Origin of the sequence: Psychromonas sp. MME2, from assembly GCF_040566515.1 — a bacterium.
In the GTDB taxonomy this organism is placed as follows: domain Bacteria; phylum Pseudomonadota; class Gammaproteobacteria; order Enterobacterales; family Psychromonadaceae; genus Psychromonas.
Genome location: NZ_JBEWXI010000007.1, coordinates 115,343 through 173,013, shown reverse-complemented (window position 1 = coordinate 173,013; position 57,671 = coordinate 115,343). Strand labels below are relative to the sequence as shown.

The window sequence follows — 57,671 nt, the reverse complement described above, 5'->3', positions numbered from 1 at the left end:
GCAGAAAAATATTTATTTTGAAAAAACAAAAGCATTGTCTTTTATTTGTACAACAAGACAAATCAAACATGACTCAAATCAATTCTTTGTGAATTACTGTGCCTTGTTCATAGAATATGAAATTTTTGTATCATAGTATGTACTCTATTATTTGCCAATAATTGGTGTGCTTTTGGACGTAGGGAGATATTGCATTGATGCAAGATGAAGAAGTTAGGGAAGCATCTCATCATAACGAGATAGAAATTGAGCCCCCCACTCCCCTGTCTAAAATTAAGAATATTGCTATTACTATCATGGCATTAATGATTTCGATGGGACAATGGAATGATACAAAAGATGTCGCAATTAGTGCCTATGAAGAGATTATTTCAAGATTCACGAATCAAGTTGAATATGATCGTATCAGTCAACTTCGCATCGGTTTTACCCGCGAATATGTGCATCAATTATTAGGCCAACCTCAAGTAATAAGAACATCAAAGCAACACCAAGAAGTGAAATATTATTATTATAATTCAGATAAATACCTTCTTACTACGTTTATACAATCAGACCGATTGGTGGGTTTTTCAGTCCTAGCAAAAAAAAATGACTTTGAAGCGCCTATTCCATATTTGGGCTTATTTTTAAATAATAATGTTATTGCTAACTACTTACCCTCTCAGGAAATAATAAGAACTGAGGCCAATAACATTGAATATTATGCAGAAACATACGAATTAAGTAAAAACCTTATGTTCTATAACCTGGTGCTAGGTAGAGTCAATTATCAACCTTCTGAACTTAATCATAGCGAACAAATCAGAGCAATTAATCAGCGCTTAAATACAGGAGAGGAGTTCGATTTATCCGCTGACACGCTTTCATCGTCGATTACCACCAACTTCTACTCGATAACAGAATTAGATTCTGATAGTAGCTTTGAAGCACTACTCAGTGAATATGAAATGAATGCCGCATTTGGGCAAATAACAACAATTAATGGCAAGTAATAGGCATTAATTTCATTTAACATTTAATTAAAGGATTAAACATGTTTAAAAAAAATATCGCGTTATTATCACTCGTGGGCTTATTAAGCGCATGTCAAAGCACTTCAAATGTTGAAGATCTGCAATCAATGGCCTGTTTTTATCCTGACGCTCCCAAAGAAGAAGCGCCTAAATGGGTGTGTGGCATAACCCCACAAGGTCTAGAAATAAGCGCAACAGGTTTTGCTAAAAAGAATGTCGCAGGGACCAGTATCATGAGCGATATTTCAGTCAATGATGCTCGTGTAAATTTAGCTCGACAATTTGAAGTGAATGTACAAAGCATCATAAAAACAGCGACCACCTCAAACACTGATTCATCCAATGAAGCTATTAATGAAAATGTAAATGAATACTTTGAAAAAGTAACAAAAAGTATATCTAGCACAGTCTTGAATAACTCTCGCATAATTACTAAACGCACTAGCCCAGCAGGTGGTTTATATACATTAGTCGGTATGGACAAAACGACTTTTGATATGAATTTTGAAAAAGTCATTAAAAAAGCGGAAGCAAAAGATGCTGAGCTATGGAACAAATTTAATGATAAAAAAACCAGCGAAGCACTAGAAAAAATCGTAGCTAAATTAAGCAAGTAAAATTATGAGGCACAATATTTAATTGTGCCTTAATCATTCAGAGGGAACTATGAAATTTATAAAAATAAGTATTCTTTGCCTTGCATCTATCATAACTCACCCATCACTTTGTAATGACTTATTTGATGAATTTGATCAAGAGATTGAGTCGTTTGAACATCCCGATACAGATCAAATGATTAAGGAGTACATTAGTTTTGTACAAGATTACTTAACTGAATATGATCAATGGAGAAAATCATATCTGAATGATTACGATAAAAAACAAGAAAAAATCATTAATCGTTGGGGCGCATCTACAGCTGATAACCAGGGTAATGTAGAATATTCGGACGATTTATCTAGCCAACCCTAGTTGATTATGAAAATAATGAAGTGGTAGTCGAAGTATTGGTCCCAATCGATACTAGCACAACAGAAGCTAACGAATTATTAGCTAAAGAAGTTGAAAAAAATATAATAAAAGAACAACAAAACGCATTGTCTAATGAACTTCCAGCAAAAATAAACAGTGAAAAAATAGTTGTTACCCCTGTACAATTTAATAAAAAAGATGAAGAAATAGCAAAACAAAATATCCAAAAACAAACGACCGCGTATAAAATTGAAGCGGATCTCAAGTCCGATCAACTCGCCATAAAGACTGTCGAAATACCCTATCAAATTATTGAAGAAGCAACAGTTGCACAGCAAATATCGCTCGAAAAAGAGCAAGCGGAAAGAATTAAAAAAGTAGAAAAGCAATATCAAGTTTTGCGCCAGACAGAGCCAAAACCACAACGAAAAATATTAAAATACACAGTACAATTACCAACCAATAGCCTAGGTAAACGAGCTAAAAAATATAGCCCCTTTGCCGAAAAAGAGAGCAAACGTTTTGATATTCCAGTTGCATTGATCATGGCCATTATGCATTCAGAGTCAGCATTCAATCCTAAAGCAAAATCTGCAGTACCAGCCTATGGATTGATGCAAATCGTACCTCGCACGGCAGGGCATGACGTTAACAAACTGGTTCGCTTAATTGATAAACCAATGAAACCTGTTGAGCTCTATGTGCCAGAAGTGAATGTAGAAACGGGTAGCGCATACCTCAACATATTAGATCAACGCTACCTCAAGTCGATCAAGGATCCTGAAAGTCGCCTATATTGCACTATTGCAGCCTATAACACGGGTGCGGGCAATGTAGCTAAAGTATTCAACAAAAAAGGGGATGGTAATACTCGTAATATTAATCGTGCGGCAAAAATCATCAACCAACTCTCTCCTAGTGAGGTTTATCAAGCCTTAATGGAGCGATTACCCTATGACGAAACCAAACATTACTTAAAAAAAGTATCAAAGCGAATTTCATTATACGAAGTAAAGAGTACAACATAAATTAAATAGGATAAATGTAATGCAACAACTTAATGCTACAAGGTTAAATTATTATTTATCTTTAATTTTAATCTTTTTTCTACAGGGATGTGCTTCAACTAATAGCGACCAGCAGAAAACTCCAGAATGGGTACTAACACCCACACAGGACACCGCTCAATATATCTATGGCATAGGTCAAGGAACTACTTTAGATGAAGCAAAACAACACGCTTTAAAAACGCTTGCCAGTAAATTTTCAGTTAGTGTGAACAGCGATACTTTACATAAACAATCGTTGCATAATGGGCGCACTGACGAACTTTTTTCACAAGAGATTAACACCCACGTAAAAGCAATTGAATTTACTCACTTTGAACAAATAAAAGCAGAGCAAGTAAAACAACAATACTACATGTTAGTGGCAATCAATCGACAAGGATTTATTAACAATAACAAATCTAAGTTAGCGGCTATTAGAAGTGATATTAGTACCATGTTAGCTGATGTTAATAATAAAAGTAAAATAGAGAAACTGTATGTCTATAATAAGCTACAAAAGGAAGTTACCAAGGCAGAACCCCTGCTCTATTTAATTGCCGTTGCAGACAACTCGTTTGACATGACTCCCTACAGCAAAGAGTTTTATTCATACTCGCAAAAAGAAAATGAGTTATTACTATCGACTAAGTTCTCAATAAAATCAGACCAAAAAACTCGCCCCATCAGTAATTTATTCACAGATATAATGCAAACCTATGGGTTTCAAGTGACAGAATCTAATCAATCAGACGCCATTATTGAACTGAATGGAAAAGTCAAAAATAGCAAACATTTTTCCACTTATAACAGCCGTATCGATTTTAATTTTAGGGTAAAATCCAACCAAGGAAATATTTATAGTAAAAAAGACTACAGCCTCAATGGAGCCTCTATAACAAGCAACCAGGCAGCCTACGAAAATGCAGTTAATAAATTTTTAACTCTCGCTAAAACTCGTGAAGATATCTACCTAATATTAGGTTTTGAAGAATAATGTTAAAAATAATAAAAAAGAAGCGTTAGCGCATAATAAATTCATACAAATATGGATATAACCCCACAATTCAGTACTGAATTTAAATTAAGGAATATAAATGAATAAAAAGTTATTATCAGCGATTATCATTGCTACTCTAGGGCTTAGCGGGTGTGGTCCGACAAAAGTCAATCCAGAAACCTATACAGAGGTATCGTTACAAAAAGCAGACCTCATGCCAACGAAAGAGAGTCTTTCTGGTAAAAAGCAAAAAATCGTTATATTTGCCCCAGACACCTCAGATTTAGAGCTTGCTAAAATAAGCCATGCTGATGTTACTATGGTTAATACATTGGAGAAATATTTAGCTGATGTAGGTGTCGAGATTGTTGATAGAAAAATTGCAAATAAGCTTAAAAGTGAACTTGCCTTAGCTGAATCAAAGGGTAAATCAGAATATGATGGCCCAGAAATCGCGAATTATGCAATCAGCGGAAAAATATCAGATATTCTTTTAACCTCTTCTTTCACGGAACGAAAAACTCGAAAAACTAAAAAAGGTAAAACTCGAGTCACTCCTGCCCATTGTGATTTTGATGCAACCGTATCAGCTAATTTGAAGCTCTATAAATTACCAGGACTTGCTTTCGCAAAAACAATTCCTGTTACTTATACCAAAAGCATGCAGACAGAAACAACTAATAGTAAATGCCCGATAAGCAACGAAACAGCAATCGCCTTAATAGGCAAAGCCGCTAAAAAAGCAATCAAGAGTGAACGCACCGAATTTCAAAATTTCTTTTCACCCAAAGCCTATGTTTTAGCTAGAAAAACGAATGGTGATAACAACCTATTTAAAATATCAGCGGGCAAAAATTTCGGCTTTATTCCGGAATCAACGATTACATTCTATACATTAAGCTTAGATAAAAATCCCATTACTGGTGATGTCATGACAGAAGAATCTGCAATTGTTGAAGGAACGGTGACGGCTAACCTTATCGGTGACAAATATGCTTGGATACTTGTAGAGGGGGAAGAAGCCGAGAAAATCAAATTAGGTGATTACGTTAAAGTAAAATATGAACAGACAACATTAGGTAGCCTGCTGGGCATAAATTAACTCATATTTAATCCCTTTTATGTTACTCATTTGGCCAAAATTTTGGCCAAATGTTATTTACTATTATTTAACAGCCTTAGCACTCTGCCTCTTAAACCACTCTTTCGAATCTTCAATTTTCGTAAAAATTTCAGCATTAGTTTTTACCGATTTTTTAAGAAGTAACGCTTGCATATTATTTGAAACCACGACGGCAGATAATATACAGCCATTTTTTTCATACCAGTCATGTATTACTCTGCATTTATCTACTACATTGGGGGAAGCCATTACCTCATCATCCCATATTTCAAGGCGTTTCCAGTGATTAATTGAGCGATTTAACACAGACTTTCTTATTAAAGAAATATAGTAATCAAACCCTTCCTCATTGAAAGGCCCTTTGACGATTAAGGTTAGCAACTCCCCTTCCCAAGAGAAACATATATCTCCATGCTTATTCAAACACACCTCCAGATCAACGTTATATACGGTTGGGTTAATGCTAATCCGCATAAGTATCGACTCTCTCTTATTTTTCCTCAATAAGCTACGCCATAATATAATGCGGAATGGTATAAGTATAAGTATAAAAACTTAGAGAAGTCACTTAAACAAAAATAAATTTTAGCAATACTGCTTGGAAAAAATCAGTACAACATACGATATATTATCAATATGTCCCCCTCTATCGAGGACCAGTAAATAGAAAAATAGATAATCAACAAAATATCTAGTTAAAATTATGATATACTGCCCACCGCAACACAATAAATGGTCTCATTTTTTGTGTCCGCACGCTTTAAGTCAACTTAGATTACTCATCATAAAATGGTTAATTATACAATCTAAATGCACCTGCCCGCCGTAGAAACGCAAGTTTCACATACTATAAATTTAAAACAGTAACATACTGCAATTAATCGTTTATTACTCTTGCGATTAAAATTGCACATGCAAAAAAGAGTAAAGTAGTACGCTTAAACAGAGGAAATATGAAAAATTATCAATGGAAACGGATTGTATTGAAAGTAGGTAGCGCATTAATCGCACCAGATAGAAAAGGATGTAGTTCTCGCTATTTACTTCATATCGCTAAATTTATATTACAATGCAGAGATATGGACATACAGGTTATTCTTGTTTCTTCCGGTTCAGTCGCCGCTGGCGCTCATTTTTTTGGCAATATAGAAACCCCTTCACTCGCAATAAAGAAAGCGATGGCCGCTGCAGGTCAGAATGAAATGATGGCAGCATGGGATCGTTTTTTTGACTTTCCATCAGCGCAAATATTGCTAACACACGGAGATCTCCGCGATAAAGAGAGATATGACAGTATTAGAGAGACTGTTTTCGCATTACTTGATAATAACATCTTACCCATTATCAATGAAAACGATACTGTGACAACCGATGAATTGAAAGTCGGAGATAATGATAATCTATCGGCAATGGTAGCTGCAGCAGCCGATGCTGATTCGCTAATAATCTGTTCTGATGTCGATGGTTTATATGATAAAAACCCTCATACCAATACAAATGCTAAGCTCATTAAAGAAGTCTGTAATATCGATCAAGATATTTATAGCATGGCTGGTGGCGCGCACAGCAGTGTCGGAACTGGCGGAATGAAAACTAAAATAGAAGCCGCAGAGAAAGCAACTTCACATGGTATAAAAACATTTATTGTTAATGGCTTTAAAGAAAGTTCATTTGAGCAATTAATACAAGGCAATAATCCAGGTACCGTGTTTACTCCCTATGAAATGCCGATGCAGGAAAACTTACATTGGTTAACTCATACAGCGCGAGCGCAGGGTGAATTAGTGATAGAAAATAATCTCGACTCACCATTTACGGAGCAGACAGAACAACTAACAAGCAATGACATCATCAAAGTACATGGTGATTTTTCTGTAGGGGATACCATTCTAATTCGCAGTAATGACGGAAAACACTTAGCCAAAGCGGAAGCAAATTATAGCAGTTGCCTACTTAATTTTATTGCTAACCAAGACAATGGCGAAGATGAAAATGAATTTCAACAACATACAGGTCCAATCATAGACAATAAAAATATTGCCGTTCTAGAACAAGAAAATAGTGAATTATGGCGTCAGAACGAAGCAGAATAGGACGCACAATAAATTAATACTATTTTGATACTCCATCCTTAATATTGATTAGCCTAAAATATATTAATAGCATAATCAATATTAAGGATTGTCATGACTGGCCTACTTTACTGTTTAAAATCAATTTATTATTCGTTATAACTTTCTACAAAATGAACAATAAGTTACATCAACTAATGCCTCTCATTAAGTTTTTACCACATAAAATTTCGACTAAATACTTAACCTAATGAGTATAATCACTCGTATTATGAACGTTATTTCATAAAGCTAAATATAGATTTTGACGCAGGCAAGATATCTAGCTATTCTAGGTGATTTTGGCACAACATAATTTAATTATTTTAATTGGTAGATTAATGGGTAAAATAAAATTATCAACTGATAGACTTGCTATTGGCTTATATATTCAGCTTCCTAGTCAGTGGGGGGAGCACCCTTTTCTTTTTAATAGCTTTAAAATTAAAGATCAGCAACAAATTAAAATATTGCAATCACTAAGTAGCAAATATGTTTTCTATGTTCCAGAAAAAAGTGATGCGCTTCCCGCAGCCCAAAACGTGCTTCCCCAAGAAAAAGATAAAGAGGACCCTTTTCTGGAGGCTTTATGGAAATTAAAGCACCAACGTGTAGAGGCAAATAAGAAATATCTACGTGACTTACGTAAATGCCAAAATGAGTTTGATCAGTCATTGGTCGCTGTTCGGGCTATTAATTTAAAACTCAACAATCAAAGTACACAAGCCATCGGTGAAGCTCATGAGTTGATTAGCAAGATTTGTAGTAAATTAATTGATGGTAACAATAACGTTCTACATTTAATGGAAAATGGAAAAAATGGAAATAAAGGTGGTCAGCAACATAGCCATGCATTCCATGTATCAATATTAGCCATGATATTAGGGAATGCACTTGACCTTTCTGAGCAAGAACTCATTTATCTTGGTTTAGGTGGGTTATTTCATGATATAGGTAAAAGCAAAGTCCCCGATCAAATTCTTAATAACAAACCGAAAATCACAACGGCTGAAAATAATTTTTATAAAATGCATGTACTTTATGGTGTCGAAAAAAGTAAAACAATTGCGGAACTATCTGAACCTATACGTGAAATAATTGGCCAACATCATGAATACTTAGACGGTAGTGGTTACCCAGAGAAATTACGCGATAACGAAATTACGCTACTGTCACAAATTGTGACCGTTGCTAACGAATATGACAACATGTGTAATCCAACGGATAAGTCACCTCGCCGCACCCCCTACCATGCACTCTCTTACCTCTATAAGAACAAGAGCAAGCAACTAAATAAAGAAGTACTGGGTATTCTAATAAAAAAACTTGGAGTATATCCTCCCGGCTGTTTTGTGCAGCTTTCCAACCAACAAATAGGCTTGGTTATCAGCGTAACTGAAAATAATATTTTACAGCCTAATATCCTAATTTATGACCCTTCTATTCCGAAAAATGAAGCTCCGATCATCGCATTAAGTGAGAAAGAGTTAAAAATCGAGAAAGTTATCTCCATGGCGCAACTGCCAGAACAAATAAAAGAGTATTTAAATCCATGCGAAACCGTCAGCTACTACTTTGACAAAGAATAAATACAATCACTAACCTCTATCCCATGTTACTTCGAAGAGATAAAAAGGTAATCACTGTTTCTCATACCTGACACTATAAATTAACAAACATTATTTATTAATGCTCATTAGATATGGCAAGCTTGACGCTCCTTTTTTCAGTTACTTTGATTTGATATCACTTTGTTTCTTTATATATTCACAAAAACAAAAAAGTGTAATAAAAGAACACAAAAGCATGGCACCCATCACACAAAAAAAGATATTACGCGATATGAATAACTTTTTATTTATTTTTTCAAAATAATTGTAAATAAATTTCATTTCACTATTTACATTAAAATGTGATCTGTGTAACATTTACTCATCCATTAAGGATAACAAAATAAAACCACATAAATGACAAAAGGAAATAATTATGGATATGCAATCTCTTTATACAGGTATGAACTTTTTAGCTTACAGCAAGAGCGATAAAAATAGTAAGCGTGCAGAAACTAAAGGTAAACTTACTTTCAAATTCTTAAAAAGATAATGCCGATGGTATTGGTTAGAAAAAACCACACCTCAAAAATTAATCTAAAAGTGGAAGGAGCCTTTTGAATATAAGTAAAAAGGAAATCCTCCACTTTTTCGTATTTAACACCAGCCAATAAATAATATACACGAACCTTCATTGAATCCCCTTTAACTCTTTTTATCTGCAATACAATGCTTTTCCTTGCAACAAAAAGTCGATAATGTAATATTGATGTATATCAAAGCAAGTTAACTATAAATTACCGCTAAATACCCATTATCAATCTAGTAAATATCATATAACTCATTGATCCGCTCTATCTATTGCTAACAGTCACAGATAAGGAAATGTCAGATGATGATTCTACATATAGCAAATAAAAACTACTCATCTTGGTCTCTTAGACCTTGGGTATTAATGAAGGAATTAGACATTCCATTCACAGAGGAGTTTCATCCCTTCGGTAAACAAGCTAATTGGGATGATTACAAAAAAGTGAATCCCGCTGGATTAGTCCCCTGCTTAATCGATAATGAGCTACTCATATGGGACTCTTTAGCCATTATTGAGTTTCTTGCCGAGCAGTACCCACAGGTATGGCCAAACGATCAAAAAGCGCGAGCTTGGGCGAGATCAGCAAGCGCAGAAATGCACTCCGGATTTTCAGCACTGCGCACCGCTTGCTCAATGAGCTGTGGTTTACGAGCAACACTGCATGATATGACACCTGCTCTGCTGAAGGATATCAAACGGATTGACGATATTTGGCAAGAGGGCTTACAAAAATTCTCAGGGCCATTTTTAGCAGGCAGTCAATTTACCGCGGTTGATGCTTTCTATGCGCCGGTTGCATTTCGCATACAAACCTATAGCCTTGATTTAAGCCCCATATCATCAGCCTATTTACAAAGATTACTGGCCGTTCCCGCTATGCAGCTTTGGTATGAACAAGCATTACAGGAAAAAGACAGAGAAGAAAACCATGAGGCCGAAATAGAGAGCTTTGCAACAACAACGGCTGATTTTCGCAACATATAACCATGATACTTCAAGATACACAGTCAACAAGAAAAAGCGTACCGAGATGCGGGGCATAAATAAAAGTATTGTGATTCTACATCGAGATTTTATAACAAAGCAGATTGGTGCTATTTTTTGCCCTACGGGGCGCTTCTAGGAATACCGATAATAATGTCAGCGATAAAAATATTTTACTTAGAGATGAGATCAGCTAAGGATTTTCGAGCAAAAGAACAACCCGAAAATTTACAAGTTATTGAATTTGAAATAAAGGAGTATCGCTTTAACCGTTATCTTTATCAACTGATAGGGGAAACATGGAGTTGGACAGATAAACTCTCTCTCTCATCTGAGCAATGGCAGGATTATGCAGAAAACGACAATTTACGTACCTATGTCGCATACCACAAAGGTTCAATCGCTGGTTACTATGAGCTGCAACAACAAAGCGATGGTGATGTGGAAATCGTCTACTTTGGGCTAGCCCCTAAATTTTTAGGGATGGGATTTGGCGGCTATTTACTCAGCCACGCCATAAAATCAGCATGGTCATGGGAAGAAACTAAACGGGTATGGGTACATACCTGCTCATTAGACCATGAATCAGCGCTCCCCAATTATCAAGCCAGAGGCATGCTGCTCTATAAAACCGAAATAGCCCCATCAATATAAAATATGAAGTAGCAAAATAATGCACTATTAACCCCTTCTGTTAAGATAGTGCTTTATTTCCCCCTATTATAAGAGTGAAAAAATGGATATTCAGCGTATAAACCCAAGTGAAAAGTGGTCTGATGTCACTGTATTTAATAAAATCGCCCATTTTGTTGAAGTCGCGGCAGATGCCAGTGCCGACCTCCCCCACCAAATAGAGCAAGTATTCTCTCAAGCAGAGAATATGCTAGCGAGTGTCAATAGCGATAAATCGAGAATTTTATCGGTAACCATTTACCTAACTAACTTTGCACATTTAGCATTATTTAATGCGGCATGGGAAAAGTGGCTACCACAGGGTTGCGCGCCAAGTAGAGCCTGTTTAAAGGTTGAATTGGCCGATCCCGATTATTTAGTCGAAATAGCCTTTGTCGCTGCAGTAAAATAACAATACTCCCCACAACATCTTATCCAAGTATCGTAGTGGGGATGGCTTTGCCACCCTATTCTTACTCATTTACTCCCCTATCCAAATTAACCACACAATTTCGCTGCCTTGAATTGTCTGACTTGTTACAAAACCTATCTTTTTTGTGTTGTTAATATCTCCAAAAAAACTCTTTGCGACTAAAAAACATCAAATGAAAAATAATTAACAGTTAAAAATCAATAAGTTATGTTTTATTTATTTTTTTGGTACAGCACATGCAATTACCTATTCGGAAACAACAAATTATTCATTTATATCGACAACAGGAGTATGTGATTATGGCTATTCGTCAATGTGCAATTTATGGTAAAGGTGGTATTGGTAAATCTACTACAACGCAAAATTTGGTAGCAGCACTTGCTGAAGCAAATCAAAAAGTAATGATCATCGGATGTGATCCTAAGGCCGATTCTACTCGTCTTATCCTTCATTCTAAAATGCAAAACACCATTATGGAAATGGCAGCAGAAGCGGGATCTGTTGAAGATCTTGAATTAGAAGATGTATTACTAACAGGTTACGGCGATGTTAAATGTGTTGAATCAGGCGGTCCAGAGCCAGGTGTTGGTTGTGCGGGTCGTGGTGTTATCACAGCGATTAACTTCTTAGAAGAAGAAGGTGCTTATACGGAGGATTTAGATTTCGTATTCTACGACGTACTTGGGGACGTTGTATGTGGTGGTTTTGCGATGCCAATTCGTGAAAATAAAGCACAAGAAATCTATATCGTTTGTTCCGGTGAGATGATGGCGATGTACGCTGCGAACAATATCTCTAAAGGTATCTGCAAATACGCTAAATCAGGCAGTGTACGTTTAGCGGGTCTTATCTGTAACTCTCGTAACACGGCGCGTGAAGATGAGCTAATTATGGAACTAGCTCGCCAGTTAGGTACACAAATGATCCACTTTGTACCACGTGACAATATCGTACAACGTGCTGAAATCCGTCGTATGACAGTAATCGAATATGACCCAACTTGTAATCAAGCTGATGAGTATCGTGCACTTGCAAACAAAATCATCAATAACAAAATGTTTGTTATTCCAACACCAGTAACAATGGACGAACTTGAAGAACTACTCATGGGCTTTGGTTTGATGGAAGAAGAAGACGAATCAATTATTGGTAAAACAGCACAAGAACTCGCTGATGAAGCTGCCGCGGCAGTTGCGTAATCACTAAGGGGGCTTTTATGACAAGCATTAAAGAGCAAAATGAAAAAATGATCCAGGAGGTCCTCGAGGTTTATCCCGAGAGTGCCAAGAAAGATCGTGCTAAACACTTAGGGACGAGCGATGCAAGTTGTGCAAGTAACTGTATTACCGCAAACCGCAAATCCCAACCCGGTGTAATGACTGCCCGAGGTTGTGCTTACGCGGGTTCGAAAGGGGTTGTCTTTGGTCCAATCAAAGACATGATCCATGTTAGCCATGGCCCCGTTGGTTGTGGTCAGTATTCACGAGCAGGACGTCGTAACTACTACACGGGTAAAACAGGCGTTAACAGCTTTGGTACGATGAACTTTACCTCTGATTTCCAAGAAAAAGATATCGTCTTTGGTGGTGATAAAAAACTAGCAATATTAATGGATGAGTTGGAAATGCTCTTCCCACTATCAAAAGGTATCTCCATCCAATCGGAGTGTCCAGTTGGTTTGATTGGTGATGATATAGAAGCCGTTGCGAAAGAGACACAAGCTAAAACAGGTAAGGTAGTGGTTCCTGTTCGCTGTGAAGGTTTCCGCGGTGTTTCTCAATCACTGGGTCACCACATCGCTAACGATGCGGTGCGTGACAAAATGATTGATAACCGTGAAAACGACGATAGCTTTGTCGGCACCCCTTACGATGTGGGTTTAATCGGTGATTACAATATCGGTGGAGATGCATGGTCAACCCGTTTATTACTCGAAGAGATTGGCTTACGCGTTGTATCACAATGGTCTGGAGACGGTACGTTGTCAGATGTAGAGTTGAACTGTAAAGCCAAACTTAATTTAGTGCACTGTTACCGTAGTGTTAACTACATCGCACGTCACATGGAAGAAAAATACAACATTCCATGGTTAGAGTTCAATTTCTTTGGCCCAACTAAAATAGCAACATCTTTGACTGAAATAGCTTCTAAATTTGATGAAACTATTCAAGAGAAAGCTAAACAAGTGATTGCGAAGTATGAAGCTCAGTGGCAAGCCGTTGTTGCTAAATACAAACCTCGCTTAGAAGGTAAAAAGGTCATGCTATATGTGGGTGGCTTACGTCCACGTCATGTGATCGGTGCCTATGAAGATCTGGGTATGGAAGTGGTGGGTACAGGCTACGAGTTCGGTCACAACGATGATTATGATCGTACGCAACCCGATGTTAAAGATGCCACTTTAATTTACGACGATGTGACGGGTTATGAGTTTGAAGAGTTTGTTAAGAAGATCCAACCTGATCTCATTGGCTCTGGTGTGAAAGAGAAATATATATTCCAAAAAATGGGAATTCCTTTCCGTCAAATGCACAGCTGGGATTATTCAGGCCCTTATCACGGTTACGATGGTTTCGATATCTTCGCCCGCGATATGGATATGACACTGAACAACCCATGTTGGAGCAAACTGACCGCCCCTTGGCTTGTCGATAAAGACGAGTTAAAGAAAAGCGCATAACTTCAGCTAACGTTAATGCGGTAGCAATCTAGGTTGCTACCGCGATAAATAAGCAAGATACCTGACTGTTCTTAGAACGGATGCAGGAGGAGAACAAAATATGAGTCAAACTATCGAAAATATTAAACCTGGGTATCCGTTATTTCAACAGCCGGAATACCAAGATCTGATGGCGAGAAAAAAAGCCCTGTCAGAAGAAGCCTATAGCGAAGAGAAAGTACAAGAAATCTTTGACTGGACAACAACCCTTGAATACCAAGAGTTAAACTTCTCTCGTACCGCGTTAACCGTTAACCCAGCGAAAGCATGTCAACCTCTAGGATCGGTACTTTGTGCTTTGGGTTTTGATAAAACATTACCTTATGTACATGGCTCTCAAGGTTGTGTTGCCTACTTCCGCAGCTACTTTAACCGCCACTTTAAAGAACCGATTGCCTGTGTATCGGATTCCATGACCGAAGATGCCGCTGTGTTTGGCGGTAACAAAAATATGGATGCGGGTTTAGCTAATGCCTACGCATTATATAAGCCAGGAATGGTTGCTATTTCAACCACCTGTATGGCCGAAGTTATTGGTGATGACCTTAACGCATTCATTGCCAATGCAAAAAAAGATGGCCATATTCCAACGGATATCCCAACACCCTTTGCCCATACACCAAGCTTTGTGGGTAGCCATATAACTGGCTGGGACGGTATGTTTGAAGGCTTCTGTAATAACTTTACCAAAGACAGCATGGATGACAAAGTTGTTGGCAGCAATAAAAAAATCAATTTAGTGACCGGTTTTGAAACCTATTTAGGTAACTACCGTATCTTACATACGATGATGAAAGAGATGGGTATTCCTTACAGCCTATTATCAGATCCAACGGAAGTACTTAGTACCCCTGCCGATGGTGAATACCGTATGTATGCGGGTGGTACAACAGCAGAGGAGATGAGCGATGCGCCGAATGCCATTGATACCCTATTACTGCAACCTTGGGGTTTAACTAAAACTAAAAAGATTGTTAAAGGGCTTTGGAAACAACCCGCCAGTGATATAAATGTGCCAATGGGTCTAGATTGGACTGATGAATTCCTGATGAAACTGAGTGAATTAACCGGTACACCGATTGCCGATTCCTTAACCAAAGAGCGTGGACGTCTGGTCGATATGATGACCGATAGCCATACTTGGTTACACGGCAAAAAATTTGGTATCTACGGCGATCCTGATTATCTACTTGGTATGGTTAAGTTCCTACTAGAGCTAGGTTGTGAACCAACGACTATTTTATGTCATAACGGTAGTAAAAAATGGGCTAAAAAAATGCAAGCTGTATTAGATGCAAGTCCCTATGGTGCTGATAGCAAGGTCTTTATCAATAAAGATTTATGGCACTTCCGTTCATTAATGTTCACCAACAAACCGGATTTCATGATTGGTAACTCTTACGCCAAATTCATTGAACGCGATACGTTGGCTAAAGGCCCTGAATTTAAAGTGCCACTGATCCGTCTTGGCTTCCCAATCTTTGATCGCCACCATCTACATAACCAAACCACTTGGGGCTATGAAGGTGCGATGCAAATTTTAACCACATTGGTCAATGAAATCTTAGCTAAATTAGATGAGAAAACCAGTGTCTACGGTGAAACTGATTTCGGTTTTGACTTAGTTCGCTAAAACGAATAAAGGTTGTGGGTTCCCTCAACCTTTGCTTTTAGCAAAGCAGCTTACATCTTCAGTAAGCTTTTTTGCTAAAAATAAAATATTCCCCATTAATCCAAGGAGTCACTATGCCAAATATTATGTTAAGAAAACAAGATGGGATCCTAACTGGCTACATCGCGAAAAAGGATCTCGAAGCACAGGTTACTTCACTCGAATTTGAAGAGGATGATAACTGGGGTGGAAAACTGACATTAAGTACGGGCGACAGCTTTTACTTTGCTCCCCTACCAGCAATACCAAACTTACCCATCACCATTAGAATGCGTCGCGGATAACCGTAGCCGTTATCAGCAATAATATTCAGTAGAGAGGATGCCAATATGACAACAGATACACCTAAACTCCAAATCGCGGTTGCCTCAACGGATGGACAAACCATTGATGGCCATTTTGGTTCCTGTGAGAAGTTTTATATTTACTCACTGGATGCACAACAAATCCAGCATATTGATATACGTAATGCAGAAGGTGGGCGTGGTAGTGAAAAAAATGCCTTTCGCGCACAAATTATTAAAGATTGTCAGCTTATGTTTTGTGCTTCCATTGGCGGCCCTGCTGCAGCAAAAGTGATCAATGCAGGTATTCATCCATTGAAAAGTAAAAATACCCCAGCCATTTTAGTGCAATTAACCGAACTACAACAGCGTGTGATTACGGGTGCTTTACCCCCTTGGTTAGCAAAATTGATGGGGCAACCAGATTTTTTAAATGAACGCTTTACGGCATTAGAATAACTAACAAGCTAAACATGTTGTGTAAGCTGTCAACCATTGTACTAAAAGCAACACAACACAAAGCTTAATTATCAATAGGTTACAAACGGAATGAATGTTGCAAAAGGATACTATGACAAAGATAACGGAAGTTATATCTAGGAGATCCTATGCGACAATCAGAGATTACTGAACTACAAAATGAACCAGCCTGTGAACACAATAAAAAAACAAAATCAGGCTGTGCTCCCGCCACGCCAGGGGCAACTGCAGGAGGCTGCTGCTTTGATGGTGCACAGATAACACTGCTTCCCCTTACCGATGTTGCCCACATAGTCCACGGCCCCGTTGGCTGTGCAGGCAGCTCTTGGGATAAACGCGGCACCCAAAGCTCTGGCCCTGAACTATTTCGATTAGGTTTTACAACGGACTTAAATGAACAGGATGTGATCATGGGGCGTGGCGAAAAACGCCTCTACCATTCCATTATACAAGTTGCCGAAAAACATCAACCCGCTGCCGTGTTCGTCTATAACACCTGCGTACCCGCCATGGAAGGCGATGATATTGCAGCGGTATGTAAAATGGCACAACTTAAAATTAACCTCCCCGTTATTGCCATTGATGCCGCTGGTTTCTATGGCAATAAAAACTTAGGTAATCGCATTGCAGGCGAGCTGATGGTGGATAAGGTCATTGGCACTGCCCACCCTGCACCAAAACCTGAGTTTAGCGATGGTATCGTGCACGATATCGCCCTCGTTGGTGAATATAATATTGCTGGTGAACTATGGCACATTCTCCCCTTACTAGATCAACTCGGCTTACGAGTTTTGGCGAATTTATCGGGAGACTGTCGCTTTAAAGAGTTACAAACCATGCATCATGCCGAAGCGCTGATGTTAGTTTGCTCCAGAGCACAGATTAACGTCGCACGAAAATTACAAGCAAAATACCAAATTCCTTGGTTTGAAGGCAGTTTCTACGGTATCCGCGACATGTGTGATGCATTACGCCAATTTGCCAAACTCATTAATGATCCATCGCTTACGCAGCGCACGGAACAATTAATAGAGCAAGAGCTTAACCAGCTTCAGCAAGCCCTCGCCCCCTATCGCGAAAAACTAACGGGCAAAAAAGCACTGCTTTACACTGGCGGCGTAAAATCATGGTCCATTGTTTCTGCCTTACAGGATCTTGGTATGCAGGTGGTTGCCAGCGGTACACGTAAAAGCACCGAAGAAGATAAGGCACGGATACGTGAATTAATGGGGCCAGATGCTATTTTACTGGATGAAACGAGTCCTCGAAACTTACTAGATGTCGCCTATCAATATAAAGCAGATGTGATGATTGCAGGTGGTCGCAATATGTACACAGCCTACAAAGCAAGAATGCCCTTTGTTGAAGTCAATCAAGAACGTGAGCATGCCTTTGCCGGGTTTACGGGCATGATAACACTGGCACAGCAACTCTGTTTAACCCTTGAAAGTCCTATTTGGGAACAGGCTCGAAGCCATGCCCCATGGATTCAATGAAATGGACTGTAGCAAAATTAGAGGAATAGAATATGGCACAAATAATCCCCAATAAAAAAGCACTCGCAGAACAACCTTTAAAGGTAGGACAACCACTCGGCGCAGCACTGGCATTTTTAGGCACAGATCAAGCGATGCCCCTGATGCATGCTGCACAGGGATGTAGTGCCTTCGCAAAAGTGTTTCTAATACAACATTTTCATGAGCCCATCCCGATGCAATCAACAGCAATGGATCCCATCTCAACGGTCATGGGATCTGATGAAAACCTAGTGCAAGCCTTTACCAATATCTGTAAAACACACCGGCCGAAACTGATTGGACTATTAACCTCAGGATTAACCGAAGCACAAGGCTGCGATATTGAACACGCGGTAAAAGTGTTTCAAGAGAGCCACCCCAACTATAAACATACCGCAATCATTCCGGTCAACACGCCCGATTTTTATGGATCATTAGAAACGGGTTATGCCAGTGCAGTTGAAGCGATGATCAAGCATCTTGTCCCAACTAAAGCGCCAAGCAGTGCTCGCCGTAAACGCATTAATATTTTAGCTAGCCACATGTTAACGCCAGCTGATGTGGATCTATTAAAGCAGTACGTTGAAGCGTTTGGCTTAACCCCGGTTGTCATTCCCGACCTCAGTTTATCTCTGGATGGTTTTTTAGCAACGCAGGACTTCAGCAGTCTTTCCCAAGGTGGTTGCACGGTAACGCAAATCAAGACCCTAGGACAAGGCTTAGCAACCATTGTTGTTGGGCGATCCCTAGAGCGAGCAGCAAATATGTTGTTAGAGCGTAGCCAAATACCTACGGAAATATTTCCCCATATTCATACGCTGGAACAAACCGATAGATTAATCATGCTATTAAGTAAAATTAGCGGTCGTAAAGTGCCCGATAGTATTACCCGTAGCCGCGGGCAACTCTGCGATGCTTTGATTGATAGCCATACACAATTAGGTGGAAAAACAGCGGCCTTAGCGATGGAAGCGGATCATTTAACCGCCTTTAGCGCGCTCTTTGCCAGCGTCAATATTACACCAAGCGTAGTGATAGCTCCCTGTAATCAACCACAACTCGCATCGCTTGCGGTGGATGAAGTGAAAATTGGAGATCTCTATGATCTACAACAACAGGCACAACAACATGATGTTGATCTACTGGTTTCCAACTCCCATGCCAATAGCATCGCCAAACAACTCAATATTCCACTACTGCGCGTTGGCATCCCCATCCACGACCATTTTGGCAGCTTTGCTAAAAGTTTTATTGGCTATGCAGGTATTCGAGCCACCCTCTTTGAATTAAGTAATCTATTACGTCACGAGGTACATAGTATTCCGGTATATCATTCGCGATTTAAACAAGATCTATCACAAATACAAGTGCAGGTATGATATGAAAGAGATGAGCCAAGATACCTTAAAAATAGCCTTTGCCAGTAGCAATCAAAGCCACTTAGACGAACACTTTGGTAGCTGTCAAAGTCTTTCTATTTATAGCGTTACTACAACTAGCTACGAACATGTTAATACACATTACTTAACCCAATACGAAGGCCATAACCTGCAAAAAATTGAAGATAGAGTGATAGCGTTAGAGGGTTGCTTTGCAGTCTATTGCCTCGCCTGTGGTAATCCAGTAAGGCAGAGATTATTAACAGAAGGGATTCGAGTGGTAGTGCGTCCACAAGTCGATTTAATTAGTGCGGTTATTGTCAGCATTCAAGCTAACTGGCCTGGAAAAATAGCAGAGCGGCAAGCTCGACAAATACAGAGAAAAAAAAACAGCCTGATTATTTTGAGAAACTCGCCGATAGTGAATGGCAATAGTATATACAGAGATTAATAATTCAAAAAAAGGAGAAAAAAATGGCATATATAACAGGGGTAACTCAATCGGGCGAAAGTTGGACACCTGAGTTTATTGTTAGTCTAGATCAAGCAAAATGTATCGGCTGCGGACGTTGCTATAACGTTTGCACTCGCGATGTCTTTGCACCCGAAGAGATTGAAATTGATGATGCTGATGAGGGAGATTACGATGATGATGTACGCATGGTGATGTCTGCAGCCAATAAAGCAAACTGTATTGGTTGTGGTGCATGTCTGAAAGCCTGTGCGCGAGGTTGTTTTGACCATGCCCCACAAACTATTTAACAAACATCATTCATAGACAGTCTTTATTAAGTGATGGTCGGTTAGTGTTGCGTTTCATGACCGTCACTTTCTTATACACTGTAATGGCAGGTAACAATTAATAAAAAAGCAACAAATCCCAACCTAAAAGCGCTACAAATTAATAAAAAATTCCATGACAACGCTATCTAACGGCACCACTAATCGACACTCTCACGCTATGCATTGACAAATAAACGTCGAAATATTTTACATAAAAAATCAAAAGGCTATTTACAATAAAATTTACTGCTTATAAATCAACATATTAATTTTTTGGTTCGGTTATTGCAACAAATCATTTACATGACTTTTAATTTTATTGCAAGCTTTTTATAGCTTATTACGGAGGAAAAAGTGATGAAAAAATGTAAACTCAACTTTTTGGCTCTATTAATTATATTAGTCAGCGCCATCAATATAAACGTTGCGACGGCTATTACTATTGATCCTGCGGCAAACAACGGAGGCTGCTGTTTCGGCGGTATGAGAGGATATTGGTTTGAAACCCCAATAGACTTAACCCTTAACAATGCTTGGCTGAACACAGCCAATGGCTTGTCAACTTCTTATAATTTAGAGGTTTTAGCATTGAATGTTACGCCACCTCTATTTACTAATTCAACGTCAAATTACTCAACCCTCGCTTCATTTAATAACTTAAATGGTGTAGCTGCACTTAATATTAGCTTCTCAGCAAATGATATTGTTGGATTATTAGCTTGGGATAATAATCTAGCTTTAACCCCCTATTCGGATCAGTCTTTACAAAATATTGGGGGTAATGCAATCACATTTAATCGTTTATTACGTCAAAATCTAACCCCAGGAGATCCGATATCAGATGAATTAAACTATCCTATTGGTGCGATTGGATTTACATATAATACCAACTCATTGTCAGTTTCAGAGCCTGAAATAATGTTATTACTAGGCTTAGCGATAGCTGCCGTTGGTTTTGCGAAAAGAAAAAGAGGTAACCATTAATTTACTTAATAAATTGCCCAGATAGACAAACACAAGGATAGATATTGCTTAGTCGATATCTATCCTTTCTTTTTACAGCCTATATACGACGCACATGGATATTCATGGTCTGAATTCGGTAGGCAATTTGCCTTGGTGTCATACCTAATAAACGAGCCGCTTTGGCTTGTACCCATCCAGACTGCTCAAGCGCGGAAATAACACGTTGTCGATCATCCTGATCACTATTTTCACTATTTAACTGCCCCATAGATGAATGCGATTTTGATGGAACGAAATGATTATCGGCTTGCACCGCACCAAAGGCTCGCATGGAGCTTTGATTGATCATAATGACATCTCTATCAATCAATCCCGATTCACTCATTACCGAGGCTCGCTCTAGGCAGTTTTCTAATTCACGAATATTCCCCGGCCAATTATGACTTGCTAGTAGGCGTATAGCCCCATCGCTGACTTTTAATATACGGTTTTGCATCTTCGCTAACTTAGCGACTAAAAAGCGAGATAATTCGGGTAAGTCATCGAGTCGATCACGTAGTGCTGGCAAATGGATTGGCATCACATTTAAGCGATAATATAAATCTTCGCGGAAAGTTCCATTAGCGACACCTTGCTCTAAAGGCTTATTGGTCGCAGCAATGATACGCACATCGACCTTGATCGTTTCTTGCCCACCAACACGTTCAAACTCGCCCTCCTGTAATACACGTAATAATTTAGCCTGAAAACTAGCGCTAATCTCCCCTATTTCATCTAAAAAAAGCGTCCCGCCATCGGCTAACTCAAAGCGACCTTTACGTGTTTTAACCGCGCCAGTAAAGGCTCCTTTTTCATGGCCAAACAGCTCACTTTCAAGCAAATTATCTGGTAATGCGGCACAGTTTAACTTAATAAATGGCGCGCTAGCACGTAATGAATTATAAGCAATCGCACCTGCAATCAACTCTTTCCCCGTACCACTTTCACCACGGATTAATACGGTCGTATTCCACTTAGCAACTTGAGAAATAGTCTCAAATATTTGTCTCATTATCGGGGTGCTACCGACAATAGATGCAAGCGCATCTGATTTTTTCGCATTACACTGTAAGCTATCGTTGCGATCTTGCAGAATCTGCTTCTCTTTTTGCACACGGTTTGAAAGCTTTAATGTCTGTAATATTAAATTCGCTACCATTTCTAAAAATCGTGTTTTAGCGGCCAACTCACTTAAATCGCTGCTCATGGGTTGTGCAACTAAGACCCCAGCACGATATTCTTTACTACCTAATGGAACACAAATTAAAGGCAAATCATAATCGTAGAGACTAAGCCTATCTAAAAATCGCGGGTCATTCGATACTTTAGCAATAACCTGTGTTTCGCCCCGCGCCTGTACCGTACCTAAAATACCTTCATTGGTACGGTATTTAATTCTTGCCGCATCTCGAATCACTTCTGGATTCGCACCATGCAAGGCTTGCACTAACATCCCTTGGCGATCATCGTCATAGAGCGTCACCATCCCAAATTGCATACCAGCAAGTTCATCCAAACATCCCAGCATCTGTTGTAAGGTTTGCTCCATATTCAGTGATAAACTCAAAATGACACTAATTTTATGCATTGCAACTAACTGCTGTTCAGCATCAAAGCGTTTTAGCACTTTACTATCTATCATATTTGTCATTGTGCTTCTCCTTCAGCAATAACATTTAAACGCTTAGGTCATTAGAGTAATAATCTGTAATAAAGACAACAATTTGTTCTAACTCCCACCAGCTAGTTAAGAAACAGCAATGGTCATACCAAAAAAAATTAGATATCTTAAAACCGCCTAAAATCAGATGAAGAATTGATCCACAACAAAAACAGATCAATTAATTCTAAAACCCTACGGCTAAAACAGGCCATTTTATTCCACCTCCAGCTCTAACTTGCCCATCTATCGTGCAAATCACAAATAAAAAACGCCACTTTAGTGCGTTTTTTAAATCGCTATTTGTTGGCATATTTATCGCAATATCGATAGTTAGTTATTAACACACCAATCAATTGATAGCGAAAATACCCGCTATTGAAGGAGAAAAAGATGAGTGATTATCTGCTGCTGCTATTGACCACTAGCTTAGTAAATAACGTCGTGCTCGCACAGTTTTTAGGATTATGTCCATTTATGGGGGTCTCAAACAAAGTTTCATCCGCATTTGGGATGGGGCTAGCCACGACCTTCGTCTTAACACTCTCCTGTAGCGTAGGATGGGTGTTAGAGCATTACTTGTTATTGCCCTTAGATTTAGGTTTTTTAAGGCTATTAAGCTTTATTTTAGTGATTGCCGTTTTAGTACAACTAACCGAGATGATGGTCGCCTACCAAAACCCAGAACTGCATAAAGTATTAGGTATATTTTTACCACTCATTACCACTAATTGCGCCGTACTTGGTGTCGCCCTATTAACCATTAAAGAGCAACTCGGTTTTATCGATGCCATTCTCTATGGCTTTGGATCATCATTAGGCTTTACCTTGGTCATCGTACTCTTTGCGGGGTTAAGAGAGCGTATGAGTTTGTGCCGTGTTCCACCCGCCATGGAAGGAGCACCAATTAGCTTTATTACTGCGGGTATTTTAGCTATGGCATTTTCGGGTTTTGCCGGACTGGCATAAAAGGGAGTTATCATCATGATCATAAGTATACTAACAATTCCACTATTAGCGCTCATTATGGGTTTATCACTGACATTAGCAGGGCGATATTTTGCTAAAGAACAGGATCCCTTAATTGACGCCATTAGTGAACTTTTACCTAACGGGCAATGTGGACAATGTGGTTATCCGGGATGCGCACAGGCAGCCATTGCCATGAGTGAGGGAAAATTAGGCCCAGACTGTTGCCCTCCAGGTGGGCAAGCACTAGCACAAAATCTATCAAAATTACTCGGTGTTCCTTTACAAAAAAGTAATCAAGCTAAAAGTCTGCCGCAGGTTGTCGAGATAGATCCAAGCGTCTGTGATGGCTGTACTCGCTGTTTTAAAAAATGTCCCTTTGATGCGATTGTCGGTGCTAACAAACAGTTGCATGGTGTCATAACCGATATCTGTACTGGCTGTGGCATGTGTGTATCGGCTTGCCCACAGGATGCTATCCAATATAAGACAGATCCTATTTTTAGTACTGGTTGGGCTTGGCCTAAACCGCAACATAGTTAACGAGGTGATACTATGATTTTTAGTAAATCATTAATACGCGGCGGAGTTCACCCGAATGGGAATAAACAGCTAAGTAATAATAGTGAAATTATTGCTATCGCGCCGCCTAAATATTTATACATCAACCTCAAGCAGCACACGGGTGCACCAGCAAAGGCAATCGTAAAAGTGGGTGATAAAGTCGTCAGTGGTCAACTTATTGCTAAGGGACAAGGAAGTAGTGCCAATATCCATGCACCACAGTCAGGCACGGTCATACAAATCGCGATGCATCGTGCCGCCATTGCCGGTGGTGGGAAGAGCAGATGATACATCTGCAATGTGATCCTGAAAATCAAACTGATTCAATCAAACTCGAACATGACGGTAAAACGGCTGAAGAATTAATTCAAATTATCGATGATGCGGGGATTGTTGGTATGGGGGGAGCGGTCTTTCCAACGGCAACAAAATTACGTTCATCCATCAACAAAAAAATAGATACTTTGCTGATCAATGGTTGTGAGTGTGAACCTTACCTAACCTGCGATGATAAAGTAATGTGCGAGCAAAGCACACAGATTATTGGAGGGATACGTCATCTGCTTACCATCACGGGTGCACCATTGGCTATTATTGGTATCGAAGATAATAAACCAGAGGCAATGCAAACCTTAATCGATGCTGCCAGTGAAGATGATAATATTCAGGTCAAAGCACTACCCACCCATTACCCAATGGGATCGGCTAAACAATTCATTCAAGCCCTATGTAAAGTCGAAGTACCCAAAGGTAAACGTTCCACCGATGTCGGAGTGGTGGTACAGAATGTAGCAACCTGCGCAGCTATCTACAATGCGGTGCGCTACGGCCGTCCACAAACTCATCGTGTTGTCACTATTAGTGGTGGAGCCCTTGAGCATCCAATGAATATTGAAGCGCCGATAGGTACCTTAATTTCAGAGTTGGTCGCCTACTGTGGTGGTTTAAAAGAGAGTGCCAGTCGTATCGTCATTGGCGGACCAATGATGGGGCACACTATCACCAATATGCATACCCCTATTATTAAAGGGACAAGTGGCGTGTTATTTCTCCAAGAGAGTGAACTCCCACAGTACAACACCAGTCCCTGTGTCAGTTGTGGGCGATGCGTTTCTGCCTGTCCGATGGGACTATTACCGAATGCGATGGCCGAATTAATTGAACATGATGATTTAGAAGCGGCAGTAAAACAGGGATTAAATAGCTGTTTATTATGTGGTTCATGCGCTTTTATCTGCCCGGCATCACTGCCACTTACGCAATACTTTTCCTATGCCAATGCTCAACTCTTACGACAAAAAAAGATGCAACAAAAAGCTCAACTCGCACGCCGCCTTAATCAACAACGTACGCTGCGCTTAGAAAAAGAAGCGTTACAAAAAGCAGCAGAAAAAGAAGCGAAAAAAGCAGCGAGAGGAGCGGCTAGACGCACTCGCCAACCTACAATCAGCATCAAGGAGGAGTCCTAACATGTCGACATTATTATTAAGTGCCCCGCATATTCATTCAGGGATGACAGTAAGCCGATTGATGCGCCAAGTTATTTGGGCAATGATGCCTGCTTTACTGTTTGGCATCTACCTATTCGGAGAACAAGCACTACTACTGGTTCTCGCCTCTATTATTTCAGCTTTACTCTGTGAATGGCTTTGCCAGAGAATCCAGCAGAAACCCATTGGTAATTTGCTGGATGGAAGTGCTTTAGTGACAACATTATTATTAGTGATGAGTTTACCTCCACATTTTCCATGGTATTTAGGGGCGATTGGTGCAGCGATTGCGGTGCTCTTAGGTAAACAGGTTTACGGTGGCCTAGGGCAAAATCTATTTAACCCTGCAATGCTTGCCCGTGTTGTCCTGTTGATATCTTTCCCCGTAGAGATGACAAGCTGGCCCGCGCCAGCCCCTGTTTTACCATTACTCCCAATATTCAGCGATATTGTTGATGGGTTTAGCGGAGCCACCCTATTAGGCTCGGTACTGGAAACGGGAAGCAGCCAAACGCATATTGGTTCGTTAGCCATGCTTTTTGGCGCCAGTAAAGGAAGTTTAGGTGAATCCCCCATTCTTTTACTTCTTGGTGGAGGATGGATGATCTATAAAAATGTCATTGATTGGCGTATCGCAATAAGCTTATTGATTGGCTGCCTTATTCCCTCAACCATTGCTTGGCTTATATCACCTGAAACAGTCTTACTACCCATCACACAACTCGCCAGTGGTGGATTAATGTTAGCCGCATTTTTTATCGCCACCGATCCTGTCACCAGTCCCACGTCTCCTAGAGGGCGTTACTATTATGGTTTAGGATGTGGCTTGTTAATCTTTTTAATACGTATTTTTGGTGCCTATCCCGAAGGTGTCGCTTTTGCCATTCTATTAATGAATGCCGTTAGCCCATTAATTGAAGGGGCTACAAGCCATAGAATATATGGAGAACAAAAATGAAACTAATCAGTGAAGAGTTAAAGCAAAGGATTGCCTACCCCGCCATATTGATGGGGTTAGTCTCGTTAATCGTCACATGCCTTCTAATGTTGACCAATGATTTAACGGCAGAGCCTATTGCACAACGACAACGTGAAGATCTAACCCTGCTGCTTAACCAAGTATTACCCGCTGATATTTATGATAATCAGCCACTCGATAAAAAATATGATGTCATGCTAAAAGGACAGAAGTACATTTTTTATCGCGCAAAATTACACAATAAGGTCAGTGCGATTATGTTATTTACAAAATCATCAGGTTACTCCGGTGATATATCGCTCATTGTTGCCATAAAAGCAGACGGAGAACTCAGTGGCGTTCGCGTATTAAGCCACACAGAAACCCCGGGGCTTGGCGACAAAATTGAACTGGCAAAATCAGATTGGATATTAAATTTCCGTGGTTTGTCGCTCCAAAACCCCAATAAAACAGGTTGGGCAGTGGCTAAAGATGGCGGTCAATTTGATGCATTCACAGGCGCTACCATTACACCGAGAGCAGTAGTTAAAGGTGTCTATGAAACACTCATGCTATTTAAAGATAATCAAGACTATTTTCTACAGAGTGATCAAATTTAGCCCAATAACCCGTCATCATGGCAATGACGAAATAGGAGATAATATGCAACAATATAACTATAAAGAGATATTAAAAAGCGGGCTCTGGGAAAATAATGTCGTTTTCGCGCAAATGTTAGCACTCTGCCCGCTGTTAGCTGTTACAAGTGGTGCAACTAATGGCCTTGGTTTAGGGCTGATCAGCACTGCGGTCATGGTACTATCCAGCTTTTTAATTTCACTCATTCGCTCACTTTTAACCCCACAGGTGCGTATTCCAATTTTTATTCTACTCATTGCCACCTTGGTGACCATTGCAGACTTAGCTATGAACGCTTGGCTACACGAATTGCATAAGGTATTGGGATTATTTATTCCACTTATTGTCACCAACTGCGCTATTTTAGGCCGAGCTGAATCCTATGCATCGAAAAATCCCTGCTTACCTTCTTTAGTTGATGGCCTAGCTACGGGATTAGGATTTACACTTGCATTGGTTGTGCTCGGTGGATGCCGAGAACTTATCGGTAGTGGTACTCTTTTTGCTAATGCCAGTTTACTGTTAGGTGATGCCTTTGCTGTTATTGAACTACACCCGCTGCCACAATACAAGGGGATGTTGTTGATGATTTTACCCTCTGGAGGCTTTATCATGCTCGGTTTCATCCTCTCACTCAAACGTATCGTAGAGCAGTGGTATAGCAACACAAGAATGGTCGCTGTTAAAGACCAACTTTCATGTAATGTTGAATAGGATCTTCTATTATGAAACTAAGTATCGCTTATGCCGCTGGTAGTGACAGTTTTTGGCAAGAACTTGAGTTAGCCGAGCCGATAACGCTCGCGCAAGCTATTGCGCAATCTAAATTTAATGCCGAATTTCCCAATATTGATGTTACCAAATTAAAAGTAGGTATTTTTGGTAAGGCCTGCCCAGCAAAACAGTTACTCAAAGAAGGCGATCGCGTTGAGATCTATCATCCAGTTATCGCCCAGTCGCACGATGATGATGACGATGACTAATGCAACATCCATTGCGTGATATTTTTATCACGCAATCAAGGGATTGCTGCGATAGTAGAGACGCGATTAGCCATCGAAGATAACACGGTTTTTACCCTCACATTTAGCCCGATAGAGTGCTGCATCCGCCTTTTCCAGTAAAGTATCGCCACTTTCCTCTTCTTTTTTATAGGCGACACCGACACTCACTGTACTGATCAACCCTTTCTCACGCCATTCAAATAAGGCAACACCTTGGCGAAACTCTTCTAACAAAAGATGAATTTTATTTCTGTCATTGATATTAAAAATCATCACAAACTCTTCGCCACCGTAACGACAAAACCAACCATACTCATAAAATAGAGATTGAGCCAATTTACACACTTTGAATAGCACGACATCTCCGACTTGGTGTCCATAGGTATCGTTCACTGTTTTAAAGTTATCTAAATCAAACATAACCAAGTAAAGTGGTTGCTGCTTACCTAGTTGAGCATGCAGCAGTTCATCAAAAAAACGTCGGTTATAAACACCCGTTAGCGGATCCAATAGTGTTTGCTGACGAATATGATTAAATTCACTAGTTGTCGCTGATAACTCACCATAAACAGGCATTAATTCTGGGATTAACTCCGAGGGTGACGAAGCCAAACCATCTCGACTCGCGCGAATGTGGTGAACTATTTCATTTACCATTCGCCGAAAATAGCGATAGCCAATCAAAGCCACAATCAAATAACAGATCGACGTTACGCCAACCACCAACATAATATTACTTGATACACGAGCAAATATTTTATGGATATTAATAGTCGGCAAAATAGTTAGTAGTATACCGTATTTTGGATCATGTTGATGATAGGCGATAAGTTGCTGCGTTCTATGATCCTCAAAAATACCACTATCACCTTGTATTTTGGACAGCCAATCTATTTCCTGCATATCCTTAAAAATAAGACTTTTATCTGGGTGTGCAAGTATCACTCCCTGTGCAGAGAGTAACATTTGATAGCCATGCTCAACACGCATATGAGAGCTGTTAAGTACTTTATCCAAGGGTTGTAACTTGGTATCAATGGCAAGAACGCCTACTTGTTTATTACCTGGCGCTAAAACTGCGCGAGCAAGCGTAACGATTAGCTCGTTACTTCCATAATTCATATAGGGTTCAGTCCAAACAACATGGTCTGGATTTTCACTAGCAAGTGTATACCAAGACCTAACCGTGGGATTGTAATTAATTAATGTTGATTCTGGTGGGGCAGGGTAAATGAGATAGTGACTCTGTTCATTGGCAAAATAGATGTTATTTAGCCCCATCAGATTTAAATATACTTGCCAATCCCGCTGGTATTGCTGTTTATGTAAAATATTAGCGCCAGCTAAATCTCGATAATCAACTCTTTTATATATTCGCTCAAAATTCTCCTCCAATGTATTAATATAGGGAGCGAGTACTGAGTGGTAGAGCTGATCATTCTGGCTAATAAGGTTTTCTTTATGTTCAAATAAAATTTCATGCTTCATATGCAGATAATAAATACTAGCAAGTATCAACATAGGAATAAAAAGCAAAACTAGTCCTAACCAAGTACGGGTAAGTAATGACCACTTTTTCCTACGTCTGTTTTTGAGCATATCACCTCTTTTTAATCAAAATAGAAAACAGCTGACTATAATGCAATTGGTATAATATTAGAATATATATAAATTTTATTGATAACGTAAAGGATATTTCCCCCCATATTAACAACAAATCTAAAATATTCCTGTATTTATTAATGATGCTCCCATTTTTAAAAAAATGAAATTCTACTTTTAAAACATCCTCTTTATTATAAGACTTATCAAAGACCGTCAAAAAGGCTTACTGAATGAGTAATAATGAAAAAAAATTTTCTGAAGGCGCTAGCCTTATTTCCATCACCAATTTACAAGGCATAATACAATACTGTAATAAAGATTTTATCGATATCAGTGGTTACTCTGAAAAAGAGCTGATTGGCTTTAATCATAATATGATTCGCCACCCTGATATGCCTAAGGCTGCATTTGCCGATTTATGGGCCACCATTAAAAATAATGAAGCGTGGCAAGGCATTGTCAAAAATCGCTGTAAAAATGGCGATTATTACTGGGTAAATGCCTATGTCACGCCCGTTTTTCAAGACGGCAAAAAAGTGGCTTATCAATCGGTCAGAAGCTGCCCTAGTCGAGATGAAATAACAAAAGCAGAAGCGTTATATGCAACCTTAAACACATCTCCTAATGCAACCATCCCCAAACCAAGCTTCATCAAAAGACTCTCACTAAAAAAACAGATAAACAGCCTACTAGCATTAACACTTATGGTGACGCTTTTTAATACATGGAATAGCGATGCACTATTAGACTTTAACCTCCCTTTTATAACCATGTTATTGTTTATCTTCGCTTCATTTTCGACCCTCTACTGGACTATTAACCATAAAGTGCTTACCCCTCTTGAGGAGATAATTGAAAAAATAAAACGTATTTCAGGTGGCGACTTAACGGAGAACATTACAAGTCACCTGCAAGATGAAATAGGTAACACCTTGATGTCGATTAAGCTTTTACAATGCAGACTAAAAGCGGTCATTGGCAGGTTCAATGAATCAACTCAAGAACTGACGCTTGCGATTGATGTTCTCTCTGATACTGGCTATCAAACCAAAACCAATATGAGCCGTCAACATGCTGAAATTGACTTGGTTGCAACGGCAATGCATGAGATGAGTGCAACCGTTGCTGAAATAGCTCAAAATACAACATTAACCTCTGAATTAGCGGCTACAGCAGACACAACCGCGCAGCAAGGGAAAGTACTGGTCGAATCTTCTCGTAATACCACTAAAGATTTAGCACAAAATATTTCACATGTATCCGTGACGGTTAACACCTTAGCCCAAGAGTGTGAGCGCATTAAACATATCACAGAAACGATCAGTGCAATTGCTAACCAAACCAATTTATTAGCATTAAATGCAGCGATAGAAGCCGCACGAGCAGGCGAGTTAGGACGAGGTTTCGCAGTTGTTGCCGACGAAGTAAGGGTACTCGCATCGAGAACGCAACAGGCAACCGTTGAAATTAAAGATATGATTGAAACGCTATATACCGGTAGCCGAACTGCGGTGACAACCATGGAACAAGGTTTAATCAGTGTTAATGAATCCGTCGATAAAATCCAACAAACCGAAGATTCGTTTAATCAAATCGCCAGTGCTGTCATTAATGTAAATGACATGAACACACAAATTGCAACGGCAGCTGAAGAGCAATCTTGTGTTGCCGAAGAGATGAATGCCAATGTTCAGTCTATTAGTAATCAGTCCTATAAAACAACCAATGATATAGAACAACTAGAACATAAAATAATGACATTAACAGATATGGCCACCGCTCTGAAACTCCAGTTACAACAATATAATACGGGTGAATCGGCCGTTACTTTTGACTTTGAAGGAGCCAAAAATGCCCATCTTGCATGGAAAGATAAGGTTAGAAAATTTTTACAAGGAGATAGTAGCATCATAACCAAAGCGCAAGCATGCTCCCATAAAGAGTGCCAGTTGGGTAAGTGGTATTACAGTGATGGCATGGAAAAATACAAAAATTCAATAGAATTTAAAAAAATAGAAGCGCCACACACAAGGTTGCATCAAATAATAAAAGAAATAATTGAGTTACATGAAGTCGGTAAATTACATGAAGCTGATTCGTTGTATTCAGAGCTAAGTAGCGCGTCCGATGAAATCGTTCTCCTATTAGATAAAACTCAACACTCTCTATAAAAATAGCGCGGCTATAACAAGCAACAAAATAGGATCTTGTAAACATCCTATTTTGTTGCAGCTATCTCATAGCAATCCCTAGCCTTTTCCACTCTCGTTCAGCAAGGTTTCCAAACAATGTTCTTTGATATTGTAGTAGGCTTTAATGTCTGCTATTTGCGCAACTATTTCACTATTTACCTTGCTGTTTTTTTGCGATTTTTTAACAGCCAAGATCATTTTATTTTTATTGGTATGTTCAAGGCTAATGAATTCAAATACCTTAGTTGTATAACCGTGTGCTTCTAAAAATAAGGCACGCAGTGAATCTGTCACCATCTCCGCTTGTTGCCCCATGTGCACACCATATTGTAACATCGGCTTAAATAGTTCAGGACTTTGCATCTGTGGACGAATTTGCTTATGACAGCAAGGCGAGCACATGATAATAGCGGCATTAGCACGAATCCCGTAATGAATCGCATAATCTGTGGCAATATCACAGGCATGTAAAGCTATCATTACATCGGTATGTTTAGGGGCGTGTGTTTTTACATCCCCACAGACGAAAGATAAGCCTTGATGATTAAGGTTAACGCTGTTTTATTACATAAATCGGCGAGGCCTTGGCGAAGTTCCACCCCAGTCACTTGTGCATCATTGTGTAACGTATGGCGTAAGTAATCGTGAATAGCAAAGGTTAAATAGCCTTTACCCGAACCAAAATCGACAACATTAATCCCTTCGTTTTTGGCAAGCGGTGACGTTTCTAAAGCTTGACTAAAAACTTCGATAAATTTATTAATTTGTTTCCATTTACGCGACATTGCAGGTATCAACTTACACTGCTTATCGGTTACACCGAGTTGCTGTAGAAATGGGCGGTTAATATCCACAAAACGATGCTTTTCACGGTCATGCAACTGCCCGTTTTTATCATTTATTTTGCTTTTGTGCTTAGTAATATGCGCTTTGCCTTTTTTACTTATATCGAGCTGAATGTCCATGGAAGATGTCGATAAATAGGCACTTTTAAAATCACTCTCTAATAAAGAGTTAATTAACCCAATAGCTTCATCGCTACTGTGATTCTTTGTAATATGATTGGTTTGATGCTGATAAAGAAATGAAAATACGGGTTTATTTTGTAATAAAATCGGTTTAATGGTAATACGCTGCAGGCTTTTATCGGCACCTCTGTATTTACTTAATACCATTTTCTTTAGACTATGACTTGCACAACTTTCAACGAGTAAAAGATTAAATTCATGGAGAGAGTTAGCGGCACTGTGAGTCATAGCTATTTCCGTAAAAGGTCAAAGAACAAAAATAGCGAGATTATAGCAGCTCTATCACTGTAATGTTGAATAATAGTGTACGAATTGTTGTTTTTTATTACTTAACAAATAGGCTTCAAAATCATTAATTGTAAGGGGTTTACTATACAAATATCCCTGATAGGATAAACACCCATTAGCGTATAGATAATTTCTTTGTTCGATAGTTTCAACCCCCTCTGCAATCACATCAAGTCCTAAGGCGCTAGCCATCAGAATTATCGTTTTAACAATCGATTGATCATTTATATTAGATTGTAACTCAGTAATAAATGAACGATCTATTTTTAAACGATTCAAAGGTAAACGTTTCAGATACTGAAGCGATGAGTATCCTGTCCCGAAATCATCTAAAGCAAATTTAATCCCCAACGCTTTTAGTTCCTGCATATTGTCAATAATTAGCTCCATATCATCAATAAGTATGCTTTCTGTCAGCTCAATTTTAAGTTGCCCTTGACCGATACCATAGGTATCAACGAGCTGTTTTACCTGCCCAACAAAGTTGGCCTGACGGAATTGTTTATAACTAACGTTAACAGCGAGTGTGAGATGACGGGTGTGGTCATTTTGTTGCCATCGTTGTAGCTGTTGACAAGCGGTTTCTAGCACCCATTCTCCAATCGGAATGATTAGCCCCTTTTTTTCGGCCATGGGAATAAAATTATCAGGGCTAATTAATCCCTCAATAGGATCATGCCAACGAATAAGAGCTTCAGCTCCGATTACTTGATCAAGGTCATCCATCTGCGGTTGATAATAAAGCTCAAATTGCTGCTCTTTAATTGCATTGCGAAGTTTTCTCTCAAGGTTAAAACGATTCGTTATTAACTGTTGCAATTGCGGTTCGTAAAAATACGCTGAATTTTTTCCTAATCGTTTGGCTTGATACATAGCAATATCAGCAAATTGCATTAGTTGTGAAACAGAAGTGGAACTATCATTAAAGAGCGTCACACCGATACTGGCACTACTATTAAATTGCTGTTTATGAATTTTGTATGGAATGGAGAGCGCACCGACAATTTTTTGCACGACAAGGCCAGCCTTTTCTATCGCTCGCGCTTCTATTTCATCTAATCCAGATAAAACAAAAACGAATTCATCGCCACCAATACGGGCAAGGGTATCCCCTTTACGAGTCAGCTGCTTGATACGTGTTGCCGCCTGTTGCAAGAGAATATCACCATAATCATGGCCGTAACTATCGTTCACTGTTTTGAAATCATCAAGATCGATAAAGAAAAGCGCATTATAATTTTTATTGCGCTCACTCTGCGCAATTAACTGATGTAGTCTATCCATCAGTAAACGGCGATTAGGTAAACTAGTAAGTGAATCATAGTAAGCAAGACGGGTGATTTTTTCTTCACTTGCTTTACGCTCAGTAATATCTTGTATAAAACCAGAAATTCGATCTACTGTCCCATCCGTTTGATATTTCAATTTACCGTTCGATGATATCCAACGCACGGCACCATCGCTAGGACGAATAATTTGATATTCGACACGGTGCTCCTTAGCTGTTTCAAAACACCTCTCAATAGAACTTAAAAAGGGTTGTTGAAACTCTTCCTTCATAATACTAAAAAGCGCTTCTTGGCTAGGGACTATCTCAGCTGTAAAGCCAAATAAATGTAAAATTTCAGAAGACCAATCATATTCAATGGTATTATCTTTATAACGTAGAAACCAACGACCAATCTGAGCGTAGTCCATTGCATTATGGAGACGACGTTCGCTCTTTGAGAGTTTATTAAGCGCCACATTTTTTGCTTTAATTTCGCGCATCATCCTCATCGTATTCACCGAGAGATTCTTATAGGAAGATAAAATCACATTAAGCGTATCTTTTGCCGTTAGATGTATTTGCTCTTCCGCCCACCTATTGGCTTCTTGCAAAGACTGACCAGATTTTACGGCGGTCACGAGAAATGCCATATGCTTATCATTCTCTAAAATATGCAATACAAGCCAACTGGTTAAAAAAGAGAACAACTCCTCAAGCCATTCATCTTCAGATAATGTGCCAAGTTCCGCTTTCAATGCATTGATACGCGAAATAAATTGGTTATGACTATCTCGGTGTTGCTGGATGTGGATAGAGTCAAGTAAGTGCTCACTCCAATATTTATCCTCAGTCTTAAAGTGATAGACAGCATAATCCAATAATTCATTGATGAATGTTTCTGGGGAAACCTGCAAGCGCTGCAACGTAATAATATTGGCAACCTTATTGAGCAACTCGACCAGTTTTTTGTGCTGATGGTCGATCTTGTCGATTCCAATATTGAAGTTATCACTCCAAGGAAAGATATCCACGTGCTGATCAATCATTTTATAACATCCTTTGTATTTATACGGTGATTAATATGAGTGCAGTCGAGTAAGGATATGATGCATTTCCCTAACACCAAGCCTCACAAAAAACTAACTTTAACACACATAACACATCAAGTAATTGCATTTTAAGTGGCTAATTTTCACTCGCGTCATGTTAATATGAATTTAATCAATAAAATTAAACAATTACCTTAATGAGTAAGAAAGGCGATAAAATAAACTTGTTATTTGTAGTAGGAAGAATCAATGAGTAAACCATTAAAAGCGCTATTACTATCAGCATTAATATATCCAGGCGCGGGACATTTTTTTATCAGAAGCTATAAAACATGCCTTGCTTTGGTCACACTTTTTTCAATATCGCTTTTTTTTGTCATTACAGATATTGTTAATCAAGCTAATATCATTATTGAAAGAATTATCAAAGGAGAGATACCATTAAATCAGGAAACCATCAATGAATCGATATTAGCATTGAGTTCTACAGAACAACAGAATGCAAATATACACCTTTATTTAATGTTAATAATCTGGATTGCCGCCATTGTCGATGTGTATCGAATAGCCAGAAAAAATAATTAGGAAATCAAATGCATAAATTTATTAGTTTATCTTTTCTCATTATCTTTATTAGCGCTTGCTCACCTAAAGTAGGTAGTGAAGCATGGTGCACCTATATGAAAGAGAAACCTAAGGGGGATTGGACACTTAATGAAACGAGTGATTTCACTAAAAACTGTATATTATAAACGATACTTAAATTCTGTAATGCTTATTCTCATTACAGAATAATTTTCATTATTGAAACGCGTCACGCCCCTATTCCACAACACTCAAAATCGCCTCTCATTTTTGTTATAACCCATACAATTGTACCTCTTGTCTTAAATCCAACAATATAAAACCACTTTTAAAAAAAATTAAACAATAAAAATCAATAACTTAATTAAACAAAAAATCTCACTGAGTAAGGCATGTATTGTGCACCTAATGCAAATATGAATCAGTTTTAATTTATTAGGAGAAGTGAAATGGCTAAAACAGGAATTATATTTGGAACCGATACGGGGAAAACACGCAAAGTTGCAAAACTTATCTACAGCAAACTTGATGATGCAAGTGTAGGTAAACCTATCAATATTAATCGCTGCACCGTCGATGAGCTACTTGCATACGATAACCTCATCATTGGCACGCCGACTCTCGGTGAAGGCGCCCTACCGGGATTATCTGTTGATTGTGAAAGTGAAAGCTGGGAAGAGATTGCAGCAGAACTTGAAGAAGCGGATTTTACTGGGAAAACCATTGCATTATTTGGTCTTGGAGATCAAGAAGGTTACCCCGATGAATTTGTTGATGCTCTGGGTGAGCTATACGATATCTTTTCAGGTTCAGGCGCGACCATCATCGGTCGTTGGCCTAGTGATGGTTATCAATTTAATAACTCAACGGCGCTTGATGGCGATGAATTTGTGGGTTTAGTACTTGATTTAGATAATCAGGCAGAGTTAACCGATAACCGTATTAGCGAATGGTTAGCGATAATCAAACCTGAGCTTGGTTTATAAGCGTACACCTGCATATGGCGCTTATTCAAAAAGCGCCCTTCATTTAGGTTTAAACATATGAAAATATTTAATAAAAAAACAATTTGTGCCTTGATATTTTCTCTCTTTAGCCACTATACCCTCGCACAACAAGTGATGATTGCGGTCGCTGGAAATTTCTATAAACCATTACAAGAAATAGCCGCTAAATTTGAACAACAAAGTGGCCATAAAGCATTATTGTCGGTAGGCTCAACGGGGAAACTCTATGCTCAAATTGTTAACGGCGCCCCCTTTGATATTTTTATCGCAGCAGATCAATTAAGACCCGCCAAATTAGCAGAGCAACATTTAGCACTCAAAGAAACGCAATTTACCTATGCGCAAGGACAACTGGTACTTTGGTCAAAAGATCCAAAACAGATTGATATTCAGGGTAAAATATTAAGCACCAATGAACTGAACCATTTGGCTATTGCTAATCCGAAAACGGCCCCCTATGGTGCAGCAGCGATAACCGTATTAAAAAATATGGGGCTTTATGAACAATTAACCCCTAAATTAGTACTAGGGCAAAATGTAGGGCAAAGTTTTCAACAAATCAGTTCCGGTGCAGTAAAACAAGGCATCATCGCCCTATCGCAGATACTAGATAACGGAAAAATAATAGGGGGTTCAAGTTGGATAATACCAACTTCTCTTTATTCGCTTATTAAACAAGATGCGATTGTGCTTAACAAAGGTAAGCAAAATAGTGCTGCCATTGCGTTTTTAGATTTCCTAAAAAGCCCTGTATGCCTAGAGATTATTCGCTCCTACGGCTATAAGGTTGGTGCTTAATGGCTGATTTATCAGTGATTTGGCTAACCTTTAAACTAGCAACTATCGTTACCTTTATTCTATTATTGTTAGCTACACCATTGGCTTGGTGGTTATCACAAACAAGCTCAAAATTAAAACCCGTTATTGGCGCACTCTTTGCGCTGCCATTAGTGTTGCCGCCAACGGTTTTAGGGTTTTATCTGCTCCTGTTACTGGGTGCTAATGGTCCTATTGGTCAACTCGCCGCATTCTTAAATCTAGGCCCGTTACCCTTTAGTTTTGCAGGCATTGCGATTGCCTGTGCAGTTCACTCCCTGCCCTTTGTCGTACAACCACTACAAAATGCCTTTGAAGCCTTTGGTAAACGCCCTTTAGAAGTGGCTGCAACGCTGCGTTCAAGTCCCATGACAACCTTTTTTAGCGTCGCTGTGCCACTCGCTAAACCAGGCTTTTTCACTGCCGCGATAATGGGCTTTTGTCATACCATCGGTGAGTTTGGTGTGGTGTTAATGATTGGCGGTAATATTCCCGGTAAAACGCGCGTTTTATCCATCGAAATTTATAACCACGTTGAGGCAATGGAATATACCCAAGCACACTGGCTCGCAGGTGGCATGATGCTGGTTTCATTTATCGCATTACTGCTGATTTATTGGCTTAATTATCAATCACAATCAAGGCGCTAACATGAATAAAATTAATGCCCATTTTATGGTTGATCGTGACAACTTTAAACTGGATGTCAAACTACAGTTATCAGGACAGGGGGTATGTGCCCTTTTTGGTGCATCGGGCTCAGGAAAGACCACCTGCCTTCGCGCCATGGCGGGGCTTGAAAAATTACCTAATAGTTATTTTTCATTGGGTAATACTGTTTGGCAGGATTCTAGCCGCAATCTATTCGTACCTGCCCATAAGCGTAATATCGGTTACGTTTTTCAAGAAGCGAGCCTCTTTGCGCATCTCAATGTACGCGACAATATCAATTTTGCACTTAAGCATATTGCGCCAAATAAACGTAAAGTCGATTTTACTCAGATCTGTGAACTCCTTGCTATTAGTAATTTATTAGATCGCCCAACCAGTGCATTATCGGGCGAACGGCAGCGTGTCGCTATCGCTAGAGCATTACTCAGCTCACCTGAACTATTGTTAATGGATGAACCATTATCCGCTTTGGATAATGGCTTAAAACAGGAAGTTCTGCCCTATCTACAGCAATTACAACAATCGCTATCCATTCCCATTATCTATGTCAGCCACTCGCCCGATGAAGTCGCACAGTTGGCCGATGACATTGTTATTATCGAACAAGGGCATGTGGTTAAACAGGGCCATTTACAAGACGTCATGCTCGACCTCAGCAATGGCGCAATATTTAACGATGGTGGCAGTAGTTTACTCAATGCACAAATCATTGCGCAACATGATGATTACCTAACCCAATTAGCCGTTGGCTCGGTGAATTTATTCGTTGCACAAATAGATAAACCGGTACTCAGTCAACTTCGTATTCGCATCTATGCGCGTGATGTTAGCATCTGTTTGAGCCAACCTTGCGATAGCTCGATTATTAATTTGCTCAAGGCAAAAGTGATCCACATCGTTGAGAAAAAGCCGCCAGGAGAGTGCACCATTACCTTGCAGCTATCAGAACAACACTCTATTTTGGCTGCGATCACCTATGCATCAAAGCAACGTTTGAATTTAAAAGTTGGCGATGCCGTCTGGGCACAAATAAAAGCTGTGGTTATTTTATGACGCGACTTGCAGCACTGTTTTACCTAATAGAACAAAAATTAATAGAGGTGATATATGCAAAAAAATGCCAATTACGATGAATATAGACATATCGGGGAGAGACCTATTATTTTCCCCTTTAGCTGTAGTGTCGACCTGTCTGCACTTAACCAAATATTTTTCAAACAAATCATCTCTGCACAGCTCACAGGGAAAGCTGCATTGCCGCATGGCCTTGGACTTGATAGTGCCAGTTATAATGAAATAGTAAAAAAACTTAACTGCACTGAGATTAATGCCTTAGAGATACAGTGGCAAAAGTCAGAACGGAGCATCATCCATCAACGCGCAGAAATACAGGAAGAGTTATTGGGACTAAGGGGAGAAGAACGTAATGAGTTGGTAAATTTATTAGCAAATGACGCAAACCAAGAGATTAGTGATGCTATGCAAATAGCCATTATCGTTGCCACGGCGTGCTTAACTTCATTCCACTTATGGAGCAGCTTAGGTTTACAGGATCGCGCACAGCTTGGCTCTCTACTGAAATATAACTTCCCAGCACTACATGCCAAAAATAAAAATAATATGCGTTGGAAACGCTTTTTCTATCGCTGTTTATGTGAGCAAGGAGGCGATTACATCTGCAAGGCGCCGACCTGTGAAGCATGCCGCTCTTATGCTGAATGTTTTGCATAATAATCAGTTACGCTACGACAAGGAGTTAAAATGAACAATCATGAAACAGAAGCAGATCGTTATCACTCATTCTGTGGCATTCAATGTGATAGCAATGCCAATCAGCTGATTGCTATGTTAGAAAAAAATATCAGGGAGGGTAAGGGAGATAAGCAGTGGCAGCACTACTTTACCATCAAAAGAGCAGTACAAATAAAATTAAAACACGATAATTTACACTTTATCGGTAATCAAACGAATACATTATATGAGTACTTTGAACAGTGCCAAGATGAGACTGCCATGCAGTTACTCTACCAAATAGAACAAGAATGCTGTTAATTTTCCTAGCTCACACCACTAAATTAAATGTACCTGTAATAACACGACAAAATTGTTAACAATAAAGCACTTTGTCGTCTTTATCATAATAGAATGTATCGAGTAACAAGCGATGGCGGTTATTGCAATAAATTGTCGACTAATGGATGTAAAAAAAAACAGCAGACAAAAAACATAACAACATGATATTAAAAAGAAAAACCACACCAGCAAAAAAGAAAACCCGCTCAAAAAAACACTTATGCAGATCAATAATTTTACTTCCTTATGGCTTATGAATTGCAAATCTCCTCTCTATCAATTGACTTAACTCATTTCACTGAGAAAGATGACATTGATACTGCGCAATTATTCATAATAAAAAGGAAACATAATATGGCTACAGTCTACTTTTCATCCCCCATCATGCGTAAAAATAAAAAAGTGACCCCCATTGTCGGTAAACGCGATGCTCTACTTGGGCTTGCTGAAGAAAATGGCGTTAACATTCCCCATGAATGTAAAGACGGTCGGTGCGGCTCTTGCTTGGTGGAGGTCACTCACCTTGATGGAGATCATATCAAAGGCGCAATGTTAACCGACAAAGAACGCGAGGGCCTTAAAAATATTGGTAAACTATCTGAAAAGGATGCACAACGCGCATCGGTCGCCGATATGCCACCAAAATTTCGCTTAGCCTGTCAGGCTATTGTCACCGATGAAGATATTTTGGTGAAATTTACTGGTGAACCTGGCGGTGCATAATGGCAACTAATCTTCTATAAAATAGTTAATAAAGCAGGATAGATAACTGTCCTGCTTTTCTCTATAAAATAAACCGAATAATGACATACAAAATAACAATGCAAATGCGCGCATAAAAACAGATTAATTTTTCATTATTAGCTCGACTTATTAACACAACTCTGGCATTTTGCGATCTTTCAATCATGGCGATATTTGGAGATCCGCTGTGTCTAACTGGATTATATTAATTGGTGGTCGTAGCGCCGCTTTAGAAGCGGCATTAGCACTTAACCTAAAGGTCTTATTAATTGCCGAACCGACTACTCCCAAGCGAGTATTGGCCAAGGCAGATCAACATCTTGCTATTTCCTTAAGAGCACCTTTTCAAGAAATTTTATCAAACACACTACCGCTTTTAGCAGATAACCATCCGCTCGCAATCATTGCAGCCACGGAGCAAGGGGTTTTACCCGCGGCACAATTACGTGAATATTTTTCTATTGACGGGCAAGATGTTAACAGTGCCAGAGACGCATTAATTAAATCGAAAATGAAGAAACGCTTTAAACATGCTGGTCTCCCCTGTTGGCCAACGGTCGAGGTAAAAAGTGTTGAACAAGCATTACATATTGCACAACAATATACCTATCCACTAGTAGTAAAAGCGTTAGCCTCTTCAGGTAGCCGTGGGTTTCGCATTATAAAAGATAGAGCGACTCTTCGCCGGGTCGTAACAACAATGCTAGAAAGAGCCGACTACGGCGGTGTTGGCATTGAACCCTTTTGTGATTTAAAAGAGTGCAGTGTCGAATTAATTCTACACAATGGTAATATCATTTTTAGTAATGTAACAAATTACTTGATCGCATCAAAACTGAATTTTTTACCCGCTAAATTCCCCCAAGCGTTGAGCGATAAGTTATTAACACTTTGTCATGATGTTGCCACGACCTTTAATTTTAAACAGGGTATGTTACACATTGAATTTTATTATAGTGACAGTGAATTATGGTTAGGAGAAGTCAATGCAAGGCCACCGGGAGGTGGGCTAATGGAGTTGATTGAACTCGCCTATGATTTTAATCCCTGGGATCTCTTTATTCGCAGCTACCTAAAAGAGCCTTTACAGCGGATTACTCAAACTAAAAAATATTACGCCGCGAACTGGGTCATTCACCCCGGAAAAGGGATCGTTAAAAACATATCGGGTATTGATGATATTGTTAATCATCCCCTTACAAAACATTTTTCACTTAAGTTAAAAGAGGGACAGACAGTATATCGTCGTGAAGGGACAGGCTCATCCGTTGGCAATTTAACTATGTGCTCAAAGGATCATAACAAACTGACTAGAGCGATTTTAACCAGTACGCAAATACTGCAAATTGAGATGGAAAAAGAGCAAAAAATATAAAAGGAGATGCGGACTTATCTCCGCACTCTCTAACACAGATAAAGCATTAATTAATACCAATTCCGGTAAGTATGTGATCTAAATTTTGCGTAGGAAAAACAGCTTAATTCAAGGCGTAATTTGACGTAAATGGTTATTCCCTTTGCGAAAATTACAACGCAGCAGTAAGTTGTTTTAACCAGTAAAATAGATTAGCTATTTATCGGAATTGGTATAACTAGGCGGTAACAAGCAAACTACTCAGCCATTTTCTCTCACACTTTTTACGTCTGTGTGCATTAATTTGCGCCTGAATAATGGGAACGGCATCATCTTGTGATTGACGGCTGGCTGGAATAATTTCATGACAGAGTAAAAGATGGAGGCCGATTTCCGTCTCAACGATGCTACTGATAGTCTCCTCTTGCATCAAAAAAAGCACCTTATCCAATTCAGGATAGAGTTGCCCACGACTCACTGTTCCAATTAAACCATTATTTAATGCCGTCGGACACTCTGACTCACTTAAGGCAATGGTTGCGAATTCTCCGAGATTATTCATTAATTGAGCGCGTATATCCGTTATTTTTAACATCACTGCGGCTCTTCTATTTTCAGGAAATTGATCATTAATAGTGATCAAGATATGACTCGCCTTACGTCGCTCTGGATAGCTAAATTTGTCACTATTATTTTGATAATAATTTATCGCCTCCTGCTCGGTCGCAGCTGGGTAATCTCGACTCTGTGCATCGAGTACCTTTTCGCAAAGTAAATCTTGAGAAATAGCTTGGCGTAATTGTTGTTCACTTAATCCTTGTAGCTGCAGTGACAACTGATAACTTTCTCTGTTGTCAAATTGCTCCTGTAGCGTCTCAACCACAAAGTCCACCTCTTTATCTCGCACTTTGTAATCCTTTGCAACATCGCTTTTCAACACCAAGGTTATTAATTTTTCTGCGGCTTCGGCTTGCTTCTGGATTGTCGCAGAGCTGCTTTCATCAAGCGATTCAGGGCCGACTTGAAATTGATGATAGGCCAATTTAATGCGTTGATAAGGTAAACAAACACGACTATTATTTTTCACATTGGCGCACATGATTTGCTCTCCATCATTAATGTCTGCGTCACCACAGAATCGTTTTCACTAAGCTGTAAAACTGTCTCCGGTATCAACCAAGTGTTTGTCTCTAGTCCATTAGCTCGGCGAAAAGAGACGCGGTACTGCAAAGGCTTTTGCTCACTATCTAATCCTATAACAGTGCCACTATCCCCAGCCATCACCACCACTTCGCCTTTACTTGTTAATGATTTTAACGAAATAATGCTATCACCCCGTTCAAATAGCCGTTCACTCCAAGGCGCTTTGACATCGGCAAGCTCCGATTCTCGACAACCGACGCTCACTCCTTGCTCCATAAAGTGGACTTGATAAATAACCTGATCCTGCAAAAATTTCCCCACTCCTTTTATATACCCCACACTGCCTCGGCGGATCAATAATGTACCGCGATCACTTCCCATAAAAGTGCCGTCATTTCTTATGTTTCTGATAACACGGACTTTGTCACCATAATCAAATTTTGCTTGCATAATCGCTTCCCTTCCTACTCAGTCGTTAATATCGTATCTCTGATGGTCAGTAATTCTTGATCCGATGGGTTTCGCTTACAACGAATAGCAAATTCCTTTACCGCCCCAAGCAAGCGCCCTGCTTGCACTTTATTCAATGTCACGCCAACACCTTCAAATACCGCTAGTACCGCACCTAGCCCAGAATGTTTACCCAAAACTAGCTTATGATTTCGCCCTAGTAGTTGAGGATCAACACCTTGATAATTGCGGATATCCTTAAGCAGGCCATCAACGTGTATTCCCGATTCGTGGGTAAATACTTGCTCACCCACTAAACTTTTTTGCAGCCCAATGGTACGCCCTGCCGCTGCAGAAACTGCTTGGCAAAGCGCAGGCAGACAATCTAAGCGAATTCCAGTCGACTTCCGGTAACATTGCTCTAAAGCGGTCACCACTTCTTCTAATGCTGCATTACCTGCTCGCTCACCCAAACCAACAACCGTGGTATTAGCAAAAGCAGCGCCCGCTTTTATCGCAGCTAAAGTATTGGCCGTTGCTAGACCAAGGTCATCATGACAATGAATTTCAATCTCTAAAGGTTGGGCTTGCGTTAATAAGTTAATTTGTTCATAGGTTGTGAAGGGTTCTAATATCCCCAATGTGTCGGCATAACGTAAACGTCTCGCGCCAGCACGATGTCCGACAATTCCTATTTCAATTAAAAAATGGATATCCGCCCGTGATGCATCTTCGCAGCCAATACACACTTGTAATCCAAGTGAAATAGCATAGTGAATACTTGCCTGCAGACGCTCTAATAGCAGCCTCTTATTACTATGCAGTTTATGCTTAATCATCTGATCAGAGCTGGGAATGGAAATATCTATCCAATCAAGTTGCAGCTCGGCAGCACGTTTAATCTCGGCTTTGTTCAATCGACACCACGCCATCAATGTAGCATCGGGTAATGCTTGGCGAATTGCGGCTATGGTCAAACACTCCTCTTCTCCCATCGCAGGAATGCCCACTTCTAAATGAGTCACACCTGATGCCACCAGCATTTTAGCTAGGTTAACTTTCTCTTGCAGCGTAAAGGAGACACCTGCAGTTTGTTCGCCATCGCGTAGGGTTGTATCGTTTATCGTGACCATAAGTATCACCTTTTAGGCAAATGCGGGTTCAAATGCTTCTATTACCACTGGCTTTCCATCTTGCCAGTAAGGAGACAATAGGCGCAGCTTATCGATAATAGATGGCACCACCTCAATCACTCGGTCGATATCTCGCTCCGTGGTATATCGAGAAAGAGAGAAACGGATAGTGCCATGGGCCGCTGTAAATGGAATGGACATCGCCTGCATCACATGTGAGGGCTCCAATGATCCAGAGGTACAAGCACTGCCACTCGATGCAGCAATACCATATTGATTGAGCAGCATTAAAATAGCTTCACCTTCAACATATTCAAAGGCGATATTCGCCGTATTAGCGGTACGATTATCGGGGTCGCCAGTCACGAAAGCGTGGTCAACGCTGGCTAATATGCCCGTTTCCAACTTATCGCGCAGTGTTCTCACTCGACTATTAATCGTCTCTAGATGCAATTCAGCCTGTTCCGCCGCCACTCCGAATGCCACAATAGCCGCCGTATTCTCAGTGCCAGCGCGGCGTCCACGTTCCTGATGCCCCCCACGTAGCAGTGGGCGATAGCGTACGCCACGACGTACATAAAGTGCCCCTATACCCTTTGGTGCATGGAGTTTATGGCCTGAAAAGGAGAGCATATCAATGCCCGAATCCTGCACTTCAACGGGTACTTTACCAACAGCTTGTACCGCATCGGTATGAAATAAAATCCCTTTCTCTTTTGCCATTGCCGCCATTTCCAAAATAGGAAAGAGTGTCCCCGTTTCATTATTCGCCCACATGACAGTCACTAACGCGGTGTTATCGCCAAGCAATTTTTGATACTGGTCTAAATCTAAGCGCCCTTTTTTATCTACCTTCAACCAATGAATGGTGTATCCCTCAAGGGCAAGTTGTTCACACACTTCCAAGGTGGCTGGATGTTCAACTACGCTGGTGATGATCTCTTTTTTATTGGGATTTGCTTTTAAAGCTGAATAGATTGCCGTTGTCGTTGATTCCGTTGCACAGGAGGTGAAAATCACCTCTGTTTCATGTAAAGCACCAATTAAATCGGCAACTCGGCGACGCGCTATTTTAAGCTGAGCGCCCACTTTATCGCCAAAACTATGGATAGAAGAGGGATTACCAAACTGCTCGGTGAATAGCGGTAACATTGCTTCGAGTGCCATCGCATCCACTTTAGTCGTTGCATTATTATCTAAATAAATTTGTTTCATATTGGCATCCTCTTCTAACTTACATGTGCTAAGTGCGCAAGATCTTGCAACTCTTGCGGTTCATGCGTGAGCGGCTCTTGGTTAACAACGGGAACGGCAAAACCTAATTTTTCACTGATTTGATCCTGTAACCAACCGAGGGTGATATCCGTCATCATGCAGCCCGTACAAGCACCAGATAGACTCACTGTTATTAAATTCTCACTGGCATCCACCAAACTCATATCCCCCCCCATCGACCTGTAAATAGGGGCGTAAGTTAGTGATAATTTCCTGGACTTTTTGCGTCAGTGAGTCCATTTTTTGCGGCACTATATCTACCATTGGCGCTGCAACATGACCCGTTGCCGATGGGCATGTGCCCTGTTTTTTTGCCATCACAGCATCAATTACCCGTTCTATTTTTTCATGGCACCCCGTACAAGCTCCGCCCGCTTTGGTATAGTTGATGACATCATCAATAGTAGTCAGCGCATGTTTTTCAACGGCTCTGGTTATTTTTCCTTCATCGACGGCAAAACAGCGACAAATCAATTTGCCCTCTTCATGATCATCAGCCTTTAATTCGATACCACGGTAGTTAGCAATCGCCGCTTCTAGCGCTTCTTGTCCCATCACCGAACAGTGCATTTTTTCCGCTGGTAAGCCACCGAGGTAATCAACAATCTCTTGGTTGGTCACTTGCTCTGCTTGCGCAACGGTTTTACCAATAATCAGTTCTGTTAATGCCGATGAAGATGCAATCGCACTACCACAACCAAAGGTTTGGAAACCGGCATCTTCAATAATATCTGTCTCTTCATTTACTTTTATTGTTAAGCGTAATGCATCACCACAACTAATAGAGCCAACATCACCAATACCATTGGCATCACTTAATGCTTTGGCATTTCTTGGATTAAAAAAATGATTCTTTTACTGTTTCTGAATAGTTCCACATATACACCTCTCAAATAATCAATTCCATATTGCATTAACTAATTGCAAAACTCAGACCAAACAAAACAACCTTAAAATTCAAGAACTTAAGAAAATCAAAACAGAAAAGAATGATGACATACAACAGGCTTATGTGAGCTTTGTCGGTTATGGTACACAACGTAAATAATACAAAATGAGGGATTAAAATGGATTATGTAAATTTTCCTACAATTGTCTTCTATAACACCACCTAACTACTCATAAATTTATTACAAAAACCTTTCAAGAAAAATAAACCACTATTTATCAACAACTTGAATCAACAGCGTGTAATGGTACAAAGATTGCAATTTAGCTAGTAATCATTCTTTCTAGGTAGGCAATATTATGGATAAAATAAATAAAGAGATGAAAACGGACACAAAACACAATAGCCGTCCAAGCTGTAAAACGAAATGTGAGAGTGATCTACTTAGCTCTGATATTAAACTAGCACAATCGGCGGATAGTAGTTCGTCAATGGCTTTGCATCAGTTGCAGAAAGTATCGCAACACCCCTGCTATTCAAATAATGCCCACCATAAATATGCACGAATGCATTTGGCCGTCGCCCCCGCCTGTAATATTCAGTGTAATTACTGTAATCGCAAATATGACTGCGCCAATGAATCTCGCCCCGGCGTCGTCTCTGAATTACTGACGCCTGAACAGGCATTATTAAAAGCACAAGCCGTTGCCAAGGCAATCCCACAGCTCTCGGTTATTGGTATCGCCGGGCCGGGCGATCCCCTTGCAAATCCAGTGCGTACCTTAAGTACATTAGCCTTGATCCGCGAGGCGATGCCCGACATCAAGCTTTGCATATCGACAAATGGCTTGGCCTTAAGTGAGCATGTTGATGAATTATTAAGACTTGGTGTGGATCACGTTACTGTCACTATTAATGCATTAGATGAGGTCATTGCCGCACAAATCTACAAATGGATTTATCTCGATGGCAAACGTTATGAGGGAGTTGAGGCGGGAAGAATGCTCATACAACGGCAGATGGAGGGCCTGCAAGCACTCTCTAAAGCCGGCATCTTAACCAAAGTAAACTCAGTATTAATACCGGGGATCAATAATGCCCATCTACCCGAACTCAGTAGAGAGTTAAGACGTAACAATGTTTTTCTACATAACATTATGCCTCTAATTAGCAAACCCGAACATGGCACCCATTTTGGCCTCACGGGGCAAAGAGAGCCACTAGAAGCTGAGCTAGAAGCGGTGCGTGAAGCATCGGGCGGTAACGTACAACAGATGAAACATTGTCAACAATGTCGTGCCGACGCAGTTGGCATGTTAGGTGAAGATCGAAGCAGTGAGTTTCAGGTTAAAGATCTACAGGATACCCCTGCCGATTACAGTGAAACCATGCTTGCTCGTAGCCGTTTTCAATCGGCGATCGCCAGTAAAGGCGCCTCCGAAAAACAAGCTTCATTTATTGTTGCCATCGCCAGTGAAAATAGCGAACAAATCAATTTACATTTCGGCCATACCGATTGCTTTAAGTTATACCTGATCACGGAAAATGAACAACACTATCTTGGCGAACGGCGCATTAAACGCTACTGTTCGGGCAGTGATGAGTGTGATGATAATAGTATCTCAGGCCATAACGACAGCTTAAGCAACGCCATCAAAGCATTGCATGGTGTCACTCTGTTATTATGTTGCCGTATTGGCACTGATCCACAACAGGCTTTAACAGAGGCTAACATCCTAGTGGACGTCGATTACGCCTATCATGCTGTGCCAGAGGTACTACCGACTCTATTCTCTAAATATAAACAACTAGCACAAAAGAAATGGCAACAACAACTCTGTAAGGAAGCGTAATATGGCCCTACAAATTGGTAAAAAATGTTTTTCTTGTTACGCCTGTGAAACGGTCTGCCCTGAAGAGGCAATCAGTCAGACCAATAATATCTTTAGCATTAATGCAACTTTATGCAGTGAGTGCCAAGACTTAGCAACACCGCGCTGTATCGCTATCTGCCCTGAAGCTGGCGCGATAACAAAGGTAGAATCATAATCAAGAATAGATTGAGATGTTAGCAAGGAAGCAAGCCTTACTAACATCTCTTCGCCTGCCACAGGAAAATCACACCGCTATTTCCCTAACAATAAAATGGTCTAACTTCACTGGCTTCATGGTGATAAATTCTTTATAGTTATCCTTTCAAGATTCATACAACAAAATAGAGTAGAGATAGATGGCTGGAATCATTAAAACGGCGGAAGAGATCGAAAAAATGCGCATTGCAGGGCAACTTGCTGCAGATGTACTAACAATGATCGCACCTTTTATTCAAAAAGGGGTGACGACCAATGAATTAGACAAACGTTGTCATGATTTTATTGTCAATGAACAACAAGCGATTCCTGCACCACTTAACTACCATGGTTTTCCAAAATCAATCTGTACCTCTCTCAACTATGTGGTTTGTCATGGAATCCCTAATGATAAACCGCTCAAAGAAGGTGATATTGTCAATGTCGATATCACCGTCATCAAAGATGGCTATCACGGCGATACATCACAAATGTTTGTTGTGGGGAAAGCGACTATTTTAGCGGAGCGTTTAATTCGCGTTGCTCAAGAATGTTTATATATTGGCATTAATCTAGTTAAACCTGGCGCAAGACTAGGAGATATTGGTTCTGCTATCCAAAAACATGCCGAAAAACACAACTACTCCGTGGTTCGAGAATATTGTGGCCATGGTATTGGCGCAGGTTTTCACGAAGAGCCACAGGTTTTACATTACGGCAAAGCGGGTACTGGTGATGTCATCAAAGCAGGTCAATGTTTTACCATTGAACCTATGATTAATGCAGGTAATAAAGCCTGTAAAGTACTAAGAGATGAGTGGACCGTTGTCACCAAAGATAAAAAACTCTCTGCACAGTGGGAACATACGCTATTAGTAACAGAAACGGGTTGTGAAATTCTCACACTTCGCCCAGAAGAAACTATCCAACGTATTATTAATCACGACTAAATATAACAGTATGACTATACCGCTATTGCTCAATAGCGGTGACTTGCCTATGTGGTATCGAGGAAAATATGGATTTTGAGACACTCTCCCCTGCTAATATCAGTGACGATAAACTTACCCTTAGCTATTTAAAAAACAACCTCAAACAATTTCAACAATGGCAGATTGACTGTTTCAAAGCGCAACAGGATATTACTGAAATCGTCGCTTGCCGTGCTAATTATATTGATCAACTACTGATTCGATTATGGGACCATTTTGCACTCAATGAACTCTATGATTTAACCCTGATCGCCGTCGGAGGTTATGGGCGTGGTGAGTTGCATCCAAAATCTGATATCGACATATTAATTCTCTTTAAAGAGAAGCTTGATAAAGAGACAGAAAATAAAATAAGCGACTTCATCACACTACTATGGGATCTTAAACTTGATATCGGACACAGTGTACGCAGCTTAAAAGACTGCGTTGAACAGGGGCAAGCAGATATCACCGTTGCCACGAGTATGATCGAAGCGCGCTATATCAAAGGAAATCAAAACGTCTTTGATAAACTCACCGAACTTGTTGAAAATAAAAACTTTTGGCCATCAGATCGATTTTTCACCGTGAAACGTGAAGAGCAAAAAACGCGTCATTGCAACTGTCGTGGTGATGGCTATAGCTTAGAGCCCGACATTAAAAATGGTTGCGGTGGCATGCGCGATATTCAAACTATTGCTTGGATAGCCAAACGCCACTTTAATGCACAAAGTTTATTAGAGTTAACCAGTTACGATTATATAACCCAAGGTGAATATCGCGAGTTAGTTGATTGCCAAAGACAGCTTTGGTCGATTCGTTTTGCCATACACACCGTCACCAATCGGCCTGATAATCGCCTTCTGTTTGATTTTCAAAATGATGTAGCCACTTTCTTGGGCTATACCGGAAAATTTAATCAAGCGATTGAGCAGATGATGAAGGCGTTTTATCAAACCATTCGCCGCGTTAAAGAGCTTAATGAAATGTTACTACAATATTTTGATGAAGCTATTTTAGGCAGCAATATTGAAAAACAGAGTGAACAAATTGATAACCACTTTCAACTGCGTGGTGACATGATTGAGTTAACCACCCCATCATTGTTCAATGACCAACCTGAATCTATTTTACAGTTGTTTTTGCATGTTGCAGAAGATCCTCGTATCAAGGGGATCTATTCACCGACCATGCGTAAATTACGTGAAGCAAGACGCTGTTTGACACAATGGTTACAAAATATCCCTGAATGCCGCACCATTTTTATGCGCATCATCAAACACCCCAAAGGAATGGGCCGCGCTTTTACGCTAATGTATGAACATGGCGTACTCGCTGCTTATATTCCACAGTGGAGTCGTATTGTTGGGCAAATGCAGTTTGACCTATTTCACGCTTACACCGTCGATGAGCATACCCATAAACTGATTGAAAATATCTATAACTACCCTGAAAGCAAAGAGATACATCCGCTTGCCAATGAAATTTATCACTATTTAGAAAAACCCGAGCTGCTCTTTTTAGCCGCCATTTTTCACGATATCGCCAAAGGGCAAAAGGGCGATCACTCCACACTTGGTGCAATGGATGCACTGGCATTCTGTGAATTACATGGGCTCAATCGCCATGAAAGTAAATTTGTCGCTTGGTTAGTGGCTCATCATCTTATTATGTCTGTCACAGCTCAACGCCGAGATATCAGTGATCCACGTGTGATTGTTGAATTTGCAACCGTCGTTCGCGATGAAAAACAGCTAAACTATCTCTTTTGTTTAACCGTTGCTGACATCTGTGCCACCAATGAAGAGACATGGAATAGCTGGAAAGGCACCCTATTACGTGATTTATACTACAGCACCTTAAAAATGTTACGAAGAGGATTGGAAAACCCACCGGATATTCGCGACCGTATTCGTGATCGAAAACAAAAAACCTTAGGCTTACTAGCTACATACGGCATAACAGAGGAGGAGGTAAAACCACTCTGGAAACGCTTTAACCTGTACTATTTTTTCCGCTACAAATCAGCGCAAATCACTTGGCATACGGTCAATTTATTAAAACATCAAGACCATAGCCAACCAATGGTGCTAATTAGTGATCAAAATGAACGTGGTGCAACGGAAGTCTTTGTTTATCATAAGGATATGCCATCACTCTTTTCCTCAGTGGTGACTGAAATTGATAACAAAAAGCTCAGTGTCCATGATGCAAAAATACTCTCCAGCCGTGACGACTTTTCATTAAGTACATTTACCGTGCTAGAACAAGATGGCGAACACATCGATCCCGATAAAATACAGCGTCTTAAAGAGGCGATAGAAATGGCACTCATTGCCCCTGAAAAGGTCAATATGCAACAAACTCGCTTAGCACGGGTTAAAAGGAAGTTTAAATTTGAACCCGAAATCACCTTCCTACCAACGCGTCGCAAACGCACACAAATTGAATTAGTTGCCTTTGATGCACCGGGTATATTAGCCAATATTGGAGAGGTGTTTCGTTGTAGTGGTTTAGTACTTGATACCGCCAAAATCACCACCATTGGTGAACGAGCAGAGGATCTATTTATTGTTTCAACGTTGGATGGCAACGCATTAACCGAAGAGCAAGAGATTCGCTTAAAAGCGCAGCTAATAGCTGAACTAAGCCCTGAAATATAAGGCTCTCCCAAACGACCTTGCTTGCTCTGTGGATTCATTTCACGGGCAAGTTTACCCTTCTGCAACAACGTAAAAGGCAATACTAATACCAATCCGCATAAGCATCTGATCTATCTTGTTGGTTAAAATAATAGATAACAACGTTGCATTCCATCGTAATAGCGCTATTACTCAATCATGCGAATTGCTATAACGCTTCTCAATTAATGAACTAATTCACTTCATTAGTCATCGATTGTTGTTGTTCCACACTTTTCACATATAAGGTGTCTAGAAAATCATCCATTGCAGCAATAAAAGGGCCGACCATCAACCCTTTAATTAAGCCTGCAATGAATTCCTTTCTCTTACGGTTTTTCACGTTTTTAAAAGGATTGGGCTTCCTCACTAACACCAAAATATGGTGTGTACTTGCTGCGCATGATTTACAAAAACACATTTCCGTTTGCTTTAACACAAAAGCTCCTTTTTTAAGACAGTGAGGTTGTAGAATTTCTTATTACCTCCCTAGTTATATAGAAAAATAGAATAACTCACATTTAATTGATAGTAAATTGATAATTTAACTTTTCAACTGCAGTGATCTTTTTCCTATTCAAAACGTAAATATAAACGACTTTTGCAATGCATTGAGATAACAATGTTTGATTATTATTTACAGCAATTGGAACAATCCGCTGCTAAAGTAAATGTATAATACCAATCGGATTAAGTATGTGATGTAAATTTTGCGCAGGAAAAATGGCTTAATTTGAGACGTAAGTTGACGCAAATGGTTGTTCCCTTTGCGAAACTTACAACAAAAAAGTAAGTTATTTTAACCAGTAAAATAGATAGGTTTTTAATTTATAATTTGAGTGAAATTATTATCAAGAGATATGGATGAATGTCTTGTTTCAACCGTTTCGCCAAGGTTTGAACCAGACTTTTGACCAAAATATAATTTTTCACTATCAATATAAATTAAAGTGTAATTCGGAGAGAAATCTCGATTACCTGAATTATAAATAAAAATTTCATTTAGACCATTAGCTTCTATACTTTCTTCACTTATTACTTTACCTGTAATTTCAAATTTCGAGATATCTAAAGTATCAAACATCATTGAGTCACATTCAGTATCTGTTGGATGAAAATACTATTAGTTCGATAAGTGGATCTCAACGAAGAATCTATGCTTAGCTTAATCTTGACATTCCAAGCTTCTTTTAACTCGTCGCGCGATAATTTATTATAAGGAGAGCATTCTTTTTCCCAATATGTATTAGATAACTTTGCTATAGGGTCACTTTTTGACGTTTCAGTAGCACTATCTCCGTCAGAGCCACCACAGGAAAACAAGAATATTGACGAAAGAGCAATGGTAATCGTTAAATTTTTCATTTGTATTCCATAATTTGATAAAACCTAACAAGACAGTGTAGTATATCTTTTCAGCCTGATAATATTAAATAAAAAGCACGAAAACTCATAATTTATGAAATTCAATTAATTATTTTTTTCATCACGGACTGATAAAGTGATACTGAAGATTTATATCGACATGCTGAAAATTCAACAATAGCATGTATTGAACTGAAGTGCCTTAGTGCTATGTTAAACGAATATGCACAATAGTTCCGTATCAATTAATTAAAGCGATGAATAAAATAAAGGGGGCGATAAAAATTATCCCCCTTATTTATTTGTAGTAGCTCAGACTTTTTCTCTATTGCAGTACCATGGGCATCGCAATTCACATCAGCATCTGCTCTATCTTATTGGTTAAAAAAATAGAAAACAGCGTTACATCATTTTTCCTCAACAAGCTATGCCCATCATATTATGCGAATTGGTATCACGTTAACATTTTACCGGTTTTTCTATTCCATACCCCTGCACATAATCAACCCCAATCTCCTCAAGCAGGTCACATATTTCTTGATTTTCTACAAATTCTGCGATTGTTTTTATATTCATCATATGTGCGATGTCATTAATTGAACGAACAATTGCAAGATCCGTTTTTTCAGTCACTATATTTTTAACAAGGCTCCCATCAATTTTTAAATAATCTACGGGCAAATTTTTAAGGTACCCAAAGGAAGATACACCGCTACCAAAATCATCTAAAGCAAACTTGATACCCAATCCCTTCATTTCATGAATAAACTCTAAAGCTTGTGATAATTGCGATATAATCGCGGTTTCTGTGATTTCAAAGCAGATTTTTTGTGGTTCAATCGAAGAGTTCCTTACCAACTGCAGTACGTTGTTAAAAAACTCTTGATTACTTAAACTAATGCCAGACAAATTAATCGAAACAGTGGTATTTTGATCAGGAAAAAACTGTTGATAGCGTTCAAAAATAGTTGTTAATACCCAATTATCTATAAGACCAATGACACCATGTTTTTCTGCTGCGGGAATAAATACCCCTGGTGGCACCATATCACCATTTCTATCACAATAACGTATTAATATCTCATAATGAGGGGCATCCCCCGTGCTATTATCCAATGGTTTAATCAACTGTTTAGCAAGATAAAACCTTTTCTGCTCAATCACTTGACTCACATTAGCAATATACCCCATCTGTAATTCATCTGCATATAAGTTAGCCCCAGAAGAATCAGCAATATAAACCCTACCGCGGCCTAAATCCTTCGCTTTATAACAAGAAAGGTCCGCTTTACTTAGGAGTTCGGTAGCCGTTAAGCCTTTACAAATGGGTACAGCGCCAATGCTCACTCCCACATCAAAATAACGATCATTCCAATGGTATTTATAATTCGATACATTTCGAATAATCATTTCACAGATGGATTGCACTTCAACAGGTTGTTGCGCTTTAATAATCAAACCGAATTCATCACCACCAAGTCGCCCTAAAGTATCTGTATCCCCTATTGCATTCGCAATTACCTGCGCCACTTCGGCAAGCATAGCATCACCAATTAGGTGTCCGGCAGTATCATTAACCAGTTTAAAATGGTCTAAATCAAGAAAACAGACAAAGGCAGTCACTTTATCCCCTGACTGCTCTTTCACCACTTCTTTTAATTTTCGATTAAAATTACTGCGATTAATTAAATTTGTTAATGAATCATAATCAGCTTGATAGGCAAGTTGTTGAGATAGTTTTAGCTCATGTGTAACTTCTTTGTAAATACCTCGATAGCCTAAATATTGAAATTTATCATTAAACAAAGGTTTACCTTTAACCATAAATACCTTAACGTCATGGTCAGCAGATTTGACTTTAAAAATAAGATTATCCAAAGCTACCTTGCGGGCCAACGCTAGGTTGTAATCAGCCCAAGGAAAGTCAAATACTTTCTTATTTTCAAATAGCAAATCAATTCTATTTCCAATCATCTGCTGGCTATCAATACCAAAAGCAAGTTTTGCATCACCAGATAGATAACTAATACAATTGTCTACATTTGTTTCCCAAAAAATATTCGCACCAGCATGGGCTAAATCTTTATACCGCGTTTCATTTTCCAATAGAATACGGCGATTATGTATCCCGCGACGAATAATTTCCGTTAATAGAATAATCACGATAATAAAGACAATAAATGCAATGCCGACCAACCACACAATCAATTTATACTGCTGATAAAAAGTTCGCTCCTGATTAATAAGTTCACTGTTTAACGGCAAGGGCATTGTTGATAAATGGTGATAATTTTTAAGATTTTCCCAATTAAAAATCCAACGGCTCTTGGCTTTCGTTATCGCTGGAATATCGGAGATACTTACACCAGCTAAAAGCTGCTTAATCATTA

At 39.6% G+C, this 57,671-nt stretch carries 60 protein-coding genes (1 of these 60 cut by a window edge); 44 read left to right on the top strand and 16 right to left on the bottom strand.

The genetic code is table 11. The features are described 5' to 3' along the window. Positions 1 to 197: 197 nt before the first annotated feature. The 6 genes from AB1A03_RS07840 (at position 198) to AB1A03_RS07815 (ending at position 5,136) form a co-directional block, all read left to right on the top strand. Positions 198 to 995, top strand: coding sequence for an ETEC_3214 domain-containing protein (locus AB1A03_RS07840; protein ID WP_354624109.1), 798 nt, complete (start codon positions 198 to 200; stop codon positions 993 to 995). A 41-nt stretch (positions 996 to 1,036) separates the two neighbouring features. Continuing rightward, entirely contained in the window at positions 1,037 to 1,633 is a 597-nt protein-coding gene (locus tag AB1A03_RS07835) for an LPP20 family lipoprotein (RefSeq protein WP_354624107.1), read from the top strand. 49 nt (positions 1,634 to 1,682) lie between these two features. Beyond that, positions 1,683 to 1,988: a hypothetical protein gene (locus tag AB1A03_RS07830; RefSeq protein WP_354624106.1), complete on the top strand. Its 306-nt coding sequence runs from the start codon at positions 1,683 to 1,685 to the stop codon at positions 1,986 to 1,988. Positions 1,989 to 2,023: 35 nt separating this feature from the next. After that, positions 2,024 to 3,016, top strand: a complete 993-nt coding sequence (locus tag AB1A03_RS07825; protein WP_354624104.1) for a transglycosylase SLT domain-containing protein — start codon at positions 2,024 to 2,026, stop codon at positions 3,014 to 3,016. Between the two features lie 19 nt (positions 3,017 to 3,035). Beyond that, a complete protein-coding gene (locus tag AB1A03_RS07820) occupies positions 3,036 to 4,031 on the top strand; it encodes an LPP20 family lipoprotein (protein WP_354624103.1) in 996 nt (331 codons plus the stop codon). A 100-nt stretch (positions 4,032 to 4,131) separates the two neighbouring features. Then, complete coding sequence (locus AB1A03_RS07815; RefSeq protein WP_354624102.1) at positions 4,132 to 5,136, top strand: hypothetical protein; 1,005 nt, start codon at positions 4,132 to 4,134, stop codon at positions 5,134 to 5,136. Positions 5,137 to 5,199: 63 nt separating this feature from the next. On the opposite strand, the gene AB1A03_RS07810 is transcribed toward AB1A03_RS07815, so the two are convergent. Continuing rightward, positions 5,200 to 5,580 carry a hypothetical protein gene (locus tag AB1A03_RS07810; RefSeq protein ID WP_354624101.1) on the bottom strand — a complete coding sequence of 127 codons (381 nt, stop codon included), beginning with the start codon at positions 5,578 to 5,580 and terminating at the stop codon, positions 5,200 to 5,202. Positions 5,581 to 6,110: 530 nt separating this feature from the next. Here AB1A03_RS07810 and proB point away from each other — a divergent pair. The 15 genes from proB (at position 6,111) to AB1A03_RS07735 (ending at position 21,317) form a co-directional block, all read left to right on the top strand. Further along, entirely contained in the window at positions 6,111 to 7,250 is a 1,140-nt protein-coding gene (gene proB / locus AB1A03_RS07805) for a glutamate 5-kinase (protein WP_354624100.1), read from the top strand. Between the two features lie 359 nt (positions 7,251 to 7,609). Beyond that, entirely contained in the window at positions 7,610 to 8,857 is a 1,248-nt protein-coding gene (locus AB1A03_RS07800; RefSeq protein WP_354624099.1) for a cyclic di-GMP phosphodiesterase, read from the top strand. 853 nt (positions 8,858 to 9,710) lie between these two features. Continuing rightward, complete coding sequence (locus AB1A03_RS07795) at positions 9,711 to 10,394, top strand: glutathione S-transferase family protein (RefSeq protein WP_354624098.1); 684 nt, start codon at positions 9,711 to 9,713, stop codon at positions 10,392 to 10,394. Positions 10,395 to 10,547: 153 nt separating this feature from the next. Continuing rightward, the gene (locus AB1A03_RS07790; RefSeq protein WP_354624097.1) at positions 10,548 to 11,048 is read left to right on the top strand and encodes a GNAT family N-acetyltransferase; all 501 of its coding nucleotides are present in this window, start codon (positions 10,548 to 10,550) and stop codon (positions 11,046 to 11,048) included. 82 nt (positions 11,049 to 11,130) lie between these two features. Beyond that, complete coding sequence (locus AB1A03_RS07785) at positions 11,131 to 11,478, top strand: RidA family protein (protein ID WP_354624096.1); 348 nt, start codon at positions 11,131 to 11,133, stop codon at positions 11,476 to 11,478. Between the two features lie 257 nt (positions 11,479 to 11,735). After that, entirely contained in the window at positions 11,736 to 12,698 is a 963-nt protein-coding gene (nifH, locus tag AB1A03_RS07780; RefSeq protein ID WP_502945932.1) for a nitrogenase iron protein, read from the top strand. 17 nt (positions 12,699 to 12,715) lie between these two features. Then, positions 12,716 to 14,179, top strand: coding sequence for a nitrogenase molybdenum-iron protein alpha chain (gene nifD, locus AB1A03_RS07775; protein WP_354624095.1), 1,464 nt, complete (start codon positions 12,716 to 12,718; stop codon positions 14,177 to 14,179). 100 nt (positions 14,180 to 14,279) lie between these two features. Then, positions 14,280 to 15,851 carry a nitrogenase molybdenum-iron protein subunit beta gene (gene nifK, locus AB1A03_RS07770; protein WP_354624094.1) on the top strand — a complete coding sequence of 524 codons (1,572 nt, stop codon included), beginning with the start codon at positions 14,280 to 14,282 and terminating at the stop codon, positions 15,849 to 15,851. Between the two features lie 113 nt (positions 15,852 to 15,964). Then, on the top strand, positions 15,965 to 16,174 hold the full coding sequence (gene nifT, locus AB1A03_RS07765) for a putative nitrogen fixation protein NifT (RefSeq protein ID WP_354624093.1): 210 nt from the start codon (positions 15,965 to 15,967) through the stop codon (positions 16,172 to 16,174). 45 nt (positions 16,175 to 16,219) lie between these two features. Continuing rightward, positions 16,220 to 16,633 (top strand): NifB/NifX family molybdenum-iron cluster-binding protein, encoded by a 414-nt coding sequence (locus AB1A03_RS07760; RefSeq protein WP_354624092.1) that lies wholly within the window; start codon positions 16,220 to 16,222, stop codon positions 16,631 to 16,633. A gap of 149 nt (positions 16,634 to 16,782) precedes the next feature. Continuing rightward, a complete protein-coding gene (gene nifE / locus AB1A03_RS07755; RefSeq protein ID WP_354624091.1) occupies positions 16,783 to 18,150 on the top strand; it encodes a nitrogenase iron-molybdenum cofactor biosynthesis protein NifE in 1,368 nt (455 codons plus the stop codon). A gap of 32 nt (positions 18,151 to 18,182) precedes the next feature. After that, positions 18,183 to 19,550: a nitrogenase iron-molybdenum cofactor biosynthesis protein NifN gene (gene nifN / locus AB1A03_RS07750; RefSeq protein ID WP_354624090.1), complete on the top strand. Its 1,368-nt coding sequence runs from the start codon at positions 18,183 to 18,185 to the stop codon at positions 19,548 to 19,550. A gap of 1 nt (position 19,551) precedes the next feature. After that, the gene (locus AB1A03_RS07745) at positions 19,552 to 20,001 is read left to right on the top strand and encodes a NifB/NifX family molybdenum-iron cluster-binding protein (protein WP_354624089.1); all 450 of its coding nucleotides are present in this window, start codon (positions 19,552 to 19,554) and stop codon (positions 19,999 to 20,001) included. Positions 20,002 to 20,024: 23 nt separating this feature from the next. Further along, the gene (gene fdxB / locus AB1A03_RS07740; protein WP_354624088.1) at positions 20,025 to 20,312 is read left to right on the top strand and encodes a ferredoxin III, nif-specific; all 288 of its coding nucleotides are present in this window, start codon (positions 20,025 to 20,027) and stop codon (positions 20,310 to 20,312) included. 378 nt (positions 20,313 to 20,690) lie between these two features. Further along, a complete protein-coding gene (locus AB1A03_RS07735) occupies positions 20,691 to 21,317 on the top strand; it encodes a hypothetical protein (RefSeq protein ID WP_354624087.1) in 627 nt (208 codons plus the stop codon). Positions 21,318 to 21,396: 79 nt separating this feature from the next. On the opposite strand, the gene nifA is transcribed toward AB1A03_RS07735, so the two are convergent. After that, positions 21,397 to 22,989: a nif-specific transcriptional activator NifA gene (nifA, locus tag AB1A03_RS07730; RefSeq protein WP_354624086.1), complete on the bottom strand. Its 1,593-nt coding sequence runs from the start codon at positions 22,987 to 22,989 to the stop codon at positions 21,397 to 21,399. A gap of 402 nt (positions 22,990 to 23,391) precedes the next feature. On the opposite strand from nifA, the gene rsxA reads away from it, so the two are divergent. From rsxA to AB1A03_RS07690, 8 genes are read left to right on the top strand one after another with little or no spacing between them, the layout of a single operon-like run. After that, a complete protein-coding gene (gene rsxA / locus AB1A03_RS07725) occupies positions 23,392 to 23,967 on the top strand; it encodes an electron transport complex subunit RsxA (RefSeq protein ID WP_354624085.1) in 576 nt (191 codons plus the stop codon). A 15-nt stretch (positions 23,968 to 23,982) separates the two neighbouring features. After that, the gene (locus tag AB1A03_RS07720) at positions 23,983 to 24,510 is read left to right on the top strand and encodes an RnfABCDGE type electron transport complex subunit B (RefSeq protein ID WP_354624084.1); all 528 of its coding nucleotides are present in this window, start codon (positions 23,983 to 23,985) and stop codon (positions 24,508 to 24,510) included. A gap of 12 nt (positions 24,511 to 24,522) precedes the next feature. After that, positions 24,523 to 24,819: a hypothetical protein gene (locus AB1A03_RS07715; protein ID WP_354624083.1), complete on the top strand. Its 297-nt coding sequence runs from the start codon at positions 24,523 to 24,525 to the stop codon at positions 24,817 to 24,819. Beyond that, positions 24,816 to 26,000: an electron transport complex subunit RsxC gene (rsxC, locus tag AB1A03_RS07710; protein WP_354624081.1), complete on the top strand. Its 1,185-nt coding sequence runs from the start codon at positions 24,816 to 24,818 to the stop codon at positions 25,998 to 26,000. The genes AB1A03_RS07715 and rsxC overlap by 4 nt, the downstream gene beginning before the upstream one ends. A 1-nt stretch (position 26,001) precedes the next feature. Then, the gene (locus AB1A03_RS07705) at positions 26,002 to 26,979 is read left to right on the top strand and encodes an RnfABCDGE type electron transport complex subunit D (RefSeq protein WP_354624080.1); all 978 of its coding nucleotides are present in this window, start codon (positions 26,002 to 26,004) and stop codon (positions 26,977 to 26,979) included. After that, the gene (rsxG, locus tag AB1A03_RS07700; protein ID WP_354624079.1) at positions 26,976 to 27,599 is read left to right on the top strand and encodes an electron transport complex subunit RsxG; all 624 of its coding nucleotides are present in this window, start codon (positions 26,976 to 26,978) and stop codon (positions 27,597 to 27,599) included. Before AB1A03_RS07705 ends, rsxG begins: the two co-directional genes overlap by 4 nt. A gap of 43 nt (positions 27,600 to 27,642) precedes the next feature. Beyond that, on the top strand, positions 27,643 to 28,332 hold the full coding sequence (locus tag AB1A03_RS07695; RefSeq protein ID WP_354624077.1) for an electron transport complex subunit E: 690 nt from the start codon (positions 27,643 to 27,645) through the stop codon (positions 28,330 to 28,332). An 11-nt stretch (positions 28,333 to 28,343) separates the two neighbouring features. After that, entirely contained in the window at positions 28,344 to 28,601 is a 258-nt protein-coding gene (locus tag AB1A03_RS07690) for an RnfH family protein (protein ID WP_354624076.1), read from the top strand. A gap of 66 nt (positions 28,602 to 28,667) precedes the next feature. Here the strand turns inward: AB1A03_RS07690 and AB1A03_RS07685 are convergent, their stop codons facing one another. Next, entirely contained in the window at positions 28,668 to 30,221 is a 1,554-nt protein-coding gene (locus tag AB1A03_RS07685; RefSeq protein WP_354624075.1) for a sensor domain-containing diguanylate cyclase, read from the bottom strand. A gap of 236 nt (positions 30,222 to 30,457) precedes the next feature. Here AB1A03_RS07685 and AB1A03_RS07680 point away from each other — a divergent pair, with 236 nt between their 5' ends. After that, positions 30,458 to 32,398: a methyl-accepting chemotaxis protein gene (locus AB1A03_RS07680; protein WP_354624074.1), complete on the top strand. Its 1,941-nt coding sequence runs from the start codon at positions 30,458 to 30,460 to the stop codon at positions 32,396 to 32,398. A gap of 78 nt (positions 32,399 to 32,476) precedes the next feature. Here AB1A03_RS07680 and AB1A03_RS07675 read toward each other — a convergent pair whose 3' ends face one another. Genes AB1A03_RS07675 through AB1A03_RS07665 form a run of 3 tightly spaced genes read right to left on the bottom strand, consistent with a single transcriptional unit; the run spans position 32,477 to position 36,051 of the window. Further along, positions 32,477 to 32,899 (bottom strand): methyltransferase, encoded by a 423-nt coding sequence (locus tag AB1A03_RS07675; RefSeq protein ID WP_354624073.1) that lies wholly within the window; start codon positions 32,897 to 32,899, stop codon positions 32,477 to 32,479. 29 nt (positions 32,900 to 32,928) lie between these two features. Then, on the bottom strand, positions 32,929 to 33,675 hold the full coding sequence (locus AB1A03_RS07670; protein ID WP_354624072.1) for a methyltransferase: 747 nt from the start codon (positions 33,673 to 33,675) through the stop codon (positions 32,929 to 32,931). 54 nt (positions 33,676 to 33,729) lie between these two features. Beyond that, the gene (locus AB1A03_RS07665; RefSeq protein WP_354624070.1) at positions 33,730 to 36,051 is read right to left on the bottom strand and encodes a bacteriohemerythrin; all 2,322 of its coding nucleotides are present in this window, start codon (positions 36,049 to 36,051) and stop codon (positions 33,730 to 33,732) included. 252 nt (positions 36,052 to 36,303) lie between these two features. Here AB1A03_RS07665 and AB1A03_RS07660 point away from each other — a divergent pair, with 252 nt between their 5' ends. The 10 genes from AB1A03_RS07660 (at position 36,304) to AB1A03_RS07615 (ending at position 43,326) form a co-directional block, all read left to right on the top strand. Continuing rightward, positions 36,304 to 36,639 carry a hypothetical protein gene (locus tag AB1A03_RS07660; protein WP_354624069.1) on the top strand — a complete coding sequence of 112 codons (336 nt, stop codon included), beginning with the start codon at positions 36,304 to 36,306 and terminating at the stop codon, positions 36,637 to 36,639. 8 nt (positions 36,640 to 36,647) lie between these two features. After that, positions 36,648 to 36,806 carry a DUF3012 domain-containing protein gene (locus tag AB1A03_RS07655; protein ID WP_354624068.1) on the top strand — a complete coding sequence of 53 codons (159 nt, stop codon included), beginning with the start codon at positions 36,648 to 36,650 and terminating at the stop codon, positions 36,804 to 36,806. A 282-nt stretch (positions 36,807 to 37,088) separates the two neighbouring features. Further along, a complete protein-coding gene (locus AB1A03_RS07650) occupies positions 37,089 to 37,625 on the top strand; it encodes a flavodoxin (RefSeq protein WP_354624067.1) in 537 nt (178 codons plus the stop codon). Positions 37,626 to 37,682: 57 nt separating this feature from the next. Then, the gene (modA, locus tag AB1A03_RS07645; protein ID WP_354624065.1) at positions 37,683 to 38,444 is read left to right on the top strand and encodes a molybdate ABC transporter substrate-binding protein; all 762 of its coding nucleotides are present in this window, start codon (positions 37,683 to 37,685) and stop codon (positions 38,442 to 38,444) included. Next, positions 38,444 to 39,112: a molybdate ABC transporter permease subunit gene (gene modB, locus AB1A03_RS07640; RefSeq protein WP_354624064.1), complete on the top strand. Its 669-nt coding sequence runs from the start codon at positions 38,444 to 38,446 to the stop codon at positions 39,110 to 39,112. Before modA ends, modB begins: the two co-directional genes overlap by 1 nt. A 1-nt stretch (position 39,113) precedes the next feature. Then, positions 39,114 to 40,187 (top strand): molybdenum ABC transporter ATP-binding protein, encoded by a 1,074-nt coding sequence (gene modC, locus AB1A03_RS07635; RefSeq protein WP_354624063.1) that lies wholly within the window; start codon positions 39,114 to 39,116, stop codon positions 40,185 to 40,187. Positions 40,188 to 40,241: 54 nt separating this feature from the next. After that, the gene (locus tag AB1A03_RS07630) at positions 40,242 to 40,865 is read left to right on the top strand and encodes a nitrogen fixation protein NifQ (protein ID WP_354624062.1); all 624 of its coding nucleotides are present in this window, start codon (positions 40,242 to 40,244) and stop codon (positions 40,863 to 40,865) included. Between the two features lie 30 nt (positions 40,866 to 40,895). Further along, positions 40,896 to 41,186 carry a N(2)-fixation sustaining protein CowN gene (gene cowN / locus AB1A03_RS07625; protein WP_354624061.1) on the top strand — a complete coding sequence of 97 codons (291 nt, stop codon included), beginning with the start codon at positions 40,896 to 40,898 and terminating at the stop codon, positions 41,184 to 41,186. A gap of 375 nt (positions 41,187 to 41,561) precedes the next feature. Continuing rightward, positions 41,562 to 41,930 (top strand): 2Fe-2S iron-sulfur cluster-binding protein, encoded by a 369-nt coding sequence (locus AB1A03_RS07620; RefSeq protein ID WP_354624059.1) that lies wholly within the window; start codon positions 41,562 to 41,564, stop codon positions 41,928 to 41,930. A gap of 208 nt (positions 41,931 to 42,138) precedes the next feature. Further along, positions 42,139 to 43,326, top strand: a complete 1,188-nt coding sequence (locus AB1A03_RS07615) for an ATP-grasp domain-containing protein (protein ID WP_354624058.1) — start codon at positions 42,139 to 42,141, stop codon at positions 43,324 to 43,326. A gap of 217 nt (positions 43,327 to 43,543) precedes the next feature. Here the strand turns inward: AB1A03_RS07615 and nifM are convergent, their stop codons facing one another. Genes nifM through nifU form a run of 6 tightly spaced genes read right to left on the bottom strand, consistent with a single transcriptional unit; the run spans position 43,544 to position 48,107 of the window. Continuing rightward, positions 43,544 to 44,404, bottom strand: a complete 861-nt coding sequence (gene nifM, locus AB1A03_RS07610; protein WP_354624057.1) for a nitrogen fixation protein NifM — start codon at positions 44,402 to 44,404, stop codon at positions 43,544 to 43,546. Further along, positions 44,389 to 44,898: a nitrogen fixation protein NifZ gene (locus AB1A03_RS07605; protein ID WP_354624056.1), complete on the bottom strand. Its 510-nt coding sequence runs from the start codon at positions 44,896 to 44,898 to the stop codon at positions 44,389 to 44,391. The genes nifM and AB1A03_RS07605 overlap by 16 nt, the downstream gene beginning before the upstream one ends. 14 nt (positions 44,899 to 44,912) lie before the next feature. Beyond that, complete coding sequence (gene nifV / locus AB1A03_RS07600; RefSeq protein WP_354624055.1) at positions 44,913 to 46,031, bottom strand: homocitrate synthase; 1,119 nt, start codon at positions 46,029 to 46,031, stop codon at positions 44,913 to 44,915. Between the two features lie 12 nt (positions 46,032 to 46,043). Further along, positions 46,044 to 47,246, bottom strand: a complete 1,203-nt coding sequence (gene nifS, locus AB1A03_RS07595) for a cysteine desulfurase NifS (RefSeq protein ID WP_354624054.1) — start codon at positions 47,244 to 47,246, stop codon at positions 46,044 to 46,046. A gap of 14 nt (positions 47,247 to 47,260) precedes the next feature. Then, positions 47,261 to 47,470 (bottom strand): NifU family protein, encoded by a 210-nt coding sequence (locus AB1A03_RS07590; RefSeq protein ID WP_354624053.1) that lies wholly within the window; start codon positions 47,468 to 47,470, stop codon positions 47,261 to 47,263. Beyond that, on the bottom strand, positions 47,448 to 48,107 hold the full coding sequence (nifU, locus tag AB1A03_RS07585) for a Fe-S cluster assembly protein NifU (RefSeq protein WP_354624191.1): 660 nt from the start codon (positions 48,105 to 48,107) through the stop codon (positions 47,448 to 47,450). The genes AB1A03_RS07590 and nifU overlap by 23 nt, the downstream gene beginning before the upstream one ends. A gap of 447 nt (positions 48,108 to 48,554) precedes the next feature. Here nifU and nifB point away from each other — a divergent pair, with 447 nt between their 5' ends. The 4 genes from nifB to glnD all read left to right on the top strand — a co-directional run bounded on the left by nifB (position 48,555) and on the right by glnD (position 53,898). After that, the gene (nifB, locus tag AB1A03_RS07580) at positions 48,555 to 50,048 is read left to right on the top strand and encodes a nitrogenase cofactor biosynthesis protein NifB (RefSeq protein ID WP_354624052.1); all 1,494 of its coding nucleotides are present in this window, start codon (positions 48,555 to 48,557) and stop codon (positions 50,046 to 50,048) included. A 1-nt stretch (position 50,049) separates the two neighbouring features. Beyond that, entirely contained in the window at positions 50,050 to 50,244 is a 195-nt protein-coding gene (locus tag AB1A03_RS07575; RefSeq protein ID WP_354624051.1) for a 4Fe-4S binding protein, read from the top strand. 181 nt (positions 50,245 to 50,425) lie between these two features. Beyond that, positions 50,426 to 51,214 (top strand): type I methionyl aminopeptidase, encoded by a 789-nt coding sequence (gene map / locus AB1A03_RS07570; RefSeq protein ID WP_354624050.1) that lies wholly within the window; start codon positions 50,426 to 50,428, stop codon positions 51,212 to 51,214. A gap of 68 nt (positions 51,215 to 51,282) precedes the next feature. Beyond that, positions 51,283 to 53,898: a [protein-PII] uridylyltransferase gene (gene glnD, locus AB1A03_RS07565; RefSeq protein ID WP_354624049.1), complete on the top strand. Its 2,616-nt coding sequence runs from the start codon at positions 51,283 to 51,285 to the stop codon at positions 53,896 to 53,898. A gap of 211 nt (positions 53,899 to 54,109) precedes the next feature. Here glnD and AB1A03_RS07560 read toward each other — a convergent pair whose 3' ends face one another. The 4 genes from AB1A03_RS07560 to AB1A03_RS07545 form a co-directional block, all read right to left on the bottom strand. Beyond that, complete coding sequence (locus AB1A03_RS07560; protein WP_354624048.1) at positions 54,110 to 54,355, bottom strand: hypothetical protein; 246 nt, start codon at positions 54,353 to 54,355, stop codon at positions 54,110 to 54,112. 384 nt (positions 54,356 to 54,739) lie between these two features. Beyond that, positions 54,740 to 55,003 carry a hypothetical protein gene (locus tag AB1A03_RS07555; RefSeq protein WP_354624047.1) on the bottom strand — a complete coding sequence of 88 codons (264 nt, stop codon included), beginning with the start codon at positions 55,001 to 55,003 and terminating at the stop codon, positions 54,740 to 54,742. After that, positions 55,000 to 55,281, bottom strand: a complete 282-nt coding sequence (locus tag AB1A03_RS07550) for a hypothetical protein (RefSeq protein ID WP_354624046.1) — start codon at positions 55,279 to 55,281, stop codon at positions 55,000 to 55,002. The genes AB1A03_RS07555 and AB1A03_RS07550 overlap by 4 nt, the downstream gene beginning before the upstream one ends. 459 nt (positions 55,282 to 55,740) lie before the next feature. Continuing rightward, a protein-coding gene (locus AB1A03_RS07545) for an EAL domain-containing protein (protein WP_354624045.1) crosses the window boundary here: on the bottom strand, positions 55,741 to 57,671 show its 3' portion. 835 nt of this gene lie beyond the right edge of the window; 1,931 of the gene's 2,766 nt are visible here — the last part of the coding sequence; its start codon lies beyond the right edge, outside the window — the gene reads right to left on this strand; its stop codon occupies positions 55,741 to 55,743.

What these genes read in the sequence shown, in the direction of transcription:
- AB1A03_RS07590 (WP_354624053.1), bottom strand. Translation starts at nt 47,470, where the DNA reads ATGAGTTTGGTGGATGCCAGTGAGAATTTAATAACAGTGAGTCTATCT.
- rsxC (WP_354624081.1), top strand. Translation starts at nt 24,816, where the DNA reads ATGATACATCTGCAATGTGATCCTGAAAATCAAACTGATTCAATCAAA.
- AB1A03_RS07680 (WP_354624074.1), top strand. Translation starts at nt 30,458, where the DNA reads ATGAGTAATAATGAAAAAAAATTTTCTGAAGGCGCTAGCCTTATTTCC.
- nifD (WP_354624095.1), top strand. Translation starts at nt 12,716, where the DNA reads ATGACAAGCATTAAAGAGCAAAATGAAAAAATGATCCAGGAGGTCCTC.
- nifV (WP_354624055.1), bottom strand. Translation starts at nt 46,031, where the DNA reads ATGGTCACGATAAACGATACAACCCTACGCGATGGCGAACAAACTGCA.
- AB1A03_RS07835 (WP_354624107.1), top strand. Translation starts at nt 1,037, where the DNA reads ATGTTTAAAAAAAATATCGCGTTATTATCACTCGTGGGCTTATTAAGC.
- glnD (WP_354624049.1), top strand. Translation starts at nt 51,283, where the DNA reads ATGGATTTTGAGACACTCTCCCCTGCTAATATCAGTGACGATAAACTT.
- nifK (WP_354624094.1), top strand. Translation starts at nt 14,280, where the DNA reads ATGAGTCAAACTATCGAAAATATTAAACCTGGGTATCCGTTATTTCAA.
- rsxG (WP_354624079.1), top strand. Translation starts at nt 26,976, where the DNA reads ATGAAACTAATCAGTGAAGAGTTAAAGCAAAGGATTGCCTACCCCGCC.
- nifS (WP_354624054.1), bottom strand. Translation starts at nt 47,246, where the DNA reads ATGAAACAAATTTATTTAGATAATAATGCAACGACTAAAGTGGATGCG.
- nifT (WP_354624093.1), top strand. Translation starts at nt 15,965, where the DNA reads ATGCCAAATATTATGTTAAGAAAACAAGATGGGATCCTAACTGGCTAC.
- AB1A03_RS07830 (WP_354624106.1), top strand. Translation starts at nt 1,683, where the DNA reads ATGAAATTTATAAAAATAAGTATTCTTTGCCTTGCATCTATCATAACT.
- modA (WP_354624065.1), top strand. Translation starts at nt 37,683, where the DNA reads ATGAAAATATTTAATAAAAAAACAATTTGTGCCTTGATATTTTCTCTC.
- nifH (WP_502945932.1), top strand. Translation starts at nt 11,736, where the DNA reads ATGCAATTACCTATTCGGAAACAACAAATTATTCATTTATATCGACAA.
- AB1A03_RS07630 (WP_354624062.1), top strand. Translation starts at nt 40,242, where the DNA reads ATGCAAAAAAATGCCAATTACGATGAATATAGACATATCGGGGAGAGA.
- AB1A03_RS07685 (WP_354624075.1), bottom strand. Translation starts at nt 30,221, where the DNA reads ATGCTCAAAAACAGACGTAGGAAAAAGTGGTCATTACTTACCCGTACT.
- AB1A03_RS07705 (WP_354624080.1), top strand. Translation starts at nt 26,002, where the DNA reads ATGTCGACATTATTATTAAGTGCCCCGCATATTCATTCAGGGATGACA.
- nifM (WP_354624057.1), bottom strand. Translation starts at nt 44,404, where the DNA reads ATGTGCGCCAATGTGAAAAATAATAGTCGTGTTTGTTTACCTTATCAA.
- AB1A03_RS07690 (WP_354624076.1), top strand. Translation starts at nt 28,344, where the DNA reads ATGAAACTAAGTATCGCTTATGCCGCTGGTAGTGACAGTTTTTGGCAA.
- AB1A03_RS07820 (WP_354624103.1), top strand. Translation starts at nt 3,036, where the DNA reads ATGCAACAACTTAATGCTACAAGGTTAAATTATTATTTATCTTTAATT.
- proB (WP_354624100.1), top strand. Translation starts at nt 6,111, where the DNA reads ATGAAAAATTATCAATGGAAACGGATTGTATTGAAAGTAGGTAGCGCA.
- AB1A03_RS07800 (WP_354624099.1), top strand. Translation starts at nt 7,610, where the DNA reads ATGGGTAAAATAAAATTATCAACTGATAGACTTGCTATTGGCTTATAT.
- AB1A03_RS07550 (WP_354624046.1), bottom strand. Translation starts at nt 55,281, where the DNA reads ATGAAAAATTTAACGATTACCATTGCTCTTTCGTCAATATTCTTGTTT.
- nifB (WP_354624052.1), top strand. Translation starts at nt 48,555, where the DNA reads ATGGATAAAATAAATAAAGAGATGAAAACGGACACAAAACACAATAGC.
- AB1A03_RS07555 (WP_354624047.1), bottom strand. Translation starts at nt 55,003, where the DNA reads ATGATGTTTGATACTTTAGATATCTCGAAATTTGAAATTACAGGTAAA.
- modC (WP_354624063.1), top strand. Translation starts at nt 39,114, where the DNA reads ATGAATAAAATTAATGCCCATTTTATGGTTGATCGTGACAACTTTAAA.
- AB1A03_RS07815 (WP_354624102.1), top strand. Translation starts at nt 4,132, where the DNA reads ATGAATAAAAAGTTATTATCAGCGATTATCATTGCTACTCTAGGGCTT.
- AB1A03_RS07790 (WP_354624097.1), top strand. Translation starts at nt 10,548, where the DNA reads ATGTCAGCGATAAAAATATTTTACTTAGAGATGAGATCAGCTAAGGAT.
- modB (WP_354624064.1), top strand. Translation starts at nt 38,444, where the DNA reads ATGGCTGATTTATCAGTGATTTGGCTAACCTTTAAACTAGCAACTATC.
- AB1A03_RS07735 (WP_354624087.1), top strand. Translation starts at nt 20,691, where the DNA reads ATGAAAAAATGTAAACTCAACTTTTTGGCTCTATTAATTATATTAGTC.
- rsxA (WP_354624085.1), top strand. Translation starts at nt 23,392, where the DNA reads ATGAGTGATTATCTGCTGCTGCTATTGACCACTAGCTTAGTAAATAAC.
- AB1A03_RS07655 (WP_354624068.1), top strand. Translation starts at nt 36,648, where the DNA reads ATGCATAAATTTATTAGTTTATCTTTTCTCATTATCTTTATTAGCGCT.
- AB1A03_RS07795 (WP_354624098.1), top strand. Translation starts at nt 9,711, where the DNA reads ATGATGATTCTACATATAGCAAATAAAAACTACTCATCTTGGTCTCTT.
- AB1A03_RS07715 (WP_354624083.1), top strand. Translation starts at nt 24,523, where the DNA reads ATGATTTTTAGTAAATCATTAATACGCGGCGGAGTTCACCCGAATGGG.
- nifA (WP_354624086.1), bottom strand. Translation starts at nt 22,989, where the DNA reads ATGACAAATATGATAGATAGTAAAGTGCTAAAACGCTTTGATGCTGAA.
- AB1A03_RS07605 (WP_354624056.1), bottom strand. Translation starts at nt 44,898, where the DNA reads ATGCAAGCAAAATTTGATTATGGTGACAAAGTCCGTGTTATCAGAAAC.
- AB1A03_RS07675 (WP_354624073.1), bottom strand. Translation starts at nt 32,899, where the DNA reads ATGATAGCTTTACATGCCTGTGATATTGCCACAGATTATGCGATTCAT.
- AB1A03_RS07650 (WP_354624067.1), top strand. Translation starts at nt 37,089, where the DNA reads ATGGCTAAAACAGGAATTATATTTGGAACCGATACGGGGAAAACACGC.
- AB1A03_RS07670 (WP_354624072.1), bottom strand. Translation starts at nt 33,675, where the DNA reads ATGACTCACAGTGCCGCTAACTCTCTCCATGAATTTAATCTTTTACTC.
- nifE (WP_354624091.1), top strand. Translation starts at nt 16,783, where the DNA reads ATGCGACAATCAGAGATTACTGAACTACAAAATGAACCAGCCTGTGAA.
- fdxB (WP_354624088.1), top strand. Translation starts at nt 20,025, where the DNA reads ATGGCATATATAACAGGGGTAACTCAATCGGGCGAAAGTTGGACACCT.
- AB1A03_RS07620 (WP_354624059.1), top strand. Translation starts at nt 41,562, where the DNA reads ATGGCTACAGTCTACTTTTCATCCCCCATCATGCGTAAAAATAAAAAA.
- nifN (WP_354624090.1), top strand. Translation starts at nt 18,183, where the DNA reads ATGGCACAAATAATCCCCAATAAAAAAGCACTCGCAGAACAACCTTTA.
- AB1A03_RS07785 (WP_354624096.1), top strand. Translation starts at nt 11,131, where the DNA reads ATGGATATTCAGCGTATAAACCCAAGTGAAAAGTGGTCTGATGTCACT.
- AB1A03_RS07760 (WP_354624092.1), top strand. Translation starts at nt 16,220, where the DNA reads ATGACAACAGATACACCTAAACTCCAAATCGCGGTTGCCTCAACGGAT.
- AB1A03_RS07840 (WP_354624109.1), top strand. Translation starts at nt 198, where the DNA reads ATGCAAGATGAAGAAGTTAGGGAAGCATCTCATCATAACGAGATAGAA.
- AB1A03_RS07575 (WP_354624051.1), top strand. Translation starts at nt 50,050, where the DNA reads ATGGCCCTACAAATTGGTAAAAAATGTTTTTCTTGTTACGCCTGTGAA.
- AB1A03_RS07745 (WP_354624089.1), top strand. Translation starts at nt 19,552, where the DNA reads ATGAAAGAGATGAGCCAAGATACCTTAAAAATAGCCTTTGCCAGTAGC.
- AB1A03_RS07695 (WP_354624077.1), top strand. Translation starts at nt 27,643, where the DNA reads ATGCAACAATATAACTATAAAGAGATATTAAAAAGCGGGCTCTGGGAA.
- AB1A03_RS07720 (WP_354624084.1), top strand. Translation starts at nt 23,983, where the DNA reads ATGATCATAAGTATACTAACAATTCCACTATTAGCGCTCATTATGGGT.
- cowN (WP_354624061.1), top strand. Translation starts at nt 40,896, where the DNA reads ATGAACAATCATGAAACAGAAGCAGATCGTTATCACTCATTCTGTGGC.
- AB1A03_RS07665 (WP_354624070.1), bottom strand. Translation starts at nt 36,051, where the DNA reads ATGATTGATCAGCACGTGGATATCTTTCCTTGGAGTGATAACTTCAAT.
- AB1A03_RS07660 (WP_354624069.1), top strand. Translation starts at nt 36,304, where the DNA reads ATGAGTAAACCATTAAAAGCGCTATTACTATCAGCATTAATATATCCA.
- map (WP_354624050.1), top strand. Translation starts at nt 50,426, where the DNA reads ATGGCTGGAATCATTAAAACGGCGGAAGAGATCGAAAAAATGCGCATT.